The following is a 49973-nucleotide window of genomic DNA, read 5'->3' as shown; positions in this document are numbered from 1 at the left end:
GATAACGAAGAAGACATCAACACCGACAAATCCTCCCGCAAATCGATTCAATCCGATATGAAACGCAACCACGCTCACAACCGCGACAGCCCTGAGCCCGTCTATATCGGCGCGATACTTCATGCCGCTCTTCGGAGCGATATGAGAGTTCGCACGACTTTTTGCCGGCGCTATGGTTTTCTCGTCTGCAAGTGCAGTCGTGTTTGTCATGTTGTCTGTTCTATTTGTGGCTTGACTTCAAGCCATGGTGCAGCGATTCTCAGAAATTGGCGGAGAGGGGAAGGATTCGAACCTTCGGATGGTTTGAGCCACCGCAGCCAGCAAGCTGACTATTGCCTTAGCCAGCGACGGTGACCTCTCCGTTTATACAGCTCAAAAATCACGCAACAGAGACTGGCTCAGTCACTGCTCTCCCGGAAAATGCCTGAACAGCGTTCACCACGATTGCCTGTTGATCTCCGCTTAGTTGAGGAAACATCGGCAGAGAGACGATTTCGGCAGCCACGCGCGTTGCAACCGGAAAATCTTCTGGCTTGTAATTGAGCCCGGAATAAGCTTTCTGCAGATGCAGCGGTACAGGATAGTGAATTCCCGTGCCAATGCCAGCCTCCTTTAAGTTCTCAATCATTGCGTCGCGCTCAGTCGTACGAATCACGTAGAGGTGATACACGGAGCGAGACCATGATGGCTCCCAAGGGCAGACGACAGCTTCATTACTCGCTAGAAGTTGGTTATATTCTGCAGCCAACTCGCGCCGTCTCGCGTTCCACTGCGCCAAGTGAGCAAGTTTCACGTGCAGCAGGCCGGCCTGAATCGCATCAAGCCTTCCGTTATATCCCTCAACATCGTGATAATACTTCTTTGCCTGGCCGTGATCACGCAGCATCCTGATCTTTCCTGCAATCTCACTTTCGTTGGTAGTCGCCGCTCCGGCTTCTCCGCATGCGCCAAGATTCTTTCCGGGATAGAAGCTGAATGCTGCCGCTCGTCCAACCGATCCTGCCTTCATCCAGCGATTGAATCTTTTGGAGAAGTATTCGGCTCCATGTGCCTGGCATGCATCCTCGATCACTACCAACCCATATTCCTCTGCGAGAGCTAGAATTGGATCCATATCCGCCATCTGCCCGTACAAGTGGACGGGCACGATTGCAGTCACAGGGCGATTGCTTCGCCGGCTGATCAGCTTGCCGGACTGATTCCGTGAGCATTGCTGCTCCAGATACTGCTGCAGGCTTTCAACGGACATGTTGTAAGTGCGCTCATCAATGTCAACGAACTCCGGCAGCGCGCCAGCTTGCGAAATTGCTTCCGTGGTGGCAATAAATGTATGGGGCACAGTTACTGCAACGTCGCCAGCCTTTACTCCGCAAGCCATAATCGCAAATCGCAGCGCGTCGGTTCCGCTGCTGACAGCAATGGAATCATCTGTGCCACAGAACATCGCGAAGGACTTCTCGAACTCCTCGACCATGGAACCGCCGATGAAGCCTGCAGAACGCAGAGCACGCTGAAATACTGCCGTGAGCTCCTCTTCCAGTTCGACGTGAGGAGTGACAAGATCTAAAAATGGAACACTCTGATGGTTACTCATGATGGGTCTCCAGACTCTGTTGCGTATAACGCAGAACTCTGGCCGGATTTCCTGCTACGACCGAGTTGGGCGGAACATCTTTTGTGACTACGCTCCCAGCTCCCACAATCGCGTTTTCACCTATGCTGATGTTGCACAGAAGCGTGACGCCCGAGCCGATGGATGCGCCCTTGCGCACTACAGTCGGCTCAACTCTCCAGTCCGCTTCGGTCTGCAGATTGCCGTCCTTCGTTGTAGCGCGAGGGTAAATATCGTTGGTAAATATTACTCCGTGGCCGATGAAGACATTGTCTTCAATCACCACTCCTTCACAGACAAATGTGTGGCTTGAGATCTTGCATCTTTTTCCCACGCGGGCGTTTTTCTGAATCTCAACAAAGGCGCCTATCTTGGATTCATCGCCAATCTCGCACCCGTAAAGATTGATGAATTTCGACAGCCGCACATCCTTGCCAAGCTTCACATCATCAGCAATAGCGTTCCAAGAGTTCATAGCCTTACCAACGCGCCCTTCTTGTTCAGGGATTCCGTGGCAGCTTCAAGCATCTTCACAACGCGCAAGCCAGCATGTCCGTCGTTGTGTGGATCACGTCCGCTCGATACGCAATCGACAAAGTAGGAAAGCTCTTCACGAAGCGCCTCTATCTGTTCCAATTGAGGAGACCACATATCACCGGATCGATAGCTCACCAGCATGTCGTAGACTCCTTCACGGCTATCAATCTTGACGCCTTTGTCATACACTCTGAGCTTTTCATCGGCAACAAGATCGTTCCACAGCAGCATGCGCTTCTCTCCCCCTATTAGCGTCATGCGTACCTTCACCGGCGACAACCAGTTTACGTTGATGTGCGCAATCACAGAGTCAGGAAAGTAGAGAGTCATGTAAGCTACATCTTCATGCTCGCTCAGGTGCTTCTGCCCTGTCGCCACAACCGCTTCCGGAGTTGAGCGAATCAAGTGGTCCATGATCGACAAATCATGCGGGGCCAGATCCCACAGCACATTAATATCGTGCTGAAAAAGCCCGAGGTTAACGCGCGTTGAATCGTAATAGTACAACTTTCCCAGTGTTCCTTCGTTCATGAGCTGAGAGATCTTCTTCACCGCCCCGGTAAACAGGAAGGTGTGATCCACCATGATCTTCAGGTTCTTCTTGGCAGCCAGTTCAATCAGTCTTTCTCCCTGCTCGGTCGTGCTCGTAAACGGCTTTTCCACAAACACATGCTTTCCGTTTTCGAGCGCTGCCTTAGCCAATTCATAATGCGTCCATACGGGAGTTATGATGGCAATCGCGTCAATCTCGGTAGACGAGATAATCTCATTCGCATCCGCAGTAATGTGAATTCCCGGATAGGCCTTTCGTGCGCGCTGGCGCGCCTTCTCACTCAGTTCTGCGATAGAAACAACATGAGAACCATCCAAAGCAGTGAGGTTCCTCACCACATTGGGCCCCCAGTATCCGAAACCAATCACGCCAAAATTCACGACAGTCTTACCATCCTTACCAATGGCCTCACTTGACCATCTTGCATTCAGAACATACACCAGAAGCAATCAGATAAAAAGGCGGAATTTATTCTGCTCTCCGCCAACACACGACCTTCAATAGGCGCCTTTAATCACGGCGGCCGGTGTGCGCATCAGAATTTTGAAATCAAGCCATGGCGACCAGAAGCTTGCATAGTGCAGATCAAGGCGTACCATCTCGTCAAAGCTCACCCGGCTTCGCCCGGTCACCTGCCATAAGCCCGTTATGCCTGGTTTCACATGTAATACCCTGCGCCGGTGCCAGGTTTCATACGCCGCAACTTCATACGGAATCGGAGGCCGGGGGCCAACCAGTGACATATCGCCGCTCAGCACGTTCAGGAATTGCGGCAGTTCATCCAGGCTGGTTCTCCGCAAAAACTTTCCCAGCGGCGTAATCCTTGGGTCATCGACCAATTTATATACGCCTTCCGCTTTGCCCTTTGCCGATACACGATCGGCATTGCCAGCAATCATCTGCTTCACATATTGCATGTGCTGGCTGTGATCATTTCGATTCCGCATCGATCGGAACTTTAGAAACGTGAAGCACTTGCCAAACTGGCCCACGCGCTGCTGTCGGAAGAATATCGGCCCTCGAGAGGTCACCTTCACCGCTATAGCAATCGCTAAAATCACGGGCAGAAGCAGGATCAGTAAAAACAGGCTTCCAAGAATATCCATGCCTCGTTTGAGAGCCAGCATTCCGCGCTTTTCCGTATCTGTCTCGTGCAGTTCCGGATATAGCGTCGAGTTGCTTGGTCCCCCTGAGCCATCGTTGCCCCAGTCATCGGGGAAGAGGTGGAGTGTAATCGAGAGCTGCACGAATTTTTCAGAAAAGAGCTTATCTTGCAGAGCGGAACTGACGCGGTTCAAGATGGCGCCCACGCATGCACTCTTGCTGTCTGCTGCAAGCCCGGTAAACAGGATCGCGATAGCCCGATGGTCCTTGTGCCATCCGATCACGTCTGTTTCTCGCGTCGCTGAGAGCAGCACGCTCACAAGGTTATCGATGCCATGGACACATTTCCCCGGCTCTCTGCACTCAACGCACTCCAGCAGCATCAGCAGGAAAGGTTCTTTGGTTCGCTCTGTCCTTTTCCTCTCGATAGCAATCATCCGCCGAAAAGATTTTTCGTCCAGAACGTCGCGAATCTCTGCCGGCTGGGAGCCGGCAAGAAGGTCGTCTAAATTTGCGGGATTTTCAACTTGGAGACAGATCATGGCTTAACTCTCTTGCGGAGCAGTAGTTCCCGCTATTACTGCGGGGGCCTTATTGACGTGGGGGATTGAAGTTACTGAGGAGGCTGGCAAACAGACTGCTAGCGGCGGCCGGAATCCGATTGCCGCGAAGCTTCAGATGGGCTGAGATAGGAGTAGTAATCGTTATCGTTTGCGCTCTTGGATGCGTTTAACAGTGCACCAATCAACTTGCTGGGATCCAGCGCTTCCAATCCTTTTTGCAGCTTTCGTTTCTTCGTCGTTCCGTGCCGCGCTATCAGTAGAACGCCATCTGCTAATCGCGCCCATACGCTTGTATCGACTACTGGCAGCACTGGAGGAGAGTCGATCACGATCCAATCAAACCATCCGCTCAGAGTATCCATCAGCTTCGGCAGTTGTTGCGACTGGATCAACTCCGCGGAATTGTTAGGATTGTTGCCGGCCGGCAACATCCAGATGCCTGCTTCTGGTAGATGGTAGAGACAGGCGGTCAGGCTGCGCTCGCCTTGCAGATAATTGATCAGTCCGGGAACCTTGGCGAGTCCAAAGAGTTGCGACTGCGAAGGCCGCCTCAAGTCTCCATCGAGGAGAAGAACCCGTTCGCGTTCTCCACCGCCAAGAGAGCTGGCCAGGTTCGCAGCAACCAGGCTCTTGCCTTCTCCAGGAATTGTGCTCGTAATCAGTAAGCTCTTGAGCCCTCGCGTTCGTTTCAGGTCGTTCAGCCGAACCGCCAGCATATGGAACGCTTCTCTTGCAGGCGCATCCGCATTGGACAGGCTTACCAGGCGGCTGTCTTTTGAATGAGAGCATTGCAGAGTCTGGAAGTGGCTGAACGTCTCCCGGCGTTCTTCATCCTCCAGCGCCTTCGTAATGACACTCGGATCGTCGTCAACAGCGCCCGCCACAAGGCCTTCTCCACTGAGCAGTGGCCCCTGCTGTTCCTCTACCGTTTCCACAACCGGCTCCGCTGGAAATTCGGAGCCCCATTGTGCGGAGGCTTCACGCTCAGTGCGCTCTAGCAGCTCAAGAGTTGCCATCGATCCCGTTTTGTTTGCCTCTGCACGCTCAGCTTGTGAGCGCTGTAAGGCGTCAAATATGTAGCTCATGCTCCCCTTGTTCTGTCACCTGACTCGAATCGTTAGCCGAACTGTTCAGAGCAGGGCTTCTCAATCTGGAAAATATGTCCAGCATGGCGTTCGTCTGCTGCCGCAGATCGGCTTCACTGCTTCTGCCGGTTCCTGCATCATCGCTCGACAAACTCACGTCCAGGCGAAACTCCCGGGCAACTTCGTGGATAATTTCTGGATTTACGCTGTGATCCTGCCGTGCATAAGACGCAATCAGTGCGTTCTCGCAGATAGTATTGATCAGCCGTGGCAGACCCTGCGAATACCAGTACACAGTCGAGACTGTTTCCGAAGGAAAGATAGGATCGCCCTGAAGTGAAGCTCCCGCGATCTGCAGCCTTTTCTCGATATATTCCCGTGTCTCCTCCTGATCCAGCGCTGCAAGTCGCGCACGGAGCGCAATTCTTTGCTTGAGCTGCCTCAGGCCAAGGGAATCCAGCTTTTCATCTAGTTCGGGTTGTCCCACCAAGACGACCTGCAGAAGTTTATCGTCGGCAGTTTCCAGGTTGGAGAGCAGGCGAATCTCTTCGAGAATCTCCTCTGAGAGAAGGTGCGCTTCATCTACGATCAAAACTGTCGTAAGCTTCTTTGATCCGCGTGAAATAAGGAACTGGCCTAATTCGATCAGGAGCTCGCTTTTGTTCTTGCCTGAAGTAGGCAGCCCGTAGTCGGAAAGAATGTACTGCAGGAACTCCACTGGCGAAAGCCTGCCATTGAACACGTAGGCATACGCTACATCTTTGCTTTCCTTCAACAGTCTCAGCAGGCAACGCAGCAGAAGCGTCTTTCCTGTACCCACTTCTCCTGTCACAACTACAAAACCCTTGTGCCAGCGCACTCCGTAGTACAGTGCAGCCAGAGCTTCGTTGTGCCGTCTCGTTGACACAAAGCAGTTCGGATCCGGGGTCAGATCAAATGGATTACGCGCGAGATGGAAAAATGACTTATACATTGGAAAAGTATGCTCTAGGAATGCAGATAGCTGAATGCGGAACCGGAAAGAATGACACATAATACCAACGCGGCCATGGCCCACCCCAGTAACATTCTTCGTCTCTCGTGCTCCGTGTCGGATGGGTTCAGGATCTGCGGAATCTCAGCTATCACACCCACAGAAATCAGCTTGATAATCTCTCGGTCGCTGTACATGCAATCGTCCATAAATTCCTGCAGAACCACCACCAGTAATCCCAGCACTAATCCCACGCCCAGTCCGGCTCCGCACATCTTGAGACGATTGGGAAAATCGGGCCTCAACGGCAAGCTCGGAGGATCTAGCGTCATAAACCGCTCACCCTCCTGCATCTGCTCCATGCTTGTGGCCATCTGTGAGTCGCTTTCCTTCTTCAGCAAGTCGTTATAGTTTGTTTGGGATTGCTCGTATCCTCGCGTCAGTTCCGCAAGTTGCTGACTGACTGCAGGTTCGCTATTCAACAACCCCTGGTATTGATTGATTCGTGATTCTAGACTGCTAATTGCCCGCTGGCGGTTCACCATTTCTGTCTGATCGGCCTGCAGTTGGCTCTGGAGCTGCAACAGTGGGGCATTTTGTGCAGGGTCCTGAATCTCCTGGACCTGTACCGCGCTGTTCGGTTGTTTTCCATCCGCCCCCTTCTTGAGATTGGCGATGATCTGCAACCTTTGCTTTTCAGCGTCTGCAATCTGAGCCTTTACCTGTTGAACCTCTGGGTATTGATCGGTATACCGGGTGCTGAGATCTTGTAGCTTCAATCGCAATTTATCAAGCTGGTCATCAATGCCTGCCAGCCCTGTGGGAGCCCCGCCGGCAGTACTATGCCTTGAATCGAAGGCGTGATACTGCTCAATCAACGACTGATGGTAAACACCCTGCTGTTTTGCCGCATTGAGCGCATCTTGCTCATTTTGCAGCTGCGATTGCAGACCGCTCAAAATCTGTAGATTGGCCGTCTGCTGTGAAGGCAGGGCTCCCTCGTGTGCCGACTGAAATTCCCGAACCCTTGCCTCCTGCTCGGCAAGGTTGGCGCGGGCAGTTGCTAGCTGGGTTTCTATGAACTGCGTAGTGTTTTGTGACTCTTGCTTGAGGACCTTGGAGTTCTCATCGATAAACAGACTGGTTAGTTCGCTGGTCACCAGCTGAGCCGTATGCGCATCTGGAGCCACATAACTGATTTTGAATGCAGTGATAGTGTTTGTCTTTTCGTCTTTTATAAGATCAATTCCGATATCTTTGCGCATCCGGTCGACGCGCTCGTCTGGCGTCAATACATGCCGCTTGCTCTGGTACAAGTGCAGCTTGTCAATGATGGTGAGTAACCGCGTGCGGCTCAAAATCTGCTGTGTAATGCTCTGCAGTCTGTCCTGCTGATTGTCGCTGATATTGGAAACTACGTAATTTTTTGGAATTTCCGGTTCTTCCACAAGGATCTGCGTGCTCGACTTGTACTTTGCCGGAAGAAGCCAGCTAGATCCCCACACTCCCGCCCAGCCTACCAGCAACAGTGTCAAGAAAATCAGATGACGCCGGCGGATAATATCGAGATAGCGACCTATATCAAACGGTTGTGATGAAGTTTCTTCGAATTCTTCGGGCATGACTATCTACCTAACTCGTGTTGAAAATTCCACGAAACCGAGACCGATACGCGATCGCTGTCTGGGCTGGCCGCTATGGCAGCAACCTGGCCATAGCTTTGGTGGACGCGGTCATAGCCAAACGCCAGGCTGACCTGTCCGTGTATGGGATGTTGTAATGTCGCCGATCCGAAGATCGTATGTCCATTTTCAGCTTCCGTCGGAAGCAACGCGCTGACAGACTTGTTAATGGAGTACGCTCCGGAAGCTCCGGCTGTCCAAGTGCGCGCAAGTTGCCAATGGAATGCGGCATTCGCGCTGTTGGTGTGGTAGGCCCCGATCAAGCCGCCGGCTCCCGTTACTGAATGCGAGTAGCTCGCGGCAAGGCTGGCGCGTCCTGTCTGCCAGCCCATGCTGGCTGATACAGCCGGCCCCCACGCATCGAAAGAAGGCGACGCCGTTTCAGTAACTTGGTAACGCTGAGGTCCTCCGGACACTGACAACGACAACTGCGCTCTCGGATAGATCGTGTAGAACCCCATCACTGTCGATGTTTTAGTAGCGCTTTCGCCGTCCGGTGGAGATGTCAGCATATCGAGGTACTGATAAGTCACTCCAACGTACTGCGAAGAGGAAATGCGGTGATCGTAAAAACCGGTTCCGCCACGCGAGTTTGAGTTATAAAGCCCAAGAGTTGGTGATGAGCCAGGATAGTGCAAAACCGTAGCTAAACCCGATGCGCCAATCATCTCATTCAAACCCGTCTGCATCGTAATCTCTGCGCTGACCAAATTGGTAAGCCGCTTGGCAAAAGGTGGCACCACACCCGGTGTAGTCGATACAGGTAGTCCTGATATACCGCCAAAGCTGGAATCGGTAGGAGAAAACGGCAACGAGCTGTCTTCAAATCGTTCCATGGCGCTAATCGTTGTGTATGCAGACAAATGAAACGCATAGTCTGCTGCGGCAGTATTATCAACTTCGTTTAGTCCGCTTGAAGGACGATAAAACGTGAATCCTGGACTATAAGTCACTACCGCATGTTGTTTCTCTGTAGAGGTATCCAGCGCAATCATCGGCAAAATCGAGAAGGTTGTCTCCGCAATGGGTGCGCTTCCTGAATCAGCAAAGTAGTTATCGATATAAGATGTGCTGTAAGTGAGGCCGCCCCGCAGATAGTTACGCTGCACTTCAGATCCTACTTGATTCGCATAGTTCAGCCCGCTTACAGGTGGTGGGGTTGCCATCCGCGTCTGAGCTGCCTCGTTTGGGCTTTGGGGTGCTTGTGCTGCAACTGCTGAGGTAAGCAGTATCGCGATGAATAAAGCTTGTCCGCGCATATGCAACCTCAAGGTACGACGATCGTGTCGTCCGGCCTGAGCTGAATGTTCTCTTCAGGATGATTGCCCCGGATAACGTCCCTGTAGTTGAAGGCGATGCGCGTTACAGCGCCTGCGGAATTCTTGCGCAGAATATAGACGCCTTTTTGTTTCGCAAAATCCAGAAATCCGCCTGCCGCCGCAATTCCATCCAGAACTGTTGTGGTCGCTGAGAGCGGATAGGATCCGGGCTTCGTAACTCGTCCCAGAATATTGAACTTCTGGCTGTTCATCTGCAGCACTGTTACTGTCACATCCGGCGCAGACAGGTACGCGCGCAGCTTATCGGTGATGTCGCTCTTGAGTTGAGTTGGCGTCTTTCCGCTTGCCTGAATTTCGCCAATAAGTGGCAGTGATATCTTGCCGTCCAGACGTACAGGAACAGGCCCTGTAAGCTCCTGTTCCTTCCACACGTTGATTCCCAACACGTCCCCGTCCCCAATGACGTAATTTTCTTCAGGACGGTCCTTTGCTCCCGGTGCCGCGGGCTGCTCCGATTTCATGGTTCCCGGAGCCGCCGTCTGTGCAGAGTTACCCGCGCCCATCTGTGCCTGTGCCAGTACCACCCCTGAAAGCACGAGAATAGAAATTACAATCTTCATTTTGCTTTTGATCAACATCTTCCTATGCCCCCAACGAAACTGCCTGTACAAAATACTTGCGTTCGAGGCACATTTCCAGCCAGGCTAACTCGCAAATGGACGAATCGGATATTGCTGTAGCCGAGCGCCAGCCATTTCCGTCGACGCGAGCGGTGCAGCCACCTTTGCGCCTACGGGTTCGACATCCGCGGCATCAATCTCTACCGCTACAGCCTGTGCCAACATCTGCACAGAGAGAACCAGGCGAAATACATTCTTTTTCCTTACAAGTATGCCTTCAACGCCACAGAGAGAACCGCGCTTCACTCGAACTCGTTCACCGCATTTCAAGTAAGGGTGTGGTTCGAAATGATAGTTTCCTTCGATCGTCTGCCGAATAGCCTGAATTTCATCTTCAGGGATAAGCGCTGCCCGATCTCCCTGACTCAAAATCATGTGTACCCCAGGCGTTGTCATGACGTGGAGTCGCTGTGCAAGCACTCCACGCACAAACACATATCCGGGGAACAGCGGCATGTACAACAACTTGCTTCTGTCTTTCCAGCGGCGCACAGACGCGTACAAAGGCAGAAACACTTCTACGCCTTTCGTCCTCAATACTTCCGCCACCATCTTTTCGTGTTGGTGCCGGGTATAAAGAGCCCACCAGGGCATGACGGTTTCACTTGGGGTGAAATCGATCGCCGTATCCATTCCAGCCTTCCTCTCGTCTTCGGGACTACCTGAAATTGGCCCGCACTTCTACTACCACTGCCAGGTATAGCTTCGCCCTGTGAGCTACAGAGCCCATTGATCTGACATTCAGCTAAGGCGTTGTGCACACGGCGCCTGAAATTCACGCCGAAACACCCAGAACTACAACCTGTGAAACGCCCCCTACTCAAACTGCAGCAGGCTACCCTTGGAAGAATACTCTGGCGATCTGTCTTCTACGTTGTTCTTTTTCCGCAAAAACCGCCAATGCTCAATCCTGGCTGCCGCTATAGCAGCTTTGTCAAATCCTTCGCATTTTGAGGATCGAACAACTGAACCTCGGCATATCAACTCTGCGGCACTTTCGTCCCGCAGATGAACTGGCAGCGAAAACCGCACTTCAATCTTGGTTTCCAACTCCAGAAAAGTGACAGCGTGGATGAGCACGCCGGAAATACTGATGTTTTTCACGACACCTTCTCGCCATTGCTTTTCCCCCCGGATGCGATAGCGCATTGTCGTGTTAATTTCGTACCGCTGAGCCCGAGGCACCCTCCTGCGAAAAACGACTTCGAGACGCCTACCGCTATCCCCTTGATCGTTTTCCATTCAGGCTGATCCTCGCGCCTTGTTCATAGCGTGAACCAAGCCTAATCAAGTCGTCTCAAGGTTACAATGGCCCATCAGTAGCATCGGAATAACACTGAATAGTGCCACATTTCATTAGACTTTGGAGAATTACCAAATCGCCTTGGAAAGCCGATTTACTGGTTACCTTCGTTGTATCGGCAGACAACCCGCGAAGTTCAAGTTGGCCGCAGTTACATGCCCTAGTGTTTTTTCTCAAGAGTTCGTATCAGTTAGCCGATGATTAACGGCAAAGAGTGCAAGCTCAAGCCTGTTCGAGACACCAAGCTTGTCGAAAATATTGCTGACGTGATGCTTTACCGTCTGCTCGCTAATTGAAAATTTCTGTGCAATCCCCGGATTCGAGTAACCAGCGACCACAAGCGTAATGGTCTCCAACTCACGCGGCGTCAGGCCAAACCGTCTCTGCCGCGGAATAGTCTCTGAACCACTCTCTTCCCGCAGCGCCTGGACCAGATCGGAGACGTTATCCTTGCCAATCGAGTATTGGCCAGACATGACACAGCGAATGCTTTCATACAAACGCTGACTCGTCGCTTCCTGTGGAATGACGCCGTACGCTCCCATCTTCAAGGCTCGGACGATCTGCGTCTTCTCCGTCGATGACACCATCAGCAACGTACGCGCCGGAATCGCCGCGGACGATAGCCTCCGTAGAACCTCAATCCCGTCCTGGCGGGGCATCGAAAGGTCTAATAATATCACATCGGGCCGCGTCTTTTCGGCCATCGAAACCACGGCTTCGCCATCCGCAGTCTCACCCACCACCTTGAAACCACCCAACTCAAGCAATCCCCGCAAACCATCTCGAAAAAGACCATGCCCGTTTGCGACTAAGACACGAATCGGGGAATACGAAACCTCAGACAACGTTGCCACTCTCAACCTCCAACAGTTGGCAACTCCCGGCGGCAGGAAAAGCAATGCTCGCGCGCGAGTATCCTGGACTCCATGCCATTCACTGGGCAAACTGTCCGATATCCTGATCCCGGCAGTCGACCATTGCAGTTTGTTCATTGCACAGCATGCACAGTACACAGATACCTCCCCCTGAGTGATTGGAAGCGCGCGAAATACGCCTTTCCCGCTCACCGGTCGAGGTGGACTGGGTTCTGTGCAAGAACCATTACAAATTTTCCCGGGGCCCAAACTTTGGAGGGAATAGATCGTGGACTGCAACCAACAAACCGATACGTAATCCACGAAATGCTCTCATCAACCCGGCAACGAAACGTATTCGAAGGCGAAAACTCGCCACTCGCAATTTATTTCCGATAAAATCCAACATGTGCGCAGCTCGGAAACTTATTTCTTGACCGCTTAGAGTCAGCTTTCAAGCCATAATTGCAGGCTGTCGCACTAAAAGATATTGCAGTTTCCAAATCGCCCTACCAAGGATAACCATGGGTTGGTTACCAAGGAGGTAGAACTCTATCATACTCTGAAACGGCACCATAGTTTGCATCCGATCTCAGCTTTGGACACTCAATCGGCCTCATAGACTCCCATTTTTTAGCCGCAAACGCCTCTACCCATGTCTCCATAGGCCGGTGGGGACATTTGGCATCCAGGCCGGGCCGTTGGTGTGATAGCTGCCTAGCACCAACGTCGCACGAAGAATCGCGATTGATAGCATCTCCGCCATTCAAGATTAAGCTATGATTGGTTCTGGTCAGCCGGCCTCATCGTTTAGGCAGTGTAGGACTCCCGCTTGACCATACTCCTTCCCCAATCGGAGACAGTTGCGATGCCGCATGACCCCAGCCCTTCAGTCGTCTTTGCCGAGGCAATTCAAGAACATCTCAGAATCATTTCTGAGTTCCGCTCTCAATCTGCCGTTCTGGAACAAATAGCGCGAGTGATGTCGTCCTCGCTCCACGCTGGCGGCAAGATACTCTGGTGCGGTAACGGTGGAAGCGCAGCAGATTCACAGCACTTGGCAGCAGAGCTGGTAGGTCGCTTCCGTCGCGAACGGAGGGGCTTGCCCTCGATCGCGCTTAGCACCAATACGTCCATTCTCACGGCGATTGGAAACGACTATGGCTACGAACGAGTTTTCTCAAGGCAAGTAGAAGCTATAGCCAGTCGCGGCGATATCCTCGTGGGCATATCCACTTCCGGAAACAGCCAGAATGTCCTGGCTGCGTTTGAAACGGCACGGATGATGGGCGTTGTGACAGTTGCCTTGACTGGAGCCGGCGGCGGCAAAATGGCCGGCGTAGCGGACTATCTGGTGGAAGTTCCATCGAATGACACTGCGCGCATCCAGGAAGGCCACATTCTCGCCGGCCACATGCTATGCGATTGGGTGGAAATCGATTGCACCAACCCCGCATCCCAGAGCCTCGCGGACGCCGCACAGACCGTCGAGCAACATTGAGCTCAACTCAAAGCCGCGGATGCGGATCAAACTAGCGATCCGCCAGTTCGCTCTCGGCCCGATCGAGATCCGCAGGCACGCCAATATCAAGAAAATAGCCTGCATGCCGAAACGCGAGCGGCCGAAGACTTCCCACATCTGGCGCCAGCACATCATTTTCAAATGAGAACCGCTCCGCGAGCTGTCCAGGCCACGAAAACTCTCGATTCAGCGCATAGACGCCGGCATTAATCCATCCCTCGCCGCTCTGGCCCTTCTCTTCAAATCCGGTTACATATTCCGTATTTCCCTCTCGCTCAATACGAACGCGCCCATAACGTCCGGAATCTGCCACCTGCGCCACAGCCAGCGTGATCGAAGAATGACCCGCGCGATGAAACTCCAGAAGCGCAGCGCTGTCGAGATCGACGTAAGTATCTCCATTCAGTACCAGGCTGCAATCTTCGCGGCTGAAATCCAGTGCCTTTCGTATCGCGCCTCCGGTACCTAACGGGGTCTCTTCAACAACGTAGGTAATAGGAATGCCGCGATAACTATCCCCAAAAGCATCCATGATCACAGAGTGCAAATGGCCTACTGAAAGCAGCACATGCGTGCATCCGGACTGCACCAGCCGATCAAGCAAGATTGCCAGGAATGGGCGTCCCGCCACTAAAGCCATGGACTTCGGACGATCCACAAGCCGCGAACTTAGTCGTGTGCCGAGACCTCCGGCGAGTATGATCGCCTCCACTTTCGCTTCCTTTCGCATAACCTTCCCGCGGAGCCTCAACCTGCTTCGAGGCTCTTCAGGAATCATCCATTTGGAATCATGCTTCTACGCGTCTGCCTTCCAAACCATAGCGCCTGAAGTCGTAAAGTGGCATCGGTAGACATTCCCGCATGTGTCCAGCGTTCCAAGCGCCTCGGCCACACGCTCCTTGCGCATCGGATCGGTCAGAAAAATCATGAAGCCTCCGCCGCCGGCGCCGGAGATCTTCGCGCAGTGCGCGCCGGCATCCAGGGCCTTGCCGTAAGCAGTCTCAATCTGTTCATTCACAATCTGCCGCGCCATGCGCTTCTTTGCTTCCCAGCTTCGGCGCATCACCTCATGAAGCCCATGAAAGTCTCCGCGCAACAGGGCTTCCTTCATCAGGAAGGCTTCCTTCTTTAATTGATGCATCGCCTCAATCGCATCTTCATTGTTCCGCTCAACATTGTGCGCCTGTTCGGCAATAATCTCCTTAGACTCCCGCGATGCGCCGGTAAAGAAAAGCAGCAATGAAGCCTCAAGTTCCGCCAGAACGCTCTCCTTGATTCGCAGCGGATTCACAAGAACGCGCCCCTCGCGCCCAAACTCCATAAAATTCACGCCGCCAAAAGCTGCGGCAAACTGGTCCTGTCTTCCACCCTGAAGGCCCGCCTCCTCACGCTCAATCACATAAGCAACATGCGCCAGCGTGTAGTCGTCCAGTGGTGAATTCAGCAATTCGGAATACGCCTTCAAAATCGCTACGACCAGGGTCGAAGATCCACCAAGACCTGACCCGGAAGGCACGTCCACACGGGTCAAAACCTTCACGTGGAGTGGCCTGCCGTCGTTGAAATTCTTCACAGCGTAGTTGTGAATAGCCTTCAGAAGGTCAAGTTTCCCATCCATCGGCAATGCACTCGTAGATTCATACTCAACCTGCTCATTGCGATCGAAGGATTGAAAGGACACAATCGGGTCGGTCAACGGTTCAATCGTCGCGTAAGCATATAAACCAATGGTCGCGTTAAGAATTGCTCCGCCATATTCGTCGCAGTATGGCGAGACGTCTGTACCGCCGCCTGCCAGTCCCAACCGAAGCGGAGCCCTTGCCCTGATCAATTTCACAGTCTTCTCCCGTGCCAAAGCCGATTGTGCGGCGCACACCCATACTTATAAATGAGAACTGCCGTAGCTAAACATACGCCTGTCGCGCACTGCTGCTCAAGTATCAAACGCCGCGTGCTGTTCCTTCGATGAATTCTTCGTTTCCATGCTCAAACCAGCTCTCAGGGAACAAGCAACTCAACGGCCTCCGGCAGCGACGCAAAACTGGCATCGGCAAGCTTGCGCGCCTCCTCCCACTCTGGCCTGCGACCCTCCGCATTCCCCAGAATCAGCACCGTCGCCATTCCGAAATTACGGCCTGCTTCAATATCGGACAAAGAGTCGCCTATGAAAATACTCGTCTCCGTCTGAATTTCCGGAAAGTCCCGAATGGCCTGCAGAAAGAGCCCAGGCTTTGGTTTGCGGCAATCGCATCCCTCTTTATCGTGGGGACAGAAGTAAAACGCATCGATGTGCGCGCCGCTAGCCCTCAGCAAGTCCTGAAATCGAGCATGAATTGCTTCCACACCGGCATTCGTCATGCGTCCAAGAGCAACCCCGCGTTGATTGCTGACCACGATCACGCGGATTCCCATGCGGTTCAAACTGCCGATCGCCTGGGCGACACCAGGTAGGGGCTTGAACTCCTCCCAGGAAGTAACATAACGCCCCTCCGGCATCTTCTCATTCAACACACCGTCTCTATCGAGAAACACCGTCTCAACATGCTTCGGCATTTGCGTTTTAGAATTGGCCATCAAAATAGTATTAGCAGAATTCAGCCGGGACGTGTGCTGATAGCGCGCCCTCCATTAAAGCTGCACACGCCGAATGATTTCCACCCCTTACACCCATAGCAGCGGCTGCCTAATCGGATAGTTCCGAATGATCTCCTTATCCGACGGATCAGGATTCAGGCTCTTCCACAGATCAACATACTGCGAATTATGAAATGCCACGCCCGCAAACAAAAGGCCTGGTGAGCGTACAGGCAGCGCGTCAAAGTGCTCCACATCATGCGCCCATTTCCACGCGGATTTGTCTTTGAGGTATGGGTAGAGAAACTGCGCGGCTTTTTTAAGGCCGCGTCCATCGGCAAGTTGAAAGCTCAGCGGATCGGGCGTAAGGCCCTTGAGTGATTGGCACAATGCCGCCATCCCATCGAAGTTGAAAATGGAATAGCTATACGGCTTGGTACGCGTCAGCTCGCGAGGAAACGAGCCATCCGGAGCCATCTGATTGGGCAGCATAATCTCGCAATAGCGCCGGTAGATCTCCTGCCGTGATGCCTCATCGTCCACGAGCCGCGCGAACTCGGCAGCCTGCAGCGCCCAGCATATAGCGTGGTTGTTCAGCGCATCGCGCTCGGCCTTGCCGGGGCTGCTGGTATTGAGCCATGCAAGATACTCGCGAAACCAGGCCTTCACGGCAGCGGCATCCTCGGCACTGAGCACCTGCGTATGCAACAAACTCGCCGCCCGCGCCACCTCCACCAGGTGCAGCGTATCGATAATTCCATACGAGCGCCCCGTAGAAACGCCGATGACCGCCTGCGCATATCGCAGGTTCGGATTCATGCGCGTTTCGGGCGTCACAAACCATGCCCGCAGATGATCGGCGGCTAGCTTGCCGTAGCTGGAGCGGCCTGTCAGCAGCCATGCAGCCGTGAGCGCCGGCATCTGAATGGAAAGCGCCACCATCACCCGGCGATGATCGTCAAAGTTGTCCGGATTGCTCTGCCCGTCGCGATTGATATACGGCCCATCAGGGTCTTTCGGATTCGGCCAGAAGTAATCCGCCTGCGAAAAGAAGTCGTGGAGCCCTCCAGCGCTTCGTTTCGCGGGAAATGCAGTAATCGTAAGCGGCTTTTGCGAGAGATAGCGATCTGCCGCGGTAAGAATCCTCTGGCGATCCGTTGCGGCAACCATGCGGTATGCTTCCGATTCACCTGTATGGCGGAGCGCCCCGCGAGCAAATGGCGCAAGAGCTGCTAACCCGGAAACCGTTGCTGTTTTCAGGAAGATTCTTCTGTCAATTTGCGAGGTAGGCCATGATGTCCGGCACACAACTCCGCTCTGCGGCTTCATAGCTCAGGATTCTATCTCGCAAGCATTGATAACGTACATCCTTCTGCTGCTATGATTGCCAATCAGTATGCCGAATACTGCTGATTCCACGCTGAAGATCAATGCTGCCCGACGCTTTAAGGCCGTCCTTAGTTTTAAATTTGCAGCCTTCGTATCTCTGATCGCTGTGTTTGCCGCCGCCTCTCTTGTTGCGGGCGCCCAAACCGCACAGCCTGCTCAGGCTCCCGTGCCAACAGAGCGTAATTCGGTCGGCGATGCACCGGAAAACCCTGGCCCGCTCGCCACCGGCCTGTCTGCGGATCTGACTCACACAGCCATTCGCAAAGCTGCAAAAAAAGTAGCGGACTGGCAGCTTGCGCGCGTCGAATCCACATTCAATCAGCAGTGGACCTATGCCGCGCTCTATGACGGCATGCTCGCCGCCTCGCGCACAACCGGCGACCCGCGTTATCGCGACGCAATGGTAAAGATGTCTGAAGGCTTTGACTGGAAGCTGCAGAATAACCGCTTCCCCCACGCCGACGATATGGCGCTTGGCCGCACCTATCTGGATCTCTACCGTGACAATCGCGATGCCGCCCGCTTGGCAGACACCAAAGCAACAATGGACCGGCTCATCGTTCGGCAAGACGATCCGCAAAAGCTGCTCTGGTGGTGGTGCGACGCCTTATTCATGGCCCCGCCGGTCCTGGCCCGCATGTCCACGATTACCGGGGATCGGCGCTATCTCGACTATATGGATAAAGAGTGGTGGGAGACTTCGGCCAGTCTTTACGATCCCGCAGAGCGCCTCTACTACCGCGACAGCCGCTACTTTACGCAGAAGCAGCAGAACGGGCAAAAAATCTTCTGGTCGCGCGGCAATGGTTGGGTCATGGGCGCATTCGTGCAGGTACTCACGGAAATGCCCAAAGACTATCCCACCCGCGGCAAGTACATTGAACAGTTCAAGCAGATGGCAGACCGGCTTGCGGCGATCCAGGGCAAAGACGGCTTGTGGCGCAGCGGTTTGCTGGACCCCGGCGCTTATGATCTTCCTGAAATCTCCGGCAGCTCTTTTTACACCTATGGAATGGCCTGGGGAATACGCACAGGCATATTGGATCGCAAGAAATTTGAGCCCGTTATCGAGCGCTCATGGGCAGCGATTCTCACGCACATCTATGCAGACGGTCGTCTGGGATCAATTCAGCCCATCGACGGCCAGCCCGGCAAATTCAACGCCTCGGCAAGTTATGTATACGGCGTGGGAGGATTCTTGCTGGCCGCCTCTGAGATGGATGCGCTGGCCAAACATTAAAAGAGCCTGCCGCTAACGAAGATCCGCAATAGCCAGCGCATCCATGTCGCTGTACTCCTGGTTTTCTCCGCCCATCCCCCAGCAGAACGAGTAGTTCTTCGTCCCAACTCCGGTATGAATAGACCAGCCAGGCGAGATTACCACCTGCTTGTTTGCAACGACGAGGCTCCGCGTCTCATCGCCCGGCCCCATGAGATGCATCACGCGCTGATCTGCATCCAGGTCGAAATAAAGGTAAACCTCAGAGCGCCGCATGTGAGTATGCGCAGGCATCGTATTCCACACGCTTCCTGGCGACAGGCGCGTGAAACCCATCACCAGTTGCGAGCTTCTCACTCCATTCAGATGAATCAGGCGCGTAATCTCGCGCAGATTCGCAGTCTCCGGCGAGCCGAGCTTACTTCCCTGCTGCTCACTTGCACGTATCAGGCTCGTGGGATGCACCGCGTGGGATGGATAACTTAGAAGATAAAATTCCGCGGGATTAGAGGCATCCTTGCTGGCGAAGACAATCTTCTCGTTTCCTCGGCCCACATATAAGGCGTCGAGCTTATCGAGCTGGTACTCGGCATCCTGCACCTGCACTGTCCCAGGCCCGCCTATATTCAGCACTCCCAGTTCGCGGCGCTCAGTAAAGCAGGAGGCACGCAACGCATCCTCCGTGGGCAGCGCAAGCGGCTCCGCAAGCGGAACCGCTGAACCGATCACCGTTCGGTCCAGATCGATATAGAACAACGCAATTTGTCCCGGTTGAAAGAGGCTGCTGATGAGAAATGTTTCTCGAAGCTCCTGCGTCGTCATTGTCCGGAACCGAACCAGGTCCGCCATCTGTATGATCTTCATGATCTCCATCTTCGAGATGCGCGCAATTCTTTCAGCGGCTCTCATCTTTGGTCTGAATTGCAATCACAATACGCAATCTGGGAGTGGCACTGCCATGCCTAGAGGCCCTTATTCCAGCTTAACGCCTGGCGGTTTCCTGACGCGGATGCAGGCCGCTATAAAGACGCGTGGACGTGCCCCTCAAGCCGGGCAGCGTCTGGAGTGCGTGAGTCCATCGAAAAGGCAGGGGCGGAATTACTCAGTGGGAAGCGGAGCAAACAACGCTCCTGTAAGGTTACCGATGACAATAATCTGACAAACAAATTACATCGTGGTTACAGCCATCTGGCGCCGAATTAGATGAGAATGAGTTCGCGATTTGTTAGACGGATTCTTACACACGTCTTTGCAGTGACAGCTGTGATCGGTTCCATACCGATCTCCGCTGCGCAAGATCCCTGGCACTTCGTCTTACGCGGTTTCAAAGTTGCGGTTTTCTCGGTTCTGTCCTTGGGTATTGGGTGATCGGCAAATGCGGATAAACGAGGTCCGGAAAATAAGCTCGGAAAAGTCGTTCGTCGGCTCACGAGCAATTCCATATCGCCACGCAAAACTGATCGCCTACAACTACAACCCTGTTATCAGATTAAGGAGCATCATCGTGAAAAAAATCAGCATGTTAATCGCCGTAGTCTCCGTCCTCGGAGCTATGGCTCAGTCGGCCCACGCCCAGAATCTGGCCGCGTTCAGTGGAGGGATTGGCGATATTACCACCGGTTCATTAAGTACAGCCGTGTTTGACATCCCAGCCGCTGGCCAGATCTGGGTGATCCGTGACCTTCAGGCCCAGGCGAGGGTGGGCGGGCTCATCCAGGTCGACGGCCAGGGTCTTCTCCTGGGCGCAGGAAATGGCATCGGAACCAACGCCGGCGCGAGCGTATTTGCGACACTGTTCTGCGCGAATGACGGGGACGTCCAGCACAGCACCGGTGCTGCCGGCGTACCGATTCAGGCAAATGGCGATTTTCACATTCAGGACAGGCTTTCGCCTACGCCGCCGGACACCTGCACCAGCCCGGTGCTCCTCATCCGGGTCGCTGGAGGCGGATCGTGGTTTGCCGCCGGAATTCCCTTCATCGGTCCCCCCTCGCCCCCCTTCCCTCCCCTCGTTTTCCCTATCCGGTAGTTTCAGTTCATCCAGAACGTAGCCAGTGGCAGCCTCTCTCCGTTTGATTCCGGGCTTGGGATGCGCGGAATCAAGACACTGCCGAGCATAGCAATTGATTGAAAGAAATGGTGGGGACGACAGGGGTCGAACCCGAACAACGCTATATCGGCCGGTGTGGGCGCGTGCTAAATAGATATGATTTAGTGCGCGCCCATATCCATTCTCCACGCAATCACAGCCAATTTTTACGGTGAGAGACTGGCAGAGTTGTTTTGAGTGAAGGCAACAACTGCTGGTCATTCAGATTGGGGATGAAAGAGCGGGGTAGGAACGCGGGGGTGGAGAGTGTGATTCCCCTGCCCGGTTTTGCCCGGCTTTCGCCTTGAGCGGAAACGATAATGAAAGCTGCTCTGGGATTCTCGCCTCCTTTCCTGGTGCTTGTCTGCAATGCGAACAGGATTGCGGCGAGCGTGCCGGTGTGGAGAGACGATCCTGAATGATTAAGCCTATCCAGATTGCACTTGCGCCGACGCGCAGCCGCCCCCTGAATGTGTTTCTTGGCGTGGTGCTGGCGCTGGCCTCGATTTTGCTGCTGCTTTCGCTGGCCACCTATCACACGGCTGACCCCTCACTGAATACTTCCATCGACCCCGGCACGCAGGGGATGGTGAAGAACTGGATTGGGCCGTTTGGCGCGACGATGAGCGACTTGGCGCTGCAGACGCTTGGGCTGACGGCATTTTTTGTTCCTATATGGATGGGTGCGATTGCGTGGGGCTGGACGCGTTCGCGGTGGAACGGGGCGGCGTGGCTGCGCGGGCTGGGCATGGTGTGCGCGGTGGCGTTTGTGCCGGTGATGTTTGGGCTGCTGCCGTGGCACTGGCAGTGGATGCACGCGATTCCGGTGGAAGGCGTGGTGGGCCGGTTGATGGCTGGCCTGCTGGTGAGATACCTGAATGTGCAGGGCGCGTGGCTGGTGGCGGGTGTACTGGCCGCTGCGGGTGTGTACTTTGCGCTGGCGCTGAATTTCCGCGCGATGTATGAGTGGCTCTCGGCGCACTGGGTTCAACTGCAGGTGTGGAACGATCGCTGGCAGAACTGGCGTGAAGAGCGCGCGGAGCAGAAGGCTGAACGCGATGCGATCAAGCGCGGGGCGCTGCTGAATGAAGAACAGCAGAATCCGGGACCGTCGCAGAGCTTGTATACCGGTTCGGCGGAGGGTGAGGCTGCGGCGAACATGCGGACTCCGCGGGGACTGGCTTCCTTTTTCTGGCGGAAGCGTGAGCGCGAGATTGATCCGGTGGAGGAGATTCCGGCGTATCAGCGGCAGCGGGCGATGGATCAGATGCAGGATGCGGGCCAGCCTACTGTGCCAGTTGCAACTGCGGCGGAGCCGGTGCGACGAGTTGCTGGCAAGGCGAGCATTTGGGAGCGGACGGTGGATGCTGCCGGGCCGGCTGTAGCTGGGGTGAGCGCGGCGCAGACGGCGTATGCGGAGGCCGCGCAGGTTCAGAGGCCGGCTGCCGTCCCGGCTCCGACTCAAATGCCCATCCCGGCGAGGGTGCAGGAAGCGTATGCGACGCCTGAGCCCGAGCAGGTTCCGGTGACGGCGCGGTATGAGGCTATCCAGGCTCATATGGAACCAGAACCGGCTCCCGCACCGGTGAGGCAGCAGCCGATGGCGGCGATGCGGGCTCCGCAGGCTGCGCCGGTGGAAGAGTCGATTGAGATCCACGAGCGGGCCGATGTGGAAGAGCGCATGGTGACGGTGGCTCCGAAGCATGTGAGCGGCTACAAGCTGCCGCCGAGCACGCTGCTGCTGGAAGGCGAAGGTCCGCAGGCGGTTCGCGAAGAGGAACTGCGCGAGGAAGCGCGCGTGCTGGTGGAGAAGTGCGCGGAATTCGACGTGCGCGGGCAGGTGGTGCAGATCAATCCCGGACCGATGGTGACGACGTACGAGTTCAAGCCGGAGGCGGGCGTGAAGTACAGCCGCGTGACGGGCCTGGCGGACGACTTGTGCCTGGCGATGCGGGCCGAAAGCATTCTGATCGAGCGCATGGCGGGCAAGAGCACCGTGGGCATCCAGGTGCCGAATCATGAGCGCGAGACGATTCACCTGCGCGAGGTGCTGGAGAGCGAGACCTTTGCCAAGGCGAAGAGCCGGTTGACGCTGGCGATGGGCAAGGACATCAACGGGCGGATTGTAACGGCGGACCTGGCCGGAATGCCGCACGTGCTGATTGCGGGCTCGACGGGTTCGGGCAAGTCGGTGGCGATCAACGCGATGATCATGAGCCTGCTCTTCCGGACGACACCGCAGCAGGTGAGGCTGATTCTTGTCGATCCGAAGCGCGTGGAACTGGGCATGTATGAGGGCGTGCCGCACCTGTTTACGCCGATCATCACGGAGCCGAAGCTGGCGGCGAATGCGCTGAGGAATGCGGTGCGGGAGATGGAGCGGCGGCTGAAGCTGCTGGCTTCGCGTTCGGTGCGGAACATTGACCAGTACAACAAGTTGTTTGAAGGTTCCAGCCTTTCACTCTTTGGACAGGGTCTTGAGGCGGACGAAGAGCCGCTGCCATACATCGTGATTGTGATTGACGAGCTGGCGGACCTGATGATGCTGGACCGGGCGAATGTGGAAGAGTCGATCACGCGGTTGGCGCAGATGGCGCGCGCGGTGGGGATTCACCTGGTGCTGGCGACGCAGCGGCCCAGTGTGGACGTGATTACCGGCCTGATCAAGGCGAATGTGCCGACGAGAATCAGCTTCCGGCTTTCGACGAAGGTGGATTCGAGGACGATTATCGACACCAATGGCGCAGAAGCGCTGCTGGGACGCGGCGACATGCTGTTTCTGCCGCCGGGAACGAGCCGCCTGATGCGGTTGCATGCGCCTTATGTGAGCGAGAAGGAGACGGCGGCCATTGTGAAGTTCTGGAAAGACCAGGGCAATGCGGAATACGCGGAAGGATTTCTGGAATCGCCGAAGGATGAGCGGGCGAGCATGGAAGGCGGCAGCGGAGGTGAGGAAGAGAACGATCCGCTGTATGACGATGGGGTGCGGCTGGTCTTCGAGTTCGGCAAGGCCTCGACTTCCCTGCTGCAGCGGCGGCTTCGGATTGGCTACGGAAGGGCTGCGCACCTGATTGATTTAATGGAGCGCGATGGGCTGGTGGGTCCGGCGGACGGCTCGCGGCCGCGGGAGTTGCTGAAGGCTCCGGGATGGCTGCATGAGGTGAGCGCCAGCGCGATGGAATAGCGGGCCGGGCTCAGTATCCGATTTTGAGTCAGTTATCAATTCCCGGGCTAGCTGGATGACTATATGAAGCTACGCGTATCCCACACTTGCGTGATGGTTGGGACTATGCCGGACATGGCAAACTTACCCCATGTCTTCCTATTATTCCGACGCCGACCATGTTTCCGTGCTGATTGTGGATGATGATGAGGTCAGCCGCGAGGTTCTGGCCACCGTATTCACGATTGAGGGCTACGAAGTGCGAACGGCACAGGACGGGGTCGCGGCTCTGGCAATGCTGGACGCCGAAAATTATAGGCCGAGGGTGATTCTGATGGATGTCAGAATGCCGGGCCTGAGAGGCGCGAGCCTGATTTCGCAGTTCCGTGAGCGGGTGCGTCCGGAATCGGGCACCGTGCTTCTGGCCATGAGCGCGAGCGAGCCGCACATCGATGACGTGCTGGGTGCGGATGGGTTTCTTGGCAAACCCTTTGGAACCAAAGAGCTGAAGCAATGGCTTGAAAAGAGCGAACGCGAGCCGGCAAAGCGCGAGAGACAGGAAGCCTCTGCGACGCAAGTAACTGATTCAAAAAGAGAAACATCCTCCAATGCGTCCAACCTGGAGGCCACTCTGGATAAAAACAAGCTGGAAGCGCTACGGGCGCTGATGCCGGAGGCCGGTGTACGCCAGATCTATAGTACTGTCGTGGACGACCTGAGCCGGAGACTGCCTACGCTCAAAGCCGCGATTGAGCGGGGAGACAAGATGATGGTGCGTCATATTGGGCACGCCATCAAGGGCGGATGCGGCATGGTAGGCGCCGTGGATGCGGCCCGGCTGGGCGCAATGCTCGAAGCCGAGAGTGACAAATTGGATAACAGCAGCGCAATCGTCGCACAGCTAAGTAGCGCAATCGAGGCTCTTAAAGATATGCTAGGAAGGGAGTTTTCTCCGCAGTAAAAAAGAAGTGTGATGTCACGGGCATTACGGCAATGTCAGGCTTTGCAGTACCTGCGATTGCCATCGAGTCGAAGTTTGTTGTTGGAGGGGTAGGCCTCGGTGGAACGAACGATTCGAATCGTTATTGCAGACGATCATCCCGTCGTTCGTATTGGCGTGCGCAATATGCTTGCGGACGCGAGCGGATTCGACGTGGCGGGCGAAGCCGGAGACGGCGACGAAGCGATCACGCAGACGCTTGAGCTGCAGCCCGATATTCTTCTGCTGGATCTGCTGATGCCCAGGCTCCCGGGCCTTGAGGCGATGCGGGCGATCATGAGCGGATCGCCGACGGTGAAGATTCTCCTGCTCACTTCCACGATTACGACACAGCAGATCATTGAGGCGCTGCATATTGGGGCGCGCGGGATTGTGCTGAAAGATTCGCTGGTGCAGGATCTGCACACCTCCATCCGCACGGTGGTGAGCGGGGATTACTGGATTGGCGGCAAGCGCGTGGCGAACCTGGTGACGGCGCTGCATGAACTGATGCAGAAGGCTGAGGTGCAGCCGCGCAAGACATACGGGCTGACGCCGCGAGAGCTGGAAGTGGTGGGCGCCATTGTGGAAGGCTGCACCAACCGCGACATTGCGCGCAGCTTCGGGCTGAGCGAAGAGACAGTCAAGCGGCATCTCTCCAATATCTTCGACAAGACAGGCGTTTCGACGCGGCTCGAGCTGGCGCTGTTTGCGATTGCGCACCAGCTTGTGGCTATGCAGCAGTAGCGGAGATTCTGCGCACACCAGCTTCAGAAGCCGCGTGTGTGCAGGTAGAAGACCGCTGCCGATGCGATCAGGCAATAAATCCCGAATAAATACCAGCGGCCGGATTCCAGCCAGCCGCTCAGCCACTTGAGCGCAAGCAGGCCTGCGATGAAGGAAAAAACTGCGCCGAGCGCGCCGGTGAGCAGCGATGCGTGGAGATCGATGGGCGCGCCTGAGCCTGCGGATGCATGCATGGCTTTGAGCAGGCGAACCAGCTCCGCGGCGATTACGGCTGGCGTAATAAGGACGGCCATTGCAAAGCTGAAACGCTCTGCCGGCTCTTTGGCTGATCCGGCCAACATGCCGGCGGAGATTGTTGAACCCGAGCGGGAGAAGCCGCGAAAGGGCAGAGCTATTCCCTGCACCAATCCCATCCATAATGCCTGCATGAGGGTTAAGGTGCTTTCCTCATCGGCAAGGATTCGCGTGTAACCGGTCTTTTTGATGCGGCGCTCCATGAGGCCGGCGATGAGGATAAGGATGCCGGCGGCGGCAAGCGCCGGCGCGATGAGTTCCAGATGACTGAAGAGCTGCTCGATCTCGGTTTTTTGCGCGCCACGAAAGAGCGTTTTCTCAACAATACCTTTGAGGACGATACCAACAATACTCGTGAGAGCCAAGGCGCAGGCGAGATATGTTGTTATGCGTATGAACGAAGTGGTGCTGGAAAAATAGACCTTCTTCCACGTCTTCCAGAAGTAAACGATGACGGCAAACATGGTTCCGGTGTGCAGCATCACAAGGAGCAGCGTCATTTGCGGCGAGGACGGATCGAGGCCCATCAGCTTTTCAGCGACGACCACGTGAGCAGAGCTTGAGACGGGAAGCAGTTCGGCGAGACCCTGAAGGATGGCAAGGATGAGGACGCTGAGAAGGCTCATATTCAAGTGGTATCACACTTCAACTGCATAGGAGATTGCACGGTAAAGATGCAGGTTTGCGGTTCGTGCTGCGATGATCCTGCATCCATTCAGAAGGATCTGAGACGGTACATTGCAGCGGCAAAACTGAAAGGATATTTCGCGATGAAGATTGGATTTCTGGGCCTGGGTGCGATGGGCACGCCGATGGCTTTGCGGTTGATCGCTGCCGGGCATGAGCTGGCGGTGTGGAACCGCACTGAAGGCCGAACAAAGCCGCTGCTGCGCGAAGGTGCGATTGCCGCGGCCACGCCTGCCGAGGCTGAGCTTGGGGCGGATGCGGTAATCACGATGCTGTTTGACGATGAGGCCAATGAAGAAGTGCTCTTTGGCGCAAACGGATTGCTGGATGCGCTGGAGCCGGGCTCGCTTCATATTGCGTGCAGCACGATCAGTGTGGGGCTTTCCGAGAGATTGACGGAGGAGCATAAGAAGCGTGGGATTGCGTTTGTGGCAGCTCCAGTGTTTGGCAGGCCGAATGTGGCCGAGGCGGGCAAGCTGTGGTTGGTGCTGGCGGGAGCTGAGGATGCTGTGGAGCGCGCGAAGCCGGTGCTGGGAGCGATTTCACGCGGATATACCGTAGTGGGCACGGAGCCGAAGCAGGCTCATGCGGTAAAGCTGGGCGGAAATTTTCTCATTTCCGCGATGATTCACTCGCTCTCGGAGGGATTTGTTTTTGCGGAATCGCAAGGGATTGAACCTGCGGTCTTCTTTGGGGCGGTGAACAGCGCACTGTTTCAGTCGCCGTTCTATGCGGCGTATGCCAATGTCATGCTGCATCCGCCGGAGCATGTGGGGGCGACGATTGGGTTGGGTAAGAAGGATCTTGGGATGCTTCGCGCGGCTGCGAAGACGAGCGGCGTGACGCTGAGTTTGGCGGAGGAAATGATGCACATCTTCGATCAGGCGATTGCGGATGGGCTTCGAGGTGAGGATTGGGCTGTGGGGCAGTACAGAATGGCAAGACAGAGATCAGGGGGCAGAGATCAGGGGTCAGAAGGAACGGGATTGTAGCTCAAGAAAACCAGAGCATAAGTGTCCCACCCTCGCGGCGAAAACAAATGCGCCGCGGGGGTGGGGCACCCGATTTCGATTGGTTAGGATGAAGGCATGAAATTACAAGGGAAGATTGTTTTTGTCACGGGAGCGAGCGCGGGGATTGGCGCGGCGACGGCGCTGGCGTTTGCTGCCGAGGGCGCGAAGTTGCTGCTCGCGGCGCGACGGGTGGAAAAGCTGGCATTTGTGGCAGAAGAGGCGCGGGAGCGTGGCGCGCAGGATGTGCTGATGCTTTCGCTGGATGTACGCGACAGCAAGATGGTTGCGCGAGCGATTGCGGCTCTGCCGGCAGGTTGGCGGGAGATTGAAGTCCTCGTGAACAACGCGGGGCTGAGCCGTGGGCTGGAGAAGGTCTACGAAGGCAAGGTTTCCGACTGGGACGAGATGATTGACACCAATGTGAAGGGGCTGCTGTATGTGACGCGAGCGGTGGTTCCGGGAATGGTGGAGCGCAGGAGCGGGCATGTGATCAATCTCGGCTCGATTGCCGGTCATATTACGTATCCGAACGGCGCGGTGTACTGCGCAACGAAGGCTGCGGAGAAGGCCATCAATGACGGGCTGCGGCAGGATGTGTTGGGAACGCCGATCCGCGTGACGAGCGTGGACCCTGGGATGGTGCAGACGGACTTCAGCCTGGTGCGGTTCCACGGAGATGAGGATCGCGCGGGAAATGTCTACAAAGGCGTGAAGGCGCTGACGGCGGAGGATATTGCGGACGTGATTCTGTGGGCGGCGACGCGACCCGCGCATGTGAATATTGCGGACGTGGTGCTGACGCCGGTGCAGCAGGCGAACCCGTACATGCTTCACAGGGATAGTTGACGGTTTAGAGTTTCCCGCCCTGGCTGCATAAACAGATACGCCGCGACGGTGGAGCGCCTTCAGCGGTGGAAGCGCCTAATAAAAAACCCGCTTTCGCGGGTCAGGGTCAATCGAGTTTAGCTATTTCGGCCTCAATCTGCGCCAGTGCCGCTTCAAGGGCCTGGCGGCGGGCCGGGCTTGAGGTTCGCTGCGAAAGAATGTTTTCTTTCTGCAGATTCAGTGCCTGTTTCTGCCGGGCGCGATGGGTGCGCTCGACTTCCGCTACGCGGCGAGCTTCCCCAGCATTGAAACCTGCCGGCGCTATCGGTACCGTCTGCTGCACAGTTGCCATTTGCTCCTCCACGGATTTACTTTCCCAACCACGGGCCATATCTTCCATTCTACGGGGACTTCAGCTGGTTTCGATTCTTTAAATTAGTTTTTAGCCGAAAATCAGCGGTCTTTATGGGTTATTCATACGCAAAGGTCATAAGGAGCATTCATGCGGGTCTGGCAGATCGGTTCTTTTGGAGTAGACAAGCTGGAATTTACGGAGCGCACAACGCCGGAGCCGGGGCCCGGAGAGGTGCTGGTGAAGATTCATGCCATCTCCTTCAATTATCGCGACTTGATGATGGTGAAGGGGACTTATAACCCCAAGCTCAAGCTGCCGCGGATTCCCTGCTCGGATGGCGCGGGCGAGGTGATTGCCACAGGCAACGGTGCATCGCCGTGGAAGGCTGGCGACCGCGTGGCGGGCATCTTTATGCAGAACTGGATTGATGGGCCGCCGACGCCGGAGAAGACCAAGGGCGCGCTGGGCGGCGACACGGACGGCATGCTGGCCGAGTATGTCGTGCTGAACGAAAAAGGCCTGGTGGAGATCCCCAATCATCTGAGCTACCAGGAGGCGGCGACGCTGCCGTGCGCGGCGGTGACGGCGTGGAATGCGCTGGCCGCGGCGGACCTGAAGCCGGGCGCGACGGTGCTGATCCAGGGGACGGGCGGGGTGTCGCTCTTCACGCTGCAGCTTGCGCGGCTGAGGGGAGCGCGGGTGCTGGGTGTCTCCAGCAGCGACGAAAAGCTGGAGCGGGCGCAGGAGTTGGGCCTCGATGCCGGATTGAACTACAAGACGACGCCGGATTGGGCCCGTTGGGCGCTGGATGAGACGGACGGCGAGGGCGTGGATCTGATTGTCGAAGTTGGCGGGGTGGGAACGCTGGCGCGATCCCTGAAGGCGGTGAAGATGGGCGGCACGATTGCGCAGGTGGGCGTGCTAACTGCTGGGTCCGGGGCTGGGCCGACGCCGCCGGAAGCGCTGCCGGTTCCGTTGATTCTGCATAAGCAGGTACGGCTGCGTGGGATTTATGTGGGCTCGCGGCAGGATTTTGTGGAGATGAATAAAGCTGTTTCACTGGGCAATCTGCGGCCCGTGGGCGAGGATTTTCCGTGGACGCATGCGCGCGAGGTGCTGGCGCGGATGGAGAATGGCAGCCATTTTGGCAAGCTGGTGATGTCCGTAGCGTGAAAAGACAGGGAATAGGGACAAGGGAACGGGGAGTGTAGATAAAGAGCAAAAGTTATAAAAGGCTGTAAATATCCCACCCTGGCGGCAAAAACACCACAAGGATGGGGCGCGGAGATCAAAATGAATCAAGACCGTTTGCCTGAAGCGCGGACTAAAGCATCTCTCCCGAAGATATAAAGTTCGGACGCCCCAGCCTGGCCGCGTATTCGTTTTAGCGGCCAGGCAGGGATCGCTCCACAGCAAGAGGAGAACTGCTCTTGTCCCTTGTCCCTTTCTTTCCCCATTACCAAAGTCCACCACCCTTTCGTAACCCCACCTCCTCCAGAAACTTTGCATGCAATTAACCCCATTTATGCTTTACTCAGAATCAGCAGAAGAAAAAGCCACGGCCCGAACCCCAAAAAGGATTCGGGCCGTAGCTCTTTCAAGGCAGCCCAGAAATTTTTTTTTCGAGGGTGTCCCCTCAAAAGTAACCACTCATGATAATCAATTAGTAAACACCGTAAATCAACGGTAAATTACACAAAAACAATCACATAGCGGCATAATTTCACACCCTTCAAAAAACAGCGTAGCCGGGGAAACAAAAAGCGAAAGTTGTTCCAGCAAATCCTCAGAAGCTGCCGTCCCAGGCCGCAACATTCGAGCATCTCTCCCGAAGGTATAAAGTTCGGGCAGCCCACACCCTCGTAGCGTATTTGTTTTTGCGGCCAGGCTGGGTCGCTCTACAGCAAGAGGAGAAATGCTCTAGAAGGGAACAGTAATTCATCAGCGGAGCTGGAGTTTCGCTTTCTAATCCCTGTTGCCTATTCCCTGCTCCCTGTTTTATTGCACCGCCGGCGGCGGAAGCATTTTTCGCCGATTCCCCAGCTCCTCCCGCACCAGCGTCAGGCCCAGGATGCAGCGCTCAAACCAGTCTGAAAGCCGCCCAAAGAGTGCCGCTTCCTTTTCATACTCGAAGAGGTTGAACTGGCTCACAATGTAGTAGCTCTCCTTGCCCGCATGCACCAGGTCCGGAAAGCTGGCGCGATAGCGCCTATGCTGCCGCGAAGACTCCGGATACATGCCCGCCACAAAGAGCGCGTAATCGCCAATGTGTTTGCGAACACGCCGCTCGGTGTCGAAGCTGGACGCGGAGCCATGCACCGGATCGGCCGCAGCCATCATCTGCTCCAACTCAGCCACAGGCCGGCCGAACGTATCGCGCAGTTCATACAGCTTGTCGGAGCTCGAGAAATCGCACAACAGCCGCGCAACGTATTCCGTCACTTCAGGATCATGCAGGCCAAGCCGTCCCTCATAGCTGTTGCGGACAGCTTGTTCAAAGAACGCTGTGAGGGGATGAGGGTTTTGCCGAGAGTTGGACCGCGACGCTGGGTTTGATTCAGACCGCATGACGCCTCCTATGGAAAGGTGCGAAGGCGCCGGTCTGAAAGACTACCGGGAGCAGCCGGGGCTTCCAGCCACTTTCCAGCGCGGCGCCAGATTCACGCCACGTTTACCGAGATTTGACACGGATCATATCGGAAAAGTTGTCATGGTCAAGAGAAGATCCGAAAGTTTCCTGACAACAGGAACCGTATTGATAAGTGCTTTGCGCAAGGATTCCGTTTCCGAAACAGTTTTCGAACAAAGAAAAGGGCAGCCGAAAACGGCTGCCCTTTCTGTTATGCGGTTTTGCGCAATCCTACACCGTCGCAGGCTGCCGCTGCTCCAGCTTCGCAAGCCGGTCTGCCAGCAGCTTCTCCAGGTTCACCAGCGCGGCGGAGAAGCCCTCAATGCCTTCCTTCAGCTTGTCGTGGGCCATGCGGTCCTCGGCATGCATCTTGTCGAAGGTCTCCTTGTTCATGGGAATTTTCTCGATATCCAGCTTCTTGGCTGCTTCCGGATCGAGCTTGCGCGGCAGGTCAGCTTCCGTCTTTTCGAGTTCTTCCAGCAGCTTCGGCGAAATGGTCAGCAGATCGCTGCCGGCCAGCTCCGTAATTTCGCCTATGTTGCGGAAGCTCGCGCCCATCACCTGCGTTTTGTAGCCAAACTTCTTGAAGTAGTCGTAAATCTTCGTCACAGACTGCACGCCCGGATCATCCGCGCCTTGGTAGTCCTTGCCGGTGTCTTTCTTGTACCAGTCCAGAATGCGGCCGACGAACGGCGAAACCAGCGTCACACCCGCCTCAGCACAGGCCACAGCCTGGTGAATGCCGAAGAGCAGCGTCAGGTTGCAATGAATGCCTTCCTTCTCCAGCACCTCAGCCGCGCGAATGCCTTCCCATGTGGAGGCAATCTTGATCAGCACATGACCGCGGCCAACGCCGGCCTCGTCATACTGCTTGATAATCGCGTGCGCCTGCTCAATCGTCTTCGCAGTGTCATACGAGAGCCGCGCGTCAACCTCGGTGGAAACGCGTCCGGGCACAATGGCCAGAATCTTCTTGCCAAAGGCCACGGCCAGTCGCTGGAACGCGAGGTTGGCAACGTCCGTGTCGCTCGCTGACTCGCCCTTATCATTGCGCGCCTGCTTCAAAACCTCGTCCACAATGGACTGATACTGCGGCATCTGCGCGGCAGCGGTAATCAGCGAAGGATTCGTCGTCGCGTCCGTCGGCTTGAACTGCTCCATCGCTTCAATATCGCCGGTATCGGCAACCACCACGGTGTACTTCCGCAACTGTTCCAATAGATTCTGTGGCATGAATTCCTCCAAGGGAGCTACCGGCGCAGCAAAAAAGAGCGAATTTTAGGCCAAATCTTTTGAAAAAGCCCCGCGCCCGGCGCGTTCCATCTCAGTGTACGCCCGATTGGATGCCGACGGTGAAGAACGGGTTACAAGCGTAATTTGCTTTTCCTGCTGAGCTATCCTGTGCAGCCTTATTTCCCAAGCTGCTTGATTTGAGCGGGTTGCGAACGGGAACACACTCCTTATCGAAATCTTCATGCGATCTTTATTTCGGAACTGTGCAGCGAACTGTGCGATACAGATTTTCAGATTCCGATGGCGAGGGATGGGGATCCCCTCCCGAAATGAAGACGGCTCTAATCCATAGTGGATTCGAGCCGTGTCTTTTCTCTGCTGATTATGAGTGTTTCACAAATGGGGTTAATTCTATGCAAACTATCTGGGAGAAGTTCCGCACGAAAGGGCACTGGACTAAAGTAACTAATTGCTGGGAGCGGTTTTCTGCTGGTCGATGGAAGAACGAGCGGGAGTGCTGTCCCACCCATCGAGCAGAGTGCGCTCGATGGATGGGGCACCCGGCATTTGTGGTATCCCCGGTCTCCAAAACCAGGAGACCGGGGGCACCCGCGCTGAGCGGTCTACATGAATCGACTGGCCTCATAAAATTACCCGCAACTAAAGTCCGTGATACAGTGTGTATATACACATGCGCATTGATTGGGATGAACGGAAGAACCGCCTCAACCAACGCAAACATGGAGTTTCATTCGAACTCGCGTCCTTGGTCTTTGCCGATCCGGATCGTTTAATCGTGCTCGACCGGGTCGATGAAACAGGTGAGCAACGCTGGCATGCCATTGGACGCATAAGCCATCAACTGCTATCGCAAAGCGCGATTCTTCTTGTTGTGCATGTTTACAGAAAGGACTTATATGGCGAAGAGGTTATCCGTATCATCAGCGCCCGTGCAGCTCAAAAGCGTGACATTGGAAGATATGCAACGCAGGAAGTGGACGAAATCTGAGATAGAAGCCGTCAAGCGCATTGCCGCCAGACAGGCCGCTGGCGACGACTCAGGCATCGACTACTCCGACATACCACCGCTCACCGACGAGCAGCTTGCCCGTATGGTCCGCTTCCGCGACATCCCGCGCAAGGTTCCCGTGAGCGTCCGTCTCGATCCGCAAGTGCTCGAATGGCTCAAGTCCAAAGGCGCAGGCCATCTCACCCGCATCAACGACATTTTGGCAAACCTAATGGAAGCCGAACGCTCTGCCGCAATACGAAGAACTTAGAAATGTCTATGCAGGCTTGGATGGGTAATAGCGACTTTAGCCACGCCAATCCAAAGTTCTTTCTCGAATTCGATAGAAGCACAAAGGCCCACCTCATCGGTGGGCCTTCGTTTTTAGCTAAAAGCTAACAGCTAGGAGCTAAAAGCTACCTACTTCCCAATCGCCTTTGCCAGAGTCTCGCCCATCTCCGCGGGTGAAACAACCACGTGAATGCCGGCCTCGCGCATCGCTTCCATCTTGCTGGCCGCGGTGCCTTCGCCGCCGGAGATGATGGCTCCAGCGTGGCCCATGCGGCGGCCCGGAGGCGCGGTCTGTCCGGCGATGAAGCCCACAACAGGCTTCTTTACGTTGGCCTTGACCCATGCGGCGGCATCGATCTCAGCCGATCCGCCGATTTCGCCGATCATGATGATGGCTTCTGTATCGGGATCGTCATTCAATAGCTTCAACGCATCAATATGCGTGGTGCCGATGATCGGGTCACCGCCGATGCCGATGGCCGTGGACTGCCCGATGCCGCGCTGCGTGAGCTGATGCACGGCTTCGTAGGTCAGCGTGCCCGACTTCGACACAATGCCCACCGAACCCTGCTTGTGAATACGTCCCGGCATGATGCCGATCTTCGCCATGCCCGGCGAGATCACGCCTGGGCAGTTGGGCCCAATCAGCCGCGACTTGGAGTGCTTGATCTTGGCCCAGACCTTCACCATGTCCAGCGTTGGAATGCCTTCCGTGATGCAGACGATCAGCGGAATGCCCGCGTCCTCAGCCTCAAGAATCGCGTCAGCCGCAAACGGTGGCGGCACAAAGATCATCGTCGCATTCGCGCCGGTGTCTTTCACAGCATCTGCAACAGTATTGAAGACCGGCCAACCTTCATGAATGGAACCGCCCTTACCGGGAGTTACACCGCCGACGACTTTCGTTCCATATTCCGCACAACCCTTTGCGTGGAACGTTCCTTCTTTGCCGGTAATTCCCTGCACGATGAGACGAGTGTTGTTATCTACCAGAACTGCCATTCTTAGCTCCTAGCTATCAGCCGTAGGATTCAGGGGCTAAAGCCCGATTTCATTTTTCGGCTATATCGGCACGACTAAAGTCGTGCCCTGTTACAAAGCAAATACAGTGGGGGATTAATGGCCGGCTGCTGCCTTTACGACGAGATCCGCAGCATCCTTCATCGTTGCGCCCACCTGGAAATTCAATCCCGACTCTTGAAGAATCTTGCGGCCTTCTTCCACATTGGTTCCTTCAAGCCGGAGCACAATCGGCACCTTCACGTTCAGATTCTTCGCAGCAGCTACGACGCCCGTCGCCAGCCGGTCCACGCGCAAAATGCCGCCGAAGATGTTGATGAAGATGGCCTTCACATTCGCGTCAGAGAGAAGAATCTCAAAGGCGTGCTCGATCTGTTCCTGCGTTGCGCCGCCGCCTACGTCAAGGAAGTTTGCAGGTGAGCCGCCCGCGTACTGAATGATGTCCATCGTGGCCATCGCCAGGCCCGCGCCGTTCACCATGCAGGCAATGGAGCCATCGAGCTTGATGTAATTCAGCGCGTACTTGCTTGCTTCCACTTCCAGCGGATCTTCCTCGGCCACATCGCGCAGCGCCTTGATCTCCGGATGACGGAAGAGCGCGTTGTCGTCGAAGTTCATCTTCGCGTCGAGCGCAAACAGCTTGTCGTCCTTCGTCGTAATAAAAGGATTGATCTCGAGCAACGACGAATCCGTCTCGATAAACGCCTTATAGAGCGATTGGAAGAACACCACAGCCTGGTTAATTTGAGTCGGCTTCAATCCCAGCGCAAAGGCCAGCTTCCGCGCCTGCCACGCGCCAAAGCCCACCGCCGGGTCGATCGCTTCCTTATAGATCGCGGTCGGGTCCTTCGCGGCGACCTCTTCAATCTCCATGCCGCCGGCCTGCGAGGCCATAAACGTCAGCTTGCCTGCCGCGCGGTCCAGCACAATACCAAGATAGAGTTCGCGGTCAATTGCCGCCGTCTCTTCAACCAGCAGGCGCTGCACCTTCTGCCCCTGCGGACCGGTCTGGTGCGTGATGAGCTGCATGCCAAGAATGTTCTTGACGTGCTCTTCGGCATCTTCGCGGGTTCTGGCCACCTTCACGCCGCCGCCTTTACCGCGGCCTCCGGCGTGAATCTGCGCCTTTACAACCACGCCGCTTGCGCCCTCGGCAAACAGCTTCCGCGCCACGGCAGAAGCCTCTTCCGGCGTATTCGCTACTTCGCCCCTGGGCACGGGCACGCCATATTTCGCGAGAATTTCCTTCGCCTGATACTCGTGAATCTTCATGTCTCTGGGAACCGCCACTGCCGCTGAGATTGGAGTGTTAGCGGCAAGCTCATACTATCGCCCGCTACCAACGAGCGGCAATCCGCACCGGGGCGATGAGGCGCATGCGGGGGCTCCAGTTACCATATTGAGAGATATGGGCATTGTTAAAGACCTGTTGAAGCCGCTGGCCGAGGACGGCGAGTCCCTCACACGCGAGCAGTCCGCGGATGTGCTGCGGGAAATTCTCGCCGGCACGGTTCCGGATGTTGAAACCGCCGCATTTCTGGCCGTGCTGGCTACGCGTGGGGAGCTGGCCCCGGAGCTGGCGGGATTTGTCGAAGTCATGCGCGCCAATTCCGTTCCCGTTCCGCTCACCGATGCCGAACGCGAAGAGCTGGTAGACACCTGCGGCACAGGCGGCGGCGGTCCGCTCACCTTCAATATCTCTTCCGGCGCAGCGCTCGTCGCCGCGGCCGCCGGAGCCAAAGTCGCCAAGCACGGCAACCGCGCCGTCACCTCGCGCTGCGGTTCGGCGGATGTGCTGGAAGCTCTTGGCATCCCCATCACGCTCGGTCCGGATCTGGCCGCCGAGTGCCTGCGCGAGACCGGCTTTGTCTTTCTCTTTGCGCCGCACTACCATCCGGCTATGCAGGCCGTACGTGAGCTGCGCCGCGCATTGGGCTTCCGCACGATCTTTAATCTTGCCGGCCCAATCAGCAACCCAGCAGGCGCGCGTAATCAGGTGATCGGAGTTCTCGCTCCCAGCCGCGTGCTGCTTATGGGCCGTACTCTTGTCGCGCTCGGCGCACGCCATGCCTTCGTCGTTCACGGTTCCGATGGCATCGACGAGTTGACCACCACCGGCGAATCTGTAGTCGCCCGGATATTTGAAGAAGAGCCCAGCAAGACACTCACGATGAAGGCCGCCCGCATCACGCCTGAAATGGCCGGCCTTCCGCTCGCAAAACTCGAAGAGTTCACCGGCGGCGACGTGGACACCAACGCATCGCTGCTCTATGACGTGATCACCGGCCTTCCGGGCGCGCGCCGCGATATTGTCCTGCTCAACGCCGCCGCCGCGCTCGTTGCCGCGGGCCTTGCCGGCGACCTCAAGGAAGGCGTAGCCCTCGGCGCGGAAGCCATTGACTCCGGCCAGGCCGCAGCCACGCTGGCCAAGCTCCGCAACTTCGGCGAGAGGCACGGAACGGCTCAGTAGCCGCAAGCGTATCAATAGCTACGGTCACACGCTATCCCGCACATGATAGTGTTAAATGCGCATCCGAATGCCTCAAGCACCATGTAAACCCGTCTTCGCTCTGGCTGTCCTTACTCTGGCAACCGCAGTAGCGCGTGCGCAGTCTTCCTCACCCGTAATCGTCGAACCCGGCGCTCCGGGCCAGCCTTCAAAGACCCTGCCCGCCGACACGCGCCCCTCACTGCCTCCAGCCTCGCACGCAGATGTCGAGTTCATGCAGGGCATGATCATGCACCACTCGCAGGCCGTTGAGATGACCGGCCTCATTGCGTCGCATACCTCGAATGCGGCGCTTGCCTCACTCGGCGCAAAGATCTCCAGCTCGCAGTCGGATGAGATTCGCTTCATGCAGCGCTGGCTTGCCGCGCGCGGCCAGCCTATATCGATGGCTATGCCCGGAATGCCGGAGATGGATATGGATGGCAACCCGATGAAGCCCATGCCCGGCATGCTTACGCCCGCGCAGATGGAAGCACTCCGCGCCGCACGCGGCGCGCAATTCGACCGCCTCTTTCTCACCGGCATGATTCAGCACCACAACGGCGCGCTCATCATGGTCAAGGATCTCTTTAACACAGCGGCGGCAGGCCAGGACGCCGATATTTTCAACTTTGCCACGGATGCGGACAACACGCAGCGGGCAGAGATCGCCATCATGCAAAAAATGCTTGAAAAACTTTCGCCCCAAAAACTTTCGGAGGTCAAACAGTGAACACCCTTTGCAAGGCCGCTCTCTACTCCGCGGCGCTGGCGGTTCTCGCCGCATCCGCTCACTCGCTCGTGGCGCAGGCCGCAGCACCCACACCAGCTCCAGCGCCCGCAACTCCGCCGCCCTCAGCGCAGCAGATGCAAAACCCGTTCGCGCCCGCACCCGCGCCACCGCTGCCCGCCGGCATGACCGGCTCCGATACCAGCGATCCCCGCTACACCCTCAAGCCCGGCCTCTATGACGCCGGCGAGGCCGCATCCGGGATGAAGCATGTGGCCTTTCTCAAGAAGCCCGATGCCTTCCAGATCACCGCTTCCACGCCGGACGATCCCAAGGTGCAAAAGACCCTCACGCAGCTCGGCATGGCCCCAGGCATGAAGATGCCGCCCGCCATGCAGATGGTCATCGCACAGCTTGCCTTTGCCAACTCGGACTTTGCCTTTGAGGGCGGACATCTCTTCCAGGGCAATTTTTACGGCATCAACATCTGGGACATTTCCAACCCTGCCAAGACCTCGCTGCTCACCTCACTCGTCTGCCCCGGCGGCCAGGGCGATGTCTCCGTCTACGGCAAGCTGCTCTTCATGTCGGTTGAAATGCCGAATGGCCGCCTCGATTGCGGCGAGCAGGGCTTCGCGCCTCCGCCGGCGCCCAAGCCGGGCGAGCGTCCCAGCCGCACGCCGCCTGCCGATCCCGCGCGCTTTCGCGGCGTCCGCATCTTCGATATTTCCGACATCAAGAATCCCAAGCAGGTAGCCGCCGTGCAGACCTGCCGCGGCTCCCACACGCATACCCTCGTCGTCGATCCCAACGACAAGGACAACGTCTACATTTACGTTTCGGGAACCTCCTTCGTGCGCCCTACAGAAGAGCTCACCGGCTGCGTCGATGCAGCTCCCGACAAGGACCCCAATACCGCGCTCTTCCGCATTGAAGTCATCAAGGTTCCGGTCGCGCACCCTGAGCAGGCCAAGGTCGTTTCCAGCCCGCGCGTCTTTATCGATCCCCGCACCGGCGCTCTTAACGGCCTCAACAACGGCGGCGCAGAGCACGGCGATGCCAAGGCCAAGCCGGAAGACACCAACCAGTGCCACGACATTACGGTTTACTCCGCCATCGGCCTCGCCGCCGGCGCATGCTCCGGCAACGGCATCCTGCTCGACATCAAAGACCCCGTGAACCCCAAGCGCGTGGACGCCGTCAACGATCCCAACTACTCCTACTGGCACTCGGCTTCGTTCTCGAATGACGGCTCCAAGGTCGTCTTCACCGACGAGTGGGGTGGTGGTCTCGGCGCTCGCTGCCGTCCCACCGATCCCAACAAGTGGGGCGCGGACGCCATCTTCAATCTCAAGGACGACAAGCTCAGCCTGCAGTCCTACTACAAGCTGCCTGCCGCGCAGGGCGACACGGAAAACTGCGTCGCGCACAACGGATCCTTAATTCCAATTCCGGGCCGCGACATTGAAGTGCAGGCCTGGTATCAGGGCGGCGTCTCTGTCATGGATTTCACCGATCCGGCAAAGCCCTACGAGATCGCCTACTTTGACCGCGGCCCCATCGACCCCAAGATGCTTGTCCTCGGCGGCTACTGGTCTGCCTACTGGTACAACGGCGCAATTTATGGCTCGGAGATCGCGCGCGGTCTCGACATCTTTGAGCTGACACCGACAAAATTCCTCACGCAGAACGAAATCGACGCGGCTAAAGCCGTTAAGGTGGCCGAGCTCAACGTTCAGAACCAACAGAAGATCGTCTGGCCCAACAAGCTCGTCGTGGCGAAGGCTTATGTCGATCAGCTCAGCCGCTCAAAGGCCCTGCCTGACACCGACATCACCGCTCTTTCAGTCTCCGATCCAGCAGACTCCAAGCGCGTAGCCGCCCTCTCAGCCATCCTGAAAGCCCCGACGGCGTAAACAAACCCGCAATAAAACAAGGCCCGCATGGATCACTCCACGCGGGCCGGTTTCTCTTCAAAGCAACTTGCTTAGTAGATATTACCTCTCTATTTCTTTTCGTAAACGAATGTAGTTTTGGAATCAGGTTTATCTGAATTCCACAAAGAGTAAGTAATGACTTTACCATCGTCGCTCAATTTCATAGAGCCTTGAGTGAAATCTTTATCATGGCGTTTCATCACAACGGCAAACTCACGACCTCCAGCAGGCCACACGGTACGGGTAGCCCCCTCTGGAGCTTGGGACCAGCGCGTCTCTGCCTCGACTCCATTGAGCAGTGCGTCGATGTGGCGGCCCGAATTCGGATAATCAATTCGTAAAGCCTGATTGTCGAGCTTCAAAGTCATGTCAGCATACTCCTGAATGTAGCTCGTATCCCGCCACTGGCCTGCAAAACCATTCGCCCCGGACAATCGTGAAAACACGATTTGATGTGTGAATGCGGACGCATTCGGTCGAAACTCAGTTACAGTCGTTGTAAAAATCTTCCCGTCAGTAGAAAGCTCATCGCGGGTAGCCCTCGTCTTTACCCCATTTTCTTTTAGGGCTATGTCTAAGACTGTAGCGCTGCTTTTTACGCAGGTTAGCATGCGGTTGTTTCCTATTGATCGATCCTGTCCATCGCAATGAAGAGTGTGACTGGAACTTTCATCAAAGCGATATTCATCATCCGCCGTAATCAAAATTGTCAGAATCGGATCTTGAAAACTACTCTTGGCAGGATTCAACTTCCATAAGCCATTCCAGTCTGGCGAGGGTGTCTGGCAGCCCAATGCGACGGCAAATACAAAGAAAAAGACCCAACAAAAACTTACGTTCCGCATCGATCTCTAATTTCCCCTCTTCATCGCCCACAAAATCCCACCCTCAATCACCCCGTAAAGCATAGGCTTCGCATAATCCTCTTTGTTATGCCCCAGCGCGATATAAAACTCCCGCCCTCCATCAAACTCATGCCACCACGCCAGAGGCAGCGGATTCGGAAACCCGCCCGGATCAATCTTCATCTTGTCCAGCGCACTCAGCTTCGTCCGATCCGTCACCAGCACAGGATGAATATCAGGATTCAGATGGTCGATGAAATAACACTCATCCGTCCATGAGAACTTCTGCGGCAGCCCCCGAACCGCAGCAAACCTGGACCGTAAACGTCTGCATCACCGGATGCACCGCAAACTTGCCACCCAGCACAGACTGAAAGTAAGGCCAGTCGCGCTCCGACCCTGAAGCGGAGTGAATCCCCACAAGCCCTCCACCCGCCTCCATGAAATGCTTGAACGCATCCCGCTGCGCATCCGTCGTAAAAGCCTCATTATTGCTGTTCGAAAATACCAGCGCAGCATACTGCTTGAGATTCGCATCCGTGAAGACGGCCGGATCATCCGAAGCATCGACGGCAAAGCCCTTCTCAGCGCCCATCTTCTTGATGGCCTCAACGCTGGAAGCAATGTTGTCGTGAACGTAGCCCTTGCCATCGGGCGTATAGTTCCGCGTGTAAACCAGAACGCGCAACGGCTTCTGCGCCGCAACCGGCAGCAGACCGAAGCATGCCGTCAGAACAAAGACAGCCTTCAAAACGCAATCTAGAAATTTCATAGGCAAGCGCATTTTCATCGAACGCGACTATAGATCGCTACCGAAAAGTAGCGATCCGACCTGGGCTGCGCTACCGGAAGCGCAAAGCCCTCATTTCGCGGAGCAGGTCTTCGTACCGGTATCGGCAACGCTCGCGATCATCCATTTTCCGTCCACACGAACCATATTGAATAGATCCGTTCCGCAGTGATCCACCTTCCCATCGACCAGAAAGTCGAATGGCGCCCACACCACGGCGAGATCGCTATCGATGCGGATCAGTGGATCGTGGATGCGTTCCTCGATCTGCGTCTTGCCGGGTTTACCAACGCGCTCCGCAAAGGCTTCAAAGGTCATCTGCGCCGGTTTGCCGTCGCGCATCAGCACCATTGTGCCGCCAGGCAGAGTGGGAGCCTTAATCGCCGCGGCATCGCGTTTTGACATGCCGTCAAACATCGCATGAATCGGCGTCAGCACAGCCTGCTCCTCCGCCGATTGCGCAAAGGCGCGGGTTGTAAAGCTCGTTGCCAGAATGATGCCGAAAAAGAAAGCGAACTGCTTTGCGTGCTTGTTCATGGCCGCAATTTTACCTTGAGATGAGTCCCAACAACACCCATCGCTCGATATGAAATCTGTAATTCCGCAAGCCCCACGAGCGTTTTCACTGCCATTTCATCCTCAACCTATCGCAAACCTTACAATGAAGAGTCGCGTTCTTACGAACGAAGCCCTTAAAAGTTTGAGGTTTTGCTGTGTCGAATATCCTTGAAAATCTCCCTGTCGGTGAAAAAGTCGGCATCGCCTTCTCCGGCGGCCTTGATACCTCCGCCGCGCTGCACTGGATGAAGCAGAAGGGCGCAGTTCCCTACGCCTACACGGCCAATCTCGGCCAGCCCGACGAGACCGATTACGACGCCATTCCGCGCAAGGCACTCGAATACGGCGCGGAAAAAGCCCGCCTCATCGATTGCCGCCTGCAGCTCGTGCAGGAAGGCATCGCTGCCCTGCAATCCGGCGCGTTCCATATTTCGACCGCCGGCGTGACGTACTTCAACACCACGCCTATTGGCCGCGCCGTCACCGGCACCATGCTCGTCACGGCGATGAAGGAAGATGCTGTCGATATCTGGGGTGACGGGTCTACCTTCAAGGGCAATGACATCGAGCGCTTCTATCGCTACGGCCTGCTGGTCAATCCGAACCTCCGCGTGTACAAGCCCTGGCTCGATGCGGCCTTCATCGATGAGCTCGGCGGCCGCGCCGAAATGTCCGCTTTCATGCAGAAGTCGGGCTTCGAGTACAAGATGTCCTCCGAGAAGGCCTATTCCACCGACTCGAACATTCTCGGCGCGACGCATGAAGCCAAAGACCTCGAACATCTTTCGAGCAGCATCCGCATCGTGCAGCCGATCATGGGCGTTGCAAGCTGGCGCGGCGATGTGGACGTGAAGCCCGAAGAAGTCTCCATCCGCTTCATCGAAGGCCAGCCGGTCGCGCTTAACGGCAAGGAGATCGCCGATCCCGTCGAGCTGTTGCTGATTGCGAACAACATTGGCGGACGCCACGGCCTCGGTATGAGCGACCAGATCGAGAACCGCATCATTGAAGCGAAATCGCGCGGCATCTACGAGGCACCCGGCCTTGCACTGCTCTACATCGCTTACGAGCGCCTCATCACCGGCATCCACAACGAAGACACCATTGAGCAGTACCGTGAAAATGGCCGCAAGCTGGGTAGGCTGCTTTATCAGGGCCGCTGGTTCGATCCCCAGGCCATCATGCTCCGCGAGAGCGCGCAGCGCTGGGTGGCGCGGCCCATTACAGGCGAAGTGACCGTGGAGCTGCGGCGCGGCAACGACTACTCTATCCTCAACACCGATTCGCCAAATCTGACCTTCAAGCCGGAGAGGCTTTCGATGGAAAAAACGAATTCGGTCTTCTCACCACGCGACCGCATCGGCCAGCTCACCATGCGCAACCTTGACATCGTGGACACGCGTGCAAAGCTGCTCACCTACGCAGAGGCCGGCCTGCTTACGCTCTCAACAAGCGCGAACATGCCGCAGCTCGGCGGCGACAAGAAGAAGTAACTCGACACCAAAAATCAAACGGCGCGAGCATCGCAAGATGCCCGCGCCGTTGCTGCTTGTTCGTCTCTCGTCCTTCGTAATTCGTCCCTAAACAACAGCGTTCTTCGCGATCACCGTCTTGTACCACTCGGCGCTCAGCTTCGGGTACCGCTTCAGCGTTGTGTAGTCCACGTAGTGAATGCCGAAGCGCTTCGAGTATCCATCCGCCCACTCAAAGTTATCGAGCAAACTCCACAGGAAGTAGCCCTTGATGGGATAGCCTTCGGCAGCGGCGCGGTGAAGCTGCGTCACGTAGTTGCGCAGATACATCACGCGGTCAACATCTCCCACATGGCCATCGGGCGTCAGCACATCATCGCTTGAGCAGCCGTTCTCCGTGATGTACATCGCCGGCGGATGCCACAATTCGCATACATTCCGTACCGCCCAGTAAATGCTCTCCGGTCCAATGTTCAGCCACGGAGAAGCCATGTGCGGATACGATTTCGGATTCGGTTCAACAGCAAAGCCCAGCGGCCCGCCGGCTGCGCGCACATACGTCGGCGTGTACACGTTGTGGCCCACAAAGTCGAGCTTCGATCCAATCGCCTTGAAGTCATCCGGCTCCCACTTCGGAGCGTCGGCGCCTTCGTGCTTCAGATACTCCTCAATGTACTTGCCTTCCATGATGGCAGTGAGGAACGGCGCATTCAGGATGCGGGTCGCCTTCTTGGCGGCCTCGATGTGCTCCTCAGTCTCGATCACCGGCACAAACACGTTGGCGTTTTCCGCAAGACCTACCTGCGTCCCGGTCGGTGCATTTGCGCGTATGGCCTGCACGCCGTAGCCATGCGCCAGAATGCCGTGGTGCCGCACCTGGTTCGCCTCGCCATTGGGCAGCTTCAGCCCCGGCGCAAACTGCCCATTGCGATAGCCAAGGTCCGTAAAACACGTCAGCTCATTCGTCGTCATCCAGTGCTTCACCTTGTCGCCAAGGTGCTTCGCCATATAGCCCGCATAGTCTCCATACGCCTTTGACGTGTCGCGGTTCTGCCATCCACCCGGCAGCGCAGCGGGCAGGTCCCAATGGAAGAGCGTCACATAGGGCGTAATTCCCTTGGCCAGCAGATCGTCCACCACGCGGTGGTAGTAGTCCACACCCTTGGGGTTCGGCGTGCCCTTGCCTTCAGGGAAGATGCGCGACCAGGCAATCGACATGCGGTAGGTCTGCACGCCGAGGTCCTTGAGCAACTGTGCGTCTTCTTTGTAGCGGTGGTAGGAGTCATCCGCTACATCGCCCGTTTCGCCGTTATGCGTCTTGCCCGGCGTGTGCGCAAAGATGTCCCAGTTCGTCTCTCCGCGGCCGTCTTCCTTCACCGCGCCTTCAATCTGATAGCTGGCCGTGGAGCAGCCCCATTTGAAGCCCTCCGGAAATTTGAGGCTGATGGGCTTGCGCTCAAACGACTGGCCAAAAGCAAGTCCAGATGTAGCGAGACCAGGCAGGGTGACGCCGCTTGCGGCGGCTGCCGCTGTGGCGGCTGCGGTTTTGCCGAACAGGCGGCGCGAGATGGCTTTCATTCGGAGGGCTCCTCAAAATTGCACAGATAGGCTGCGGAAACGTTTTAGCAGAGCTGATGTGCCGCAGCCAAGGGGGAATTCTAGCAGGACGATGGAAGGATTGGATTGTTAAGAATTCTTGCTTTGGAAACACTTCAAAGCCGCACGTAACTTAATGAATTTGACAGCATTTTGCAAGCTGTGTGAGAGTTGGTCCGTCTTCGGGCTCCCGCATTTGGAAATACACTGTCGCCGCTTTCTTCGATTGAGTCACTCGAAATTGACTCAATGCAACGAAGAAACAGGTTTCGGCCATGCGTAGAAAGGGAGAAATCAATGACTAAGACTTTGAAATCATGGCTTTGTTTGGCTTTTGCCGGAATTCTTATCAGCAGTTCTCAAATGGTCTGCGGACAGGCCTCGTCCTCTCCATTGCCAGACATCACCTTCTCCACGCACATTCCAGGAAGACAGCCTCCGTTCAAGATAGTCCAGGTCTTGATCGACAATAAGCCCATCCCGCTGGACGTCCCGGTAAGTGTGTCTCCTGGGTGGGTCAACCGCCTGGCTATTGTGATACAAAATGCCAGCAAAAAAGAGATGATATACGGCGAAATTATCGTTGAATTTCCTGAGACAGGCACAGGCGAGAGCAACAAGCCGATACTCACCACGGTTAATTTCCTGGGGCGGCAACCTTCCCATGCGTTTCTACGCAGGGATGGCACTTCTCGCCCGGTTTCAGACGTAATGCTTCATCATCCGGAGATACATATTCCGCCCGGTGGAACCATGCGATTCACCTTCGATGCGAATCCAAATAACACCTTGGAAGCCGATGTGTATCGTTTAGCCGGCACGGTACACAAGGTTACAGTTTTGCCGAGGACTTTCTTTTTTGCCGATGAAAGCACATGGCAGGGCGGATGGTTCGCCATTCCTGAGCCTCCTCCGGTTGTTTGGAGAGAGGTTTCTCCAGATGGCTTTTAATACTGTCGTACAGTTGGGCGTTTCGCAGCCTAGGAGGGCGATCATGGCATCCTCACCCTCATGCAGTTGCGCTTCGCTTCGCTTGCAGTGACTTGCTTGCGGCAGGACTTACACCCGCAAGAATGTGACCATGCTGGGCGTACCAAATAAAAAGCCGCGGCATTTAGCCGCGGCCCAATGAACTGCACCAATACTTCGGTTGGTACGGTGCTCGTTCGAATTTCTTAAAGCTCCTTCACGCCTTCCACAAATGCCTTCAGCTTGCGGCTGCGGCTTGGGTGGCGCAGCTTGCGGAGTGCCTTGGCTTCAATCTGCCGGATGCGCTCGCGCGTTACCTGGAAGCTCTGGCCCACTTCTTCCAGCGTATGCTCGGAGCCGTCCTCCAGACCGAAGCGCATCTTGATCACGCGCTCTTCGCGCGGTGTCAGAGTGCGCAGAACCTGAGACGTATACTCCTTCAGGTTCACGCTGATCACGGCTTCGGAAGGCGATACAGCCTGGCGGTCTTCAATGAAGTCGCCAAGATGCGAATCCTCTTCTTCGCCGATCGGAGTTTCCAGTGATATCGGCTCCTGCGCAATCTTCAGCACCTTGCGAACCTTTGCCACTGGAATATCCATGCGGCGCGCAATCTCTTCTGAAGAAGGCTCGCGGCCCAGCTCCTGCACAAGCTGACGGCTGGTGCGGATGAGCTTGTTGATCGTTTCGATCATGTGCACCGGGATACGAATCGTCCTGGCCTGGTCCGCAATCGCGCGCGTAATCGCCTGGCGAATCCACCAGGTCGCATACGTCGAGAACTTGTATCCACGGCGGTACTCGAACTTGTCCACGGCCTTCATCAGGCCGATGTTGCCTTCCTGAATCAGGTCGAGGAACTGCAATCCGCGGTTGGTGTACTTCTTTGCAATTGAAACCACCAGTCGCAGGTTGGCCTCAATCAGCTCACGCTTGGCCTGCTCGGCGTCCATGTCGCCCTGGATCATCTCGCGCTGCGTGCGCTTCAGCTCGGTAATCAAGATGCCGGAATCCGCTTCAAGCTTTTCGAGGTCCACCTTGCAGTTCTTCTGCTGGCGGCGATACTCCTTCTTGAGCTCTTCGCTGCGGCTGGCTTCATACTTCTGATCCAGCGAGCGAATCTGCCGCTCCAGCGTCCGCATGGTATCCACGGTCTTGTTCACGCGGTCGAGCAAACGCTTGCGCTCCATGGGCGTGTACTTCAGCTCGCGGACAATGCGCGAAATCAAGACCTTCTCCCGCGCTATGAGCCAGCGGGTGTGGCGCAGCTCCTTCGCCTTGGTCTTGACGTTGGCAAGCGCCTCGGCCTTTTCCTCGAACGCGGCAATCTTCTTCTGGTGCCTTACGATCGCATCGATCCGCGACACCGTCGACTTCACACGCGACTGCACCACGTCTTCGGTCAGCTCTTCCTCGTCGAAGATGACCACTTCTTTCACGTTGCGCACGCCGCGCTTCAGGTCTTCGCCCAGCGCCACAATCTCGCGAATCACAATCGGCGAGCGAGAAATCGCCTTCAGCACGCGGTTCTGCCCGCGCTCAATGCGCTTGGCAATCTCCACTTCGCCTTCACGCGTGAGCAGCGGAACCGTACCCATCTCGCGCAGGTACATGCGCACGGGGTCGTTCGTCTTTTCGAGTGTGCCGGGTGTCAGGTCAAGCTCAACGTCCTCACCCTCTTCAAGGTCAAAGTCCTTGTCCGTGCCGAACTTCGGCCCGTCAAGCAGATCAATCCCCTGCGTCCCGATCGTTGTGATCAGGTCGTCGATGTCCTCCGGGGAGGTTGCCATCTCATCCGGCATCATCTCGTTCACGTCGCCGTAGGTCAGATAGCCTTTTTCCTTGCCTGCATCAATCAGGCTGTGAATCTCTTCATCGTATTTATCGTCAATAGCCAAAACTTCCCTGCTCTCTCAGGTCTCTTCGTTCATCGAGTGCGCGCAGAACCTGGATCCTTTGTGGATACGGCACTTACCCAAACCTGGAATTAACCCTAGGTTCGCTGTTCATCGTTCGATGCTGATCTTGCGTCATACGCAGCCCGATACTTGCGCACGCCTACGCCCCAGGCATTTACCCCCTTGTGACCGATACACGGCACACAAAGGCGAGCCTGCGGCTGCCCGCAAAAACAGCGGCAAAAAATATTTGCTCGGAACAGGATGACTGCGCTTCAGGTTTCGCCTGGATAGCCCGCGAGCCGCAGCTCATGTGTGGGGCAAAAGGGCGCGCATCCTTACAGAGATCAACAGACTACCATAATCCGGCCCCGCATTTCCAGCGCAAATCCCATATTCCACAGGACTTCCACAAGATTTACTCAATTGACCGGATGGACAGCTTCACTGTGGGCGCCAGATTCCCGCTTCCGGCCGCCCCGCTCCTTTAATTTAGACGCATTCAAGGGCGCTTTAGGCGCAGGAATATGAAGCTATTTGCCAGTCCGCGCCCGCAGAATCCGCTCCAGATTGCGTCGCCCGTGCAAAATGGCTACGACCTGTATGGGCTTTGTGTCCGGGTAGTAAATAACTATGTAGTTCGGAAATCTGGGAATCGTCCAGCAGCGGACTTCTTTGCCCGTTCGGCGCTTTTTGATCTTCCCAAGATAAGGACTGCGGGATAACTTCACGCAGGCATCATAAATCTCTGCTTCTACGCGATCAGCCGCATCCAGACTGTCCTTCGATATGTAGAGCCAAATCTCGAATATGTCTTGGAAGGCAAATGGAGTTAGTCGGTAGCCAGGGCTCATCCGTCAGGCAACCTGCCGTCGGGTTTTTCGCTCCGCCATCATTCGCTTCACTTCCTCCGGCGTATACAATTCACCTCGATCAGCCTGCGCGCACCCTTCCTCGATGTGTGCTTCGATTGCCTCAAGCTCTTCTGGCGATAAGTCCGAGGACCAATCCCCCTCAAGCTGCGCTTCAATCATCGCAAACGCCCGATCCAGCACCTCGCTCACAGTGGACCCATCCTGCATGGCGCGCTCCAGAATCCGCTGCTGCTCCGCATTGAGTTCGATTTGCATAACTCTCCCCCAGCCGTCCGCGTCAATGATCGCATTATATTCAGCCGTCACTCTTCCGGCGGTTTCTGTTGATGCAGCTTCCGCAGCGCCTGGTCCAGCTCCATCTTTTCCTGCATCAGCACCGCTGTTTCGGCATGATCCTCGCGCCGCTCCGCTTCCGCAATCTGCGCGCGAATCGCTCGCAACTGCGCCCCAATCGCCCGCTCCTGAATCTCCTGCAGCGCGCTGAAAACCTCGTCCACACCCGGCGGCTTCGTCTCACCCAGCAGCGCCTCGGCCAGCCGCGCCCGCTG

General features: G+C 56.1%; 46 protein-coding genes, 1 tRNA gene and 2 pseudogenes. 16 read left to right on the top strand and 33 right to left on the bottom strand.

What is annotated here, in order from left to right:
• From ABSG47_RS07135 to ABSG47_RS07070, 14 genes are all read right to left on the bottom strand, one after another.
• Nucleotides 1–210: hypothetical protein (locus ABSG47_RS07135; protein ID WP_424168254.1), on the bottom strand; the 210-nt coding region annotated here is incomplete at its 3' end.
• 57 nt (nt 211–267) lie between these two features.
• Nucleotides 268–361, bottom strand: a tRNA-OTHER gene (locus tag ABSG47_RS07130).
• An 18-nt stretch (nt 362–379) separates the two neighbouring features.
• On the bottom strand, nt 380–1594 hold the full coding sequence (locus tag ABSG47_RS07125) for a DegT/DnrJ/EryC1/StrS family aminotransferase (RefSeq protein WP_424168252.1): 1215 nt from the start codon (nt 1592–1594) through the stop codon (nt 380–382).
• Nucleotides 1587–2087 carry an acyltransferase gene (locus tag ABSG47_RS07120; RefSeq protein WP_424168250.1) on the bottom strand — a complete coding sequence of 167 codons (501 nt, stop codon included), beginning with the start codon at nt 2085–2087 and terminating at the stop codon, nt 1587–1589. Before ABSG47_RS07120 ends, ABSG47_RS07125 begins: the two co-directional genes overlap by 8 nt.
• Entirely contained in the window at nt 2084–3082 is a 999-nt protein-coding gene (locus ABSG47_RS07115) for a Gfo/Idh/MocA family protein (RefSeq protein WP_424168248.1), read from the bottom strand. The genes ABSG47_RS07120 and ABSG47_RS07115 overlap by 4 nt, the downstream gene beginning before the upstream one ends.
• A 117-nt stretch (nt 3083–3199) precedes the next feature.
• The gene (locus ABSG47_RS07110) at nt 3200–4243 is read right to left on the bottom strand and encodes a sugar transferase (RefSeq protein ID WP_424168246.1); all 1044 of its coding nucleotides are present in this window, start codon (nt 4241–4243) and stop codon (nt 3200–3202) included.
• Nucleotides 4244–4446: 203 nt separating this feature from the next.
• Nucleotides 4447–5385 carry a CpsD/CapB family tyrosine-protein kinase gene (locus tag ABSG47_RS07105; RefSeq protein WP_424168244.1) on the bottom strand — a complete coding sequence of 313 codons (939 nt, stop codon included), beginning with the start codon at nt 5383–5385 and terminating at the stop codon, nt 4447–4449.
• 52 nt (nt 5386–5437) lie between these two features.
• Nucleotides 5438–6511: an ExeA family protein gene (locus ABSG47_RS07100; protein ID WP_424168241.1), complete on the bottom strand. Its 1074-nt coding sequence runs from the start codon at nt 6509–6511 to the stop codon at nt 5438–5440.
• On the bottom strand, nt 6442–8049 hold the full coding sequence (locus tag ABSG47_RS07095; protein WP_424168238.1) for a GumC family protein: 1608 nt from the start codon (nt 8047–8049) through the stop codon (nt 6442–6444). The genes ABSG47_RS07100 and ABSG47_RS07095 overlap by 70 nt, the downstream gene beginning before the upstream one ends.
• A 2-nt stretch (nt 8050–8051) precedes the next feature.
• Nucleotides 8052–9368, bottom strand: coding sequence for a hypothetical protein (locus ABSG47_RS07090; protein WP_424168235.1), 1317 nt, complete (start codon nt 9366–9368; stop codon nt 8052–8054).
• An 8-nt stretch (nt 9369–9376) separates the two neighbouring features.
• Entirely contained in the window at nt 9377–10009 is a 633-nt protein-coding gene (locus ABSG47_RS07085; RefSeq protein WP_424168232.1) for a polysaccharide biosynthesis/export family protein, read from the bottom strand.
• 84 nt (nt 10010–10093) lie between these two features.
• Nucleotides 10094–10702 carry a UpxY family transcription antiterminator gene (locus ABSG47_RS07080; protein WP_424168230.1) on the bottom strand — a complete coding sequence of 203 codons (609 nt, stop codon included), beginning with the start codon at nt 10700–10702 and terminating at the stop codon, nt 10094–10096.
• A gap of 183 nt (nt 10703–10885) precedes the next feature.
• Nucleotides 10886–11311, bottom strand: coding sequence for a PilZ domain-containing protein (locus tag ABSG47_RS07075; RefSeq protein WP_424168228.1), 426 nt, complete (start codon nt 11309–11311; stop codon nt 10886–10888).
• 234 nt (nt 11312–11545) lie between these two features.
• Nucleotides 11546–12229 carry a response regulator gene (locus ABSG47_RS07070; protein ID WP_424168225.1) on the bottom strand — a complete coding sequence of 228 codons (684 nt, stop codon included), beginning with the start codon at nt 12227–12229 and terminating at the stop codon, nt 11546–11548.
• Nucleotides 12230–13097: 868 nt separating this feature from the next.
• On the opposite strand from ABSG47_RS07070, the gene gmhA reads away from it, so the two are divergent.
• Complete coding sequence (gene gmhA / locus ABSG47_RS07065; protein WP_424168257.1) at nt 13098–13730, top strand: D-sedoheptulose 7-phosphate isomerase; 633 nt, start codon at nt 13098–13100, stop codon at nt 13728–13730.
• A 31-nt stretch (nt 13731–13761) separates the two neighbouring features.
• Here gmhA and ABSG47_RS07060 read toward each other — a convergent pair whose 3' ends face one another.
• The 4 genes from ABSG47_RS07060 to ABSG47_RS07045 form a co-directional block, all read right to left on the bottom strand.
• Nucleotides 13762–14481 carry a nucleotidyltransferase family protein gene (locus tag ABSG47_RS07060; protein ID WP_424168223.1) on the bottom strand — a complete coding sequence of 240 codons (720 nt, stop codon included), beginning with the start codon at nt 14479–14481 and terminating at the stop codon, nt 13762–13764.
• Nucleotides 14482–14547: 66 nt separating this feature from the next.
• Nucleotides 14548–15588, bottom strand: a complete 1041-nt coding sequence (locus ABSG47_RS07055) for a GHMP family kinase ATP-binding protein (RefSeq protein ID WP_424168220.1) — start codon at nt 15586–15588, stop codon at nt 14548–14550.
• 161 nt (nt 15589–15749) lie between these two features.
• Complete coding sequence (locus ABSG47_RS07050) at nt 15750–16304, bottom strand: D-glycero-alpha-D-manno-heptose-1,7-bisphosphate 7-phosphatase (RefSeq protein WP_424168217.1); 555 nt, start codon at nt 16302–16304, stop codon at nt 15750–15752.
• Nucleotides 16305–16412: 108 nt separating this feature from the next.
• Complete coding sequence (locus ABSG47_RS07045; RefSeq protein WP_424168215.1) at nt 16413–17495, bottom strand: alginate lyase family protein; 1083 nt, start codon at nt 17493–17495, stop codon at nt 16413–16415.
• Between the two features lie 226 nt (nt 17496–17721).
• On the opposite strand from ABSG47_RS07045, the gene ABSG47_RS07040 reads away from it, so the two are divergent.
• Nucleotides 17722–18954 carry a glycoside hydrolase family 88/105 protein gene (locus ABSG47_RS07040; protein ID WP_424168212.1) on the top strand — a complete coding sequence of 411 codons (1233 nt, stop codon included), beginning with the start codon at nt 17722–17724 and terminating at the stop codon, nt 18952–18954.
• A gap of 12 nt (nt 18955–18966) precedes the next feature.
• Here ABSG47_RS07040 and kduI read toward each other — a convergent pair whose 3' ends face one another.
• Nucleotides 18967–19797: a 5-dehydro-4-deoxy-D-glucuronate isomerase gene (kduI, locus tag ABSG47_RS07035; RefSeq protein ID WP_424168209.1), complete on the bottom strand. Its 831-nt coding sequence runs from the start codon at nt 19795–19797 to the stop codon at nt 18967–18969.
• A gap of 640 nt (nt 19798–20437) precedes the next feature.
• Here kduI and ABSG47_RS07030 point away from each other — a divergent pair.
• The 4 genes from ABSG47_RS07030 (at nt 20438) to ABSG47_RS07015 (ending at nt 25911) form a co-directional block, all read left to right on the top strand.
• On the top strand, nt 20438–20962 hold the full coding sequence (locus tag ABSG47_RS07030) for a hypothetical protein (RefSeq protein WP_424168206.1): 525 nt from the start codon (nt 20438–20440) through the stop codon (nt 20960–20962).
• Nucleotides 20963–21440: 478 nt separating this feature from the next.
• Nucleotides 21441–24206 (top strand): DNA translocase FtsK, encoded by a 2766-nt coding sequence (locus ABSG47_RS07025; protein WP_424168204.1) that lies wholly within the window; start codon nt 21441–21443, stop codon nt 24204–24206.
• 130 nt (nt 24207–24336) lie between these two features.
• The gene (locus ABSG47_RS07020; RefSeq protein WP_424168201.1) at nt 24337–25146 is read left to right on the top strand and encodes an Hpt domain-containing response regulator; all 810 of its coding nucleotides are present in this window, start codon (nt 24337–24339) and stop codon (nt 25144–25146) included.
• 99 nt (nt 25147–25245) lie between these two features.
• Entirely contained in the window at nt 25246–25911 is a 666-nt protein-coding gene (locus tag ABSG47_RS07015) for a response regulator (protein ID WP_424168198.1), read from the top strand.
• A gap of 23 nt (nt 25912–25934) precedes the next feature.
• Here the strand turns inward: ABSG47_RS07015 and ABSG47_RS07010 are convergent, their stop codons facing one another.
• Nucleotides 25935–26831: an undecaprenyl-diphosphate phosphatase gene (locus ABSG47_RS07010; protein WP_424168196.1), complete on the bottom strand. Its 897-nt coding sequence runs from the start codon at nt 26829–26831 to the stop codon at nt 25935–25937.
• Between the two features lie 144 nt (nt 26832–26975).
• On the opposite strand from ABSG47_RS07010, the gene ABSG47_RS07005 reads away from it, so the two are divergent.
• A complete protein-coding gene (locus ABSG47_RS07005) occupies nt 26976–27884 on the top strand; it encodes an NAD(P)-dependent oxidoreductase (protein ID WP_424168193.1) in 909 nt (302 codons plus the stop codon).
• A 96-nt stretch (nt 27885–27980) separates the two neighbouring features.
• Nucleotides 27981–28751 (top strand): SDR family NAD(P)-dependent oxidoreductase, encoded by a 771-nt coding sequence (locus ABSG47_RS07000; RefSeq protein WP_424168190.1) that lies wholly within the window; start codon nt 27981–27983, stop codon nt 28749–28751.
• Nucleotides 28752–28857: 106 nt separating this feature from the next.
• Here the strand turns inward: ABSG47_RS07000 and ABSG47_RS06995 are convergent, their stop codons facing one another.
• A complete protein-coding gene (locus tag ABSG47_RS06995; protein ID WP_424168187.1) occupies nt 28858–29082 on the bottom strand; it encodes a hypothetical protein in 225 nt (74 codons plus the stop codon).
• A 150-nt stretch (nt 29083–29232) separates the two neighbouring features.
• Here ABSG47_RS06995 and ABSG47_RS06990 point away from each other — a divergent pair, with 150 nt between their 5' ends.
• Nucleotides 29233–30258, top strand: coding sequence for a zinc-dependent alcohol dehydrogenase family protein (locus tag ABSG47_RS06990; RefSeq protein WP_424168184.1), 1026 nt, complete (start codon nt 29233–29235; stop codon nt 30256–30258).
• 825 nt (nt 30259–31083) lie between these two features.
• Here the strand turns inward: ABSG47_RS06990 and ABSG47_RS06985 are convergent.
• Complete coding sequence (locus ABSG47_RS06985; RefSeq protein ID WP_424168181.1) at nt 31084–31653, bottom strand: hypothetical protein; 570 nt, start codon at nt 31651–31653, stop codon at nt 31084–31086.
• Nucleotides 31654–31945: 292 nt separating this feature from the next.
• Nucleotides 31946–32947: a transaldolase gene (locus tag ABSG47_RS06980; protein ID WP_424168179.1), complete on the bottom strand. Its 1002-nt coding sequence runs from the start codon at nt 32945–32947 to the stop codon at nt 31946–31948.
• 691 nt (nt 32948–33638) lie between these two features.
• Here ABSG47_RS06980 and ABSG47_RS06975 point away from each other — a divergent pair.
• Complete coding sequence (locus ABSG47_RS06975; RefSeq protein WP_424168177.1) at nt 33639–33956, top strand: BrnT family toxin; 318 nt, start codon at nt 33639–33641, stop codon at nt 33954–33956.
• Nucleotides 33928–34227: a BrnA antitoxin family protein gene (locus ABSG47_RS06970; protein WP_424168175.1), complete on the top strand. Its 300-nt coding sequence runs from the start codon at nt 33928–33930 to the stop codon at nt 34225–34227. The genes ABSG47_RS06975 and ABSG47_RS06970 overlap by 29 nt, the downstream gene beginning before the upstream one ends.
• Nucleotides 34228–34376: 149 nt before the next feature.
• On the opposite strand, the gene sucD is transcribed toward ABSG47_RS06970, so the two are convergent.
• Together sucD and sucC are read right to left on the bottom strand one after the other, a co-directional pair.
• Nucleotides 34377–35249, bottom strand: a complete 873-nt coding sequence (gene sucD, locus ABSG47_RS06965) for a succinate--CoA ligase subunit alpha (protein WP_424168172.1) — start codon at nt 35247–35249, stop codon at nt 34377–34379.
• Between the two features lie 114 nt (nt 35250–35363).
• Nucleotides 35364–36539, bottom strand: a complete 1176-nt coding sequence (gene sucC, locus ABSG47_RS06960; RefSeq protein WP_424168169.1) for an ADP-forming succinate--CoA ligase subunit beta — start codon at nt 36537–36539, stop codon at nt 35364–35366.
• On the opposite strand from sucC, the gene trpD reads away from it, so the two are divergent.
• From trpD to ABSG47_RS06945, 3 genes are all read left to right on the top strand, one after another.
• Nucleotides 36538–37737, top strand: a complete 1200-nt coding sequence (gene trpD / locus ABSG47_RS06955; protein ID WP_424168166.1) for an anthranilate phosphoribosyltransferase — start codon at nt 36538–36540, stop codon at nt 37735–37737. The two genes, sucC and trpD, sit on opposite strands and share 2 nt — an antisense overlap.
• A 67-nt stretch (nt 37738–37804) precedes the next feature.
• Nucleotides 37805–38488 (top strand): DUF305 domain-containing protein, encoded by a 684-nt coding sequence (locus tag ABSG47_RS06950; protein ID WP_424168163.1) that lies wholly within the window; start codon nt 37805–37807, stop codon nt 38486–38488.
• A complete protein-coding gene (locus ABSG47_RS06945) occupies nt 38485–40401 on the top strand; it encodes an LVIVD repeat-containing protein (protein WP_424168160.1) in 1917 nt (638 codons plus the stop codon). The genes ABSG47_RS06950 and ABSG47_RS06945 overlap by 4 nt, the downstream gene beginning before the upstream one ends.
• A gap of 89 nt (nt 40402–40490) precedes the next feature.
• Here the strand turns inward: ABSG47_RS06945 and ABSG47_RS06940 are convergent, their stop codons facing one another.
• The 3 genes and pseudogenes from ABSG47_RS06940 to ABSG47_RS06930 form a co-directional block, all read right to left on the bottom strand.
• A complete protein-coding gene (locus ABSG47_RS06940; RefSeq protein ID WP_424168157.1) occupies nt 40491–41267 on the bottom strand; it encodes a hypothetical protein in 777 nt (258 codons plus the stop codon).
• A 6-nt stretch (nt 41268–41273) separates the two neighbouring features.
• A pseudogene (locus ABSG47_RS06935) lies at nt 41274–42039 on the bottom strand (ThuA domain-containing protein).
• Nucleotides 42040–42129: 90 nt separating this feature from the next.
• Nucleotides 42130–42594 (bottom strand): nuclear transport factor 2 family protein, encoded by a 465-nt coding sequence (locus tag ABSG47_RS06930; protein WP_424168155.1) that lies wholly within the window; start codon nt 42592–42594, stop codon nt 42130–42132.
• Between the two features lie 176 nt (nt 42595–42770).
• Here ABSG47_RS06930 and argG point away from each other — a divergent pair, with 176 nt between their 5' ends.
• A complete protein-coding gene (gene argG / locus ABSG47_RS06925; RefSeq protein ID WP_424168152.1) occupies nt 42771–44108 on the top strand; it encodes an argininosuccinate synthase in 1338 nt (445 codons plus the stop codon).
• An 87-nt stretch (nt 44109–44195) separates the two neighbouring features.
• Here argG and ABSG47_RS06920 read toward each other — a convergent pair whose 3' ends face one another.
• A complete protein-coding gene (locus tag ABSG47_RS06920) occupies nt 44196–45665 on the bottom strand; it encodes a GH1 family beta-glucosidase (protein WP_424168150.1) in 1470 nt (489 codons plus the stop codon).
• A 267-nt stretch (nt 45666–45932) separates the two neighbouring features.
• On the opposite strand from ABSG47_RS06920, the gene ABSG47_RS06915 reads away from it, so the two are divergent.
• Complete coding sequence (locus tag ABSG47_RS06915) at nt 45933–46634, top strand: hypothetical protein (protein ID WP_424168147.1); 702 nt, start codon at nt 45933–45935, stop codon at nt 46632–46634.
• 224 nt (nt 46635–46858) lie between these two features.
• Here ABSG47_RS06915 and rpoD read toward each other — a convergent pair whose 3' ends face one another.
• The 4 genes and pseudogenes from rpoD to ABSG47_RS06895 form a co-directional block, all read right to left on the bottom strand.
• Nucleotides 46859–48550 (bottom strand): RNA polymerase sigma factor RpoD, encoded by a 1692-nt coding sequence (gene rpoD, locus ABSG47_RS06910; RefSeq protein ID WP_424168145.1) that lies wholly within the window; start codon nt 48548–48550, stop codon nt 46859–46861.
• Nucleotides 48551–49083: 533 nt separating this feature from the next.
• The gene (locus ABSG47_RS06905) at nt 49084–49404 is read right to left on the bottom strand and encodes a type II toxin-antitoxin system RelE/ParE family toxin (protein ID WP_424168142.1); all 321 of its coding nucleotides are present in this window, start codon (nt 49402–49404) and stop codon (nt 49084–49086) included.
• A 3-nt stretch (nt 49405–49407) separates the two neighbouring features.
• A complete protein-coding gene (locus ABSG47_RS06900; protein ID WP_424168140.1) occupies nt 49408–49680 on the bottom strand; it encodes a hypothetical protein in 273 nt (90 codons plus the stop codon).
• A gap of 47 nt (nt 49681–49727) precedes the next feature.
• A pseudogene (locus ABSG47_RS06895) lies at nt 49728–49973 on the bottom strand (hypothetical protein); the annotation flags it as partial.

Origin of the sequence: Occallatibacter sp. (assembly GCF_049510455.1) — a bacterium.
Taxonomy (GTDB): domain Bacteria; phylum Acidobacteriota; class Terriglobia; order Terriglobales; family Acidobacteriaceae; genus Telmatobacter.
Note: the sequence above shows the minus strand (reverse complement) of the source record. Positions and strands in the feature narration are given on the sequence as shown.

What these genes read in the sequence shown, in the direction of transcription:
- ABSG47_RS07050 (WP_424168217.1), bottom strand. Translation starts at nt 16,304, where the DNA reads ATGCCGAAGCATGTTGAGACGGTGTTTCTCGATAGAGACGGTGTGTTG.
- ABSG47_RS07080 (WP_424168230.1), bottom strand. Translation starts at nt 10,702, where the DNA reads ATGGATACGGCGATCGATTTCACCCCAAGTGAAACCGTCATGCCCTGG.
- ABSG47_RS07005 (WP_424168193.1), top strand. Translation starts at nt 26,976, where the DNA reads ATGAAGATTGGATTTCTGGGCCTGGGTGCGATGGGCACGCCGATGGCT.
- ABSG47_RS07010 (WP_424168196.1), bottom strand. Translation starts at nt 26,831, where the DNA reads ATGAGCCTTCTCAGCGTCCTCATCCTTGCCATCCTTCAGGGTCTCGCC.
- ABSG47_RS06900 (WP_424168140.1), bottom strand. Translation starts at nt 49,680, where the DNA reads ATGCAAATCGAACTCAATGCGGAGCAGCAGCGGATTCTGGAGCGCGCC.
- sucD (WP_424168172.1), bottom strand. Translation starts at nt 35,249, where the DNA reads ATGGCAGTTCTGGTAGATAACAACACTCGTCTCATCGTGCAGGGAATT.
- ABSG47_RS06940 (WP_424168157.1), bottom strand. Translation starts at nt 41,267, where the DNA reads ATGCGGAACGTAAGTTTTTGTTGGGTCTTTTTCTTTGTATTTGCCGTC.
- ABSG47_RS07090 (WP_424168235.1), bottom strand. Translation starts at nt 9,368, where the DNA reads ATGCGCGGACAAGCTTTATTCATCGCGATACTGCTTACCTCAGCAGTT.
- ABSG47_RS07085 (WP_424168232.1), bottom strand. Translation starts at nt 10,009, where the DNA reads ATGAAGATTGTAATTTCTATTCTCGTGCTTTCAGGGGTGGTACTGGCA.
- ABSG47_RS06980 (WP_424168179.1), bottom strand. Translation starts at nt 32,947, where the DNA reads ATGCCACAGAATCTATTGGAACAGTTGCGGAAGTACACCGTGGTGGTT.
- ABSG47_RS06970 (WP_424168175.1), top strand. Translation starts at nt 33,928, where the DNA reads ATGCAACGCAGGAAGTGGACGAAATCTGAGATAGAAGCCGTCAAGCGC.
- ABSG47_RS06995 (WP_424168187.1), bottom strand. Translation starts at nt 29,082, where the DNA reads ATGGCAACTGTGCAGCAGACGGTACCGATAGCGCCGGCAGGTTTCAAT.
- ABSG47_RS07105 (WP_424168244.1), bottom strand. Translation starts at nt 5,385, where the DNA reads ATGGCAACTCTTGAGCTGCTAGAGCGCACTGAGCGTGAAGCCTCCGCA.
- ABSG47_RS07120 (WP_424168250.1), bottom strand. Translation starts at nt 2,087, where the DNA reads ATGAACTCTTGGAACGCTATTGCTGATGATGTGAAGCTTGGCAAGGAT.
- ABSG47_RS07020 (WP_424168201.1), top strand. Translation starts at nt 24,337, where the DNA reads ATGTCTTCCTATTATTCCGACGCCGACCATGTTTCCGTGCTGATTGTG.
- ABSG47_RS06920 (WP_424168150.1), bottom strand. Translation starts at nt 45,665, where the DNA reads ATGAAAGCCATCTCGCGCCGCCTGTTCGGCAAAACCGCAGCCGCCACA.
- kduI (WP_424168209.1), bottom strand. Translation starts at nt 19,797, where the DNA reads ATGAAGATCATACAGATGGCGGACCTGGTTCGGTTCCGGACAATGACG.
- ABSG47_RS06975 (WP_424168177.1), top strand. Translation starts at nt 33,639, where the DNA reads ATGCGCATTGATTGGGATGAACGGAAGAACCGCCTCAACCAACGCAAA.
- ABSG47_RS06905 (WP_424168142.1), bottom strand. Translation starts at nt 49,404, where the DNA reads ATGAGCCCTGGCTACCGACTAACTCCATTTGCCTTCCAAGACATATTC.
- ABSG47_RS07095 (WP_424168238.1), bottom strand. Translation starts at nt 8,049, where the DNA reads ATGCCCGAAGAATTCGAAGAAACTTCATCACAACCGTTTGATATAGGT.
- ABSG47_RS07040 (WP_424168212.1), top strand. Translation starts at nt 17,722, where the DNA reads ATGCCGAATACTGCTGATTCCACGCTGAAGATCAATGCTGCCCGACGC.
- ABSG47_RS06915 (WP_424168147.1), top strand. Translation starts at nt 45,933, where the DNA reads ATGCAACGAAGAAACAGGTTTCGGCCATGCGTAGAAAGGGAGAAATCA.
- ABSG47_RS07045 (WP_424168215.1), bottom strand. Translation starts at nt 17,495, where the DNA reads ATGGTTGCCGCAACGGATCGCCAGAGGATTCTTACCGCGGCAGATCGC.
- gmhA (WP_424168257.1), top strand. Translation starts at nt 13,098, where the DNA reads ATGCCGCATGACCCCAGCCCTTCAGTCGTCTTTGCCGAGGCAATTCAA.
- ABSG47_RS06985 (WP_424168181.1), bottom strand. Translation starts at nt 31,653, where the DNA reads ATGCGGTCTGAATCAAACCCAGCGTCGCGGTCCAACTCTCGGCAAAAC.
- trpD (WP_424168166.1), top strand. Translation starts at nt 36,538, where the DNA reads ATGTCTCTGGGAACCGCCACTGCCGCTGAGATTGGAGTGTTAGCGGCA.
- ABSG47_RS06990 (WP_424168184.1), top strand. Translation starts at nt 29,233, where the DNA reads ATGCGGGTCTGGCAGATCGGTTCTTTTGGAGTAGACAAGCTGGAATTT.
- ABSG47_RS07125 (WP_424168252.1), bottom strand. Translation starts at nt 1,594, where the DNA reads ATGAGTAACCATCAGAGTGTTCCATTTTTAGATCTTGTCACTCCTCAC.
- ABSG47_RS07025 (WP_424168204.1), top strand. Translation starts at nt 21,441, where the DNA reads ATGATTAAGCCTATCCAGATTGCACTTGCGCCGACGCGCAGCCGCCCC.
- sucC (WP_424168169.1), bottom strand. Translation starts at nt 36,539, where the DNA reads ATGAAGATTCACGAGTATCAGGCGAAGGAAATTCTCGCGAAATATGGC.
- ABSG47_RS06950 (WP_424168163.1), top strand. Translation starts at nt 37,805, where the DNA reads ATGCCTCAAGCACCATGTAAACCCGTCTTCGCTCTGGCTGTCCTTACT.
- ABSG47_RS07075 (WP_424168228.1), bottom strand. Translation starts at nt 11,311, where the DNA reads ATGGAAAACGATCAAGGGGATAGCGGTAGGCGTCTCGAAGTCGTTTTT.
- ABSG47_RS07000 (WP_424168190.1), top strand. Translation starts at nt 27,981, where the DNA reads ATGAAATTACAAGGGAAGATTGTTTTTGTCACGGGAGCGAGCGCGGGG.
- ABSG47_RS07110 (WP_424168246.1), bottom strand. Translation starts at nt 4,243, where the DNA reads ATGATTGCTATCGAGAGGAAAAGGACAGAGCGAACCAAAGAACCTTTC.
- ABSG47_RS07060 (WP_424168223.1), bottom strand. Translation starts at nt 14,481, where the DNA reads ATGCGAAAGGAAGCGAAAGTGGAGGCGATCATACTCGCCGGAGGTCTC.
- ABSG47_RS06930 (WP_424168155.1), bottom strand. Translation starts at nt 42,594, where the DNA reads ATGAACAAGCACGCAAAGCAGTTCGCTTTCTTTTTCGGCATCATTCTG.